The following is a 57,671-nucleotide window of genomic DNA, read 5'->3' on the forward strand; positions in this document are numbered from 1 at the left end:
TGAAAATCTGCAATTTTTCGGCAGAATTTATCGATTGTCCGGGGCGGAATTAAAAAAGCGAATTGATGAAGTTCTCCATTTAATCGGGCTTTCGGACCGGCGGAAAGATATTGTCAAAAAATTTTCCGGAGGGATGAAACGCCGTCTGAATATAGGTGTTGCATTACTTCACAATCCGGAATTGATCATAATGGATGAGCCGACAGTCGGGATTGATCCGCAGTCACGGAACTATATTCTGGAAACAGTGAAGCGGCTTAATAAGGAAAAGAAGATGACGGTATTGTATACAAGTCATTACATGGAGGAAGTTGAATTTCTTTGCGACCGGATCTATATCATGGATAAAGGAAGCTTGATCGCATCCGGAACCAAGGAAGAAATCAAGCAGATTCTAACATCGGAAAAAACAGTTTCAATTATCGCGAAAAACTGGAATGACGCATTTATTGAAGCATTGCGAAACGAACCCGCAATCAGTCGTGTTACAGCAGAGGATAAAGCTGTTACCGTAATTGTTCCGAAAGAGACGAATGTGTTTGGGACCGTTTTTAACTATGCAGAGCAAACCGGAATTGAACTTATGTCTGTCAACGTCCAGACACCGACACTTGAGGATGTTTTCCTCCATCTTACCGGAAGGGCCTTACGGGATTAGGGGTGATGCAATGATATGGCAAATTTTAAAGAAAACCGGGTTAACTTTACTGCGTAATCCGTTTCAACTATTGTTGCTTGTCGGGTTACCACTTATTTTAATTTTGATTTTGGGAGCTGCTTTAGGAGGTGTGATGAGTGGCGAAACAAGTTCCATTCATGCAAAAGTTGCCATCGTGGAGAACGGGAATGAACAAAAACAGGTTGATCAATTTTTGAAGGACCTTGAAAATAGTGACATCCCGAAGAACAAGGTAGATGTGATGAAACAGGCTGCGAAAAATATCGTACCCATAAAGCAAATCAAAGCAATCTTTAGAAGCAAGGGGATGCAGAATATTGTAACGTTGAAGACAGCCGATCCCTCCACACTTAAAACGGTTTTGCAGGATGAATCCTATGCAGCGGTCATAGAAGTTCCTGAAAACTTTACCTATCATATGCTTCAGGCACTTCTGCTTGAAAAGCAATTCACGCCTTCCTTGAAGATCTATGAAAATGGAGAAAAAAATATCGGAGCATCAGTTGTAAAAAGTGTACTGCAGCGATTTCAGGAAAACCTGACATTGGTTCACTTTGCACAGGAAAAAGGAATCGCAATGGATGCGATTCAGGTGGATACGGATAAAATAAAAGGGAATGTCATGTCGGTGGAACAGTATGAACCCGTCTCAGCCAAAGATTACTATGCAATCGGAATGGCAGTGATGAATGTTTTATTCATTGCAACTACGATAGGTTCCTATGCATTCCGTGAACGAAAAATGCATGTATTCAACCGGATCATTCTGGCTGATGTTTCCAGATGGGTTTACTTTAGCGGGATTCTGCTTGCCGGTGCAATCTTTGCGTTTCTCCATTTAGTTGTTGTATTTGGTGCAGCATGGTTATTATTCGGTGTTTCCTGGCCGGATCCTGCCGGGTTTTTAATCGTCTCGCTTGGTATGGCTTTATCGGTCGGCGGATTGTCTGTTTTGCTAGTGGCCATCAGCTATCGATTTAATTCAGAAATGATTATCAACTTTTTCTCAAGTTTTATTATCACGATATTTGCTTTTTTGGGAGGAAGTTTTTTCCCAATCGGACAATATGCCGAAATCATCAATAAAATCGGGAATATAACTCCAAACGGTGCCGGAATGACGGCGTATTTGAATGTGATAAGGGGTGGCGGAATAGCTTCTTCCTGGGAACAAATAATCTTTCTGGGCATCTTTGCAGCCGCTTTGGTTTGTATTGCAGCATTCAGTTTTCCAAAAAGGGGGCTGACGATATGATTGGTATATTCCTTGCGAAAGTAAAGATGTTTTTGCGGCATCCATGGACATTTGTCATTATGATCATCATGTCGGTTGGTTTTGCGCTTATACTCGGGTCCGGTAATCCGGCGACAGTTACAGTCCCTGTCCATACTGCAGATGACTCCATTCGTGACTCAACCATTGGAGAAATGCTTGAACAATCCGGGGCTTATTCGTTTGAGTGGGTATCTGAGGATCGGGTTAAGGAACAGGTTACCAACGGGAACGCTGAAGTCGGGTTAATCTTGAGAAAAAATGATTATGATGTCATTGTCGGTGTTTCAACAGCAAATGCAAAACTGGTGGAGCAAAAAGTTTATGAGGCTTATTCGAAAAAGGCACAATATCATCAGATAGCAGCAGCAGCTGATTCAACCGGTTCCTCGGGCAGAACGGAAGTATTAGCTCAGTTGAAAACAACCATGGATAACCCAATTTTTGATATGGATTCCAGTTATTTTACCGGATCAAAAGCAGATGCGTTTGATATGAAGTATCATACGTTATTTGGATTCACCTTGTTTTTTGTCATCTATACGATTGCATATAACGTATTTTATGTGCTGCTTGAAAAGAAGGAGGGAATCTGGGACCGCGTCATTTTGTCGCCGGTAAGAAAGTGGGAAATGTATACGGCAAATTTTGTATACACGTTTTTAACCGGTTATTTGCAGGTAATTGTCGTGTTTCTTGTTTTCCGGTATTTGGTCGGTGTTGATTTTAATGGCAGGTTTCTGGAGTCCTTGCTGCTGGTTCTTCCATATGTATTTTCCATCGTTGCACTGTCAATTCTCATAACCGGAATTGTGAAAACCGTGCAGCAGTTTAATGCAGTTATTCCAATATTGGCGGTGAGTATGGCAATGATCGGCGGTGCCTATTGGCCGATAGAGATTGTGGAATCTAAAATAATGCTGATGCTGTCAAAAATTGACCCGATCACTTATGGAATGGAAATTTTATATGGTGTGGCAATATATGACCGCCCGCTTGATCAATTGCTTTCGCCAATCAGCATTTTACTGTTGATGGGTGTATTAATGACCGGTATCGGCATTCATCTGATGGAAAGAAGGTATGTTTCATAAGAAGATTGGCCAATACCGGCCAGTCTTTTTCTTTTCGATTTAAACTTGCTATAATATGTAAGTATCAGCAGCAATGCAAATTTTACATAAGGAAGAAAAATCATGAAAAAAAGCTGGAATATCTTTTCAACCGACATGAGAAACATTTCAAAAAATTGGGTGGCAGCGATTTTAATTGGCGGGCTTATCCTGCTTCCATCCCTTTATGCCTGGTTTAATATTAAGGCATCCTGGGATCCGTATGGACAGACAGATCAGATTCCAATCGGTGTTGTTAATGAGGATGATGGAGCAACTGTCCGGGATGAAAAGATTAATGTCGGCGACGAACTTGTAAAAGAACTGAAGAAAAACGATTCACTGGAATGGCATTTCAATAACCGGAAAAAGGCAATGAAAAAAGTACGATACGGTGATTATTTTGCAGTTATCGTTATACCGAAAGATTTTTCGGAACACCTTGCCACAGTCATCAGTGATCATCCGAAAAAAGCAAATGTGGAGTATTATGTGAATGAAAAAATTAACGCCATTGCACCGAAAATAACCGACAAGGGCGCCAGTGTCATAGTGGAGCAAATCAGCAGTAACTTTGTATCGACTGTAAATGGTGTCATTTTTGATATGTTCAATGAACTTGGTCTGCAACTTGAAAAAAATCTCCCTGACATCAAGAAATTCGAGAATTACGTTTTTAAACTGGAAAAAGATCTGCCTGAAATTCATCAGCTGATGACAGAATCACTTGATGATGCCAAAAATGCCCAATCTATTATCAACAAAGCGCAAATGATGATACCAAATGCGAAACAGGTAACAGATAATGGGTTACAGACAATTAATGACACTGCTGCCATGTTGTCTGATGCAAAAAAACGTTTAAATGACCTGTCGCCAAAAATTGAAGCAGATTTAAAAAAGGCACAGAAAACCGCAGATGACATCAATCGTTTTATTCAAGAGGTTCAAAATATACCGATTGATTTTAGCAATGGTGAACAATTGAAACAAGCATTGGATGAACGGGTAAATCATGCAAATGAGCAAGTTACAACTGTCAAACAGACACTGCAAAAGCTGAAGGAAATGAATAACGAAAAGCCATCGGAAAATACCGGAAGACAGAATGAAGTGATCAATCAGGCGATTCGGGATTTGGAAACGATACAGGAAGTACTTGGCGAGACACAGGGAAATGTGAATTCCATCGGCAATTTTATCAAGGGTAAAAAACAGGAAGTCACTAAGATTCTTGCTAATTTGGAAGACTTGTCTGCGAACACTTCCAATCGGATTGGAGATTTTCTGAAGGATTATAACGAAAATATCGAGCCGGCAGTCAAGGAGAAAATTACCAGTGCGCGGTCCACACTTACCAACGCGAAGTCAATTCTGACTGGTATTCAATCTACTATACCGGAAATTGAGAACATTTTAGGGCGCACGGAAGGAAACCTTCAAGAAGGTGAAGATATATTAAATTACATGCTCAATGAGTATCCGTATGTTTATGATAAAGTGAATCAGCTGGCAGATAAAATCCGGAAGATTCAGGGTAAAACGGATATAAATAAAATCATTGACCTGCTGTTGAATGATCCAAAGGCGGAACAGGGGTTTTTCGCTGAGCCAGTTACATTGACGAAAAATGAGCTTTTCCCGATACCAAATTACGGTTCAGGGATGACTCCATTTTACACGGTACTTGCCATTTGGGTCGGAGCACTGTTGCTGATTTCCTTGCTGGCGGCAGATGTACACAGTGATAATCCTTTTACAAGCAGACAGATTTATTTTGGAAAGTTATTTACGTTTGCGTTGATTGGATTTCTGCAAACATTGATTGTAACGCTTGGGGACATTTTTCTTATTCATGTTTATGTGGTGCATCCAGTCTGGTTTGTGCTGTTTGGACTATTCATCAGCCTTGTGTTTATGCTCATTGTTTATACCCTGGTATCATTATTTGGGGATGTTGGAAAAGCGATGGCGATTATCCTGCTGGTTCTGCAAATTGCTGGTGCCGGGGGAACATATCCGGTAGTATTGCTGCCGGAATTTTTCCAGGCAATTAATCCTTTTCTGCCGTTTACATATGCAATTGACTTAATGCGTGAAGCGGTTGGAGGCATTGTTTGGTCACGGGTGTATAACGATTTGATTTTCTTGTCGCTATTTGGTCTTGCCTTTCTGCTTATTGGGGCATTTTTAAAAGGTCCCGTCAATGCCAAAAAAGATAAACTGATGAAAAAATCGAAGGAATCAGGATTGTTCCATTAAAATCGGAGGGATTACAAATGAAACTGAATGAACGAGCACGAACTGCACTATTAGCGGAAGCGGAAGGGGTTTCCGATGACAATCTGAATAAACAGCCGGCAGAAGACAGATGGTCGATGAAACAGATTTTGGAGCACTTATATCTTATGGAAGGAACAATCGCCAAAATAATTAAACATCAGCTTGAAGAAGGGGAAGAGAGGGAAACTTCTGATAGGCCAATCGAATTAACTGTTAATCGCAGCAAAAAAGTGGAGGCACCGGATTTTCTTCAGCCTAGCAGTGATTATGCTGGTTTGGATGATTTGGTGCGCAAATTGGAGGCATCACATAAGCAGCTTGCAGAAATTGTCCTAATGGCCGATGAACAGGCATTAAAAGAGCGGATTTATCCGCATCCGGAGTTTGGACAGTTGTCATTGGAGCAATGGATTCCATTTCTTGCATATCATGAAATGCGGCATACCGAACAGATTAAAGAGGTTAAACAAGCTTTGAATTTATAGGAATACTACAAAAACGGGCACTGGAATGCCCGTTTTTGATGGCAGGAGTTTCCCTCTCTGCATGGAAGTACCATCGGTTAATGGGCGAATAAATCCATGTTTTTTAGTATAATAGTATAAGAGACTTTATTGGAAAGGGGAGAAGAAGTGAAACGGAAAAAGTGGCTTAAAATTGTAATTGCTATTATAAGTGTTTTATTAATTATAGATGGAATTGCCAGTTTTTATTTTTATAATTTGGCAATTGACCGCGGTGAAAAGGATTTTTTGCAAGGGAATGAAGATCTGGAAGTATCCGCTGAAGCGATGGAAATGTTTATGGAAGGCGATTGGAGAAACTGGGTGGAGGAGCAGGATTTTGATGAATGGACGATGACATCATATGACGGCTTGAAGCTGAAAGGGTATTTTCTTGAAGCGAAAGAACCGACAGATAAAGTTGTTGTCTTTGCGCATGGCTATCTCGGGGATGCCATGGACATGGGGTTATACGGTCAGTACTATTACGAGAAAATGGGATACAATATTTTTATGGCCGATGCAAGAGGACACGGTGCGAGTGAAGGTGAATATATCGGGTTCGGCTGGCACGATCGGCTTGATTTGATTGACTGGGTAAATAAGATAGTGGAAAAATATGGCGAGGATACGGAGATTGTTTTGCACGGGGTATCCATGGGTGCTGCAACCGTGCTGATGGCGAGTGGTGAAGAGCTTCCGGATAATGTGAAGGCAATTATTGCTGACAGTGCATATACAAGTGTATATGATATGTTTGCGTACCAGATGAAGCGGATGTATCATTTGCCGGATGTGCCGATTCTTCCCAGCACTAGTCTTGTAACCAAATTGGAGGCAGGCTATTCCCTTAAGGAAGCATCCGCCCTTAAACAGGTGAAAAAAGCAGATGTGCCCATTTTGTATATCCATGGAAAGGCAGATACGTTTGTACCGACACGGATGAGTTTTAAGTTATATAAAAATACGAAAAGTGAAGCGGAAATAATGACAGTGCCCCATGCGAATCACGGGGAGGCGTTTGTCATTGCTAAGGATAAATACGTGAAAAAGATGAAATCATTCCTGCATCAATATGTTGGGGATAATTAATGCAAAGGGGCTGACAACCGATTAATGGTGTCAGCTTTTTTGATAAGCTGATTTATCGATAAAAGAGGAAATATATCGGTAGAACAGAAGATAAATAGACTGGAAATTGTATCAATAAAGGAGCGATATTTGGGCAGTAGGATGGCGATACCGGGTTGACTTCCGAAATCGCAGCTACGAGCAGTACTGCTAATTCAACCTTGGCAGTTTTGGCTGGCAGAATCCCTATCGAAAATCATAGGGATGACTGCCAAAACCAAGCCAAATGCTCTCTACATAAAACATCACGATATTTTTATAAAAATTTATCAAACCATCCGGTAATATGATTTAGCCGTTCAAGGCGCATTGCCGGATTGCCGCTTCTGCTCAGTTCATGATTTGCATCCGGAAAACGGACAAATTCAACTTCTTTCCGTAAATGTTTCAGTGTGATAAACAGCTGTTCACTTTGTTCAATCGGACAGCGGAAATCCCGTTCGCCATGTACGATTAAAAGCGGTGTGTCCACATGATCAGCATATTTCAACGGGGAAAAGTCCCATAGTTTGCCCGGATCTTCCAGGAGGTTTTTTCCCAGTTCCCACTTCGTAAAGAAATAACCGATATCACTTACTCCGTAAAAACTGAGCCAGTTGCTGATACAGCGCTGGGTGACTGCAGCTTTAAACCGATTGGTATGGCCGACAATCCAGTTCGTCATGAACCCGCCGTAGCTGCCGCCAGTTACTCCAAGCCGATTGGCGTCAATAAAATCGTAATTGGCAAGTGCATAATCAACCGCTGTCATCAAATCGGTATAGTCCTTGCCCCCGTAATCTTCACGGCATGCATCAACAAATGCCTGCCCATAGCCGTCACTTCCACGTGGATTGGTATAAAGCACTACATAGCCTTTTGCTGCCAGCAGCTGCAGTTCGTGGAAAAATGTCTGGCCGTACATGGCATGTGGCCCGCCATGTATTTCAAGTATCATCGGATATTGTCCGTCTTCCTTAAACCCGTATGGCTTCAGAATCCACCCCTGAATTTCCCAGCCATCGTCTGCCTCATATGTCAGTGTTTCCGGTTCCGAAAAAGCGACTTCTTTGAGTAATGCTGTGTTTGCATTAGTCAAACGTGTCAGGTTGTCACCATCCATCAGGTAGAAGTTGCATGGATTTGTAGGGGTACTGATACCTAAAACAAACGTATTTTCGATTGCATCATAGGAAAAGCCGAATACGTGATTATCATCTTTATAGAGCACCTGCAATCCTTTATCCGGGGAAGCTTGATACAATCCAGTTGCACCGTAATCCGTTCCCAGAAAATAAAGATGGCCGCCATCTTCAGACCAGATTGGACCTTCTGTTGACTGCCCCATCCGGGTGTCGCCTATCATTGTATCGCCCAGCTGTATGTCCCATTCCTTACTTAGACAAGTCCACTTTCGGGAAGCGATTTCGACGGTGTACAGTTCATTCAGCGTTGCACCTTGATGCGAAAATTGATGACCAAGACAGGCGGCTTTACTGCCATCCGGGGAAAATCGGGCACTGCCATATGCGCCATTGCCGTCGGTCAATTGCAGAGTGTTTTTTGATGTTAGTTCCAGTAAAAACAGATCGTTCGTTAATTCATAGTCTTCGTTATTACTAAGATTCGCTGAAAACAAAAGAGTTTGCCCGTCTGGTGACACATCCTCCAGATGGTGATCGGCATCTGCGGTTGTCAATTGATCAAAAGTTCCATTATGCAAATCGTATGCTATAATGTGGGCGCGTTTCCCGTCGTGATAGCCCTGTGCGTCAGATTTATATTTCAGTTTTGTCACGACAAGCGGTTTTTTTTGCTTTGTTTCCGCCTCTTTTTCCCTTTCTTCTTTTGATAATTCGTGCTGATTGGTTACGTCATCATCCTCATCCAGCATAGCCTGGAAAAATAGATTTTTCCCATTTCGAGCCCAGATTGGCGATGTTGCACCATTTTTAAATGTTGTCAGTTGTTGTGCCTCGCCGCCATTCATATGTAATAGATAAAGTTGCGGCACTCCGCTTCTGTCGGATTGAAAAACCGCTCGATTGCCGTCCGGGGAAAAACGAAGATTGCTGTTTTTATTGTTCCCAAATGTCCATTGCACAGGTGCGGAGCCATTCTTTTTTTGAAAATACAGGTGTGATTCGTATTCCTCTTTATCATTAATGGATGTGGACACAAAAATATAGCCGCTCCCATCAGGCATGAATTGCGGGTCACTGTAGACATCAATTTTCTTCAAATCTTCAGCAGTCAAAGCACGTTTTGAATCATTTACCATTCCATCATCTCCTTTTTTACATATGTATCTTTCATCCCGATTGGAAACCCGCGAATTAAACGGGCTCAGACCTTGGTTAAAAGAAAAGCCTTTTGACAGGGCAAAAGGCTACACAGTGTGTGTTATGATATTGGCATCTTTTTCGTAGCATTCCTGCAATTTTTGCGTAACATCTCCGGGCTTTCCATTCCCAACAGATGTACCGTCGACAGACACAATCGGCATTATTTCGGATGTGCTGCTTGATAAAAATAATTCATCAGCCGTTGTGATATCATCCAGCGAAAATCCATTTTCAACGAACGGTATGGATAAATCTGCAGCAAATTTTTCAACCTGCATGCGGACACAGCCATGCAGGATACCGCTTGTTGCCGGATGGGTATGAATTTTACCATCTTTCACAAGGTATACATTAGAAGAGCTGCACTCTGTTACCTGACCATCTTTATGAAAGATAGCTTCATAGCAGCCATTTTCTTTTGCCTCCTGTTTTGCAAGCACATTGGGCAGCAGGTTTAAACTCTTAATATAACAATAATCCCATCTGCTGTCATGACGGGTAATGGCAGACACACCTTTTTCAAGATTATCATGCTTGCGTGGTAAATCCTGAGTATAGGCATAGATATTGGATTCCACGTTTACCGGGAAAACATGATCCCGGGGCGCTGATCCGCGGGTAGCTTGTAAATATGTTTTGCCGTCCGATGTCATCTTGTTTCGTTTTAACAGTTCCAGCAGCAGATTGGTAATTTCATCTTTCGTAAATGGCAGTTCCAGTTTAATAGCTTTTGCAGAACGGAACAGTCGGTCAATATGTTCCTCCAGTAAATAATAGGTGCCATTGTAAATTCGGATGACTTCATAAATGCCATCCCCAAATTGGAGTCCCCGTTCCTCAAAAGGGTAACGCAGGTTATCACGATGGGTAAATTTTGTTTGTGACAGAACGATTGGATATACGAACACACTATTCGCCTCCTTGCAACTTAAACCTATTCTATTATTTCTTTCATTCTATGTAAATAAAATTCTCATTATTGATAAATGCCGCAAATTGCATTTGAAACATATTGGTGTGTCAGTCGGGTCGTGAAAAGAGTGGCTTTAAAAACGGTGAAATATAGGGGGGAGTAGATGGCAAGATCATTTTTTTTCGAGTTTTTTCGATAAAAGGTTGATTTGAAATTTGGATGTTGGTATAATAAAAAATGTTCATAAAAACGTAGCGGAATTGACAGTGATTCCATCCAACCTAATATGCGGGTGTAGTTTAGTGGTAAAACCTCAGCCTTCCAAGCTGATGATGTGGGTTCGATTCCCATCATCCGCTCCATTACATAAGTCTTAACGCAGTGTTTCGTAACATGTTATACGAAGCATTGCGTTTTTTCATGTTGCTGGTTGTTCTTCACTTGAACAAACAGCTCCAACACCTGTATGCTGAAAAGAGATATTCTATTAAATTGAGGGATTTACATGCAAAAATTAATGCAAACATTAAAGCAGATTGATGGAAAAGGATATAAAGCATATAAAGGCATTCAGGGACGATACAGTTTTAAGGACTTTGATTTGCATATTGATTATGTACAAGGTGATCCATTTGCAACCCCGTCAAAAGTTCGTGTCGTCATTCCAACCGGTAAAAGACATATGAGTGCGGAGTGGCTTTCACCTGCAGCACGGCTGACCGCAACAGAGGATATACTTGCACGGAAAGTTGGGCAGGCGATCACAAAGGGAAACTTTATCATAAAGGGATCCGGCAAGAGCGGCAAGATCCTTTTTGACAGGCCCGGACAGGAAGTGCTGAAGCGTAGTGCTGTTCAGGTGGATGACAAATCCATTACGGTTTGTATTTCAGTTGGCTTGCCGGCAAATGGCCGAAGAATTAACGGCCGGGAAGCAGAAAAATTATTTTCCACTGCCATTCCGGCAATTATCCAACGGTCCATCTTCACGATTACAGATGAGGAAATTGTGAAGGCGGTCCAGCTCTCTGATCAGCAGGAAGCTATTCGGGCAGAAATGCGCAAAAATAATTGGATTTCATTTATTGCCAATGGAGCCATCCTTCCACGGGAAAGCGGCATCAGCAATCGTCCAATGAAAAATGCTGTCGCGTTTCAAACACCTCCGGAAAACAAAGTGGAAATAAATATTCCACACCAAACGGAACCAGTCAAAGGCATGGCAATCAAAAAAGGCATTTCACTTATTGTCGGCGGCGGTTATCATGGGAAAAGTACAATTCTCGAGGCGATTGAACGAGGTGTTTATTCTCATATACATGGTGATGGACGTGAGTATGTATTAACTGATCCGGATGCCGTGAAAATTCGTGCGGAAGACGGCAGGCAGATAACCGGTGTTAATATTTCGCCGTTCATTAACAATTTACCGCATAAGCAGGATACTGACCTCTTTTCAACCGAAAATGCAAGCGGCAGTACGTCACAGGCGGCAAATGTAATGGAAGCGTTGGAAGCAGGAGCTACAACACTGCTGATTGATGAGGATACAAGTGCGACGAACTTTATGATCCGTGATCACCGGATGCAGCAGCTTGTCAAACGGGATAAAGAACCAATCACCCCGTTTATTGATAAAATTAAACAGTTGCGTGATCAGCTTAACGTTTCGACAATTTTGGTTATGGGCGGATCCGGTGATTATTTTGCAATCGCTGACTCCGTGATTATGATGGAAGCGTACATTCCGTCTAATGTGACAAATGATGCCAGGGCAATTATGGAAGAAGATCCGCTTAACCGGGATTCTTTGCCGTCAGAAACTTTTGGGAAAATTGCGGATCGTTATTTCCAGCAAAATTCGTTACAGACAAAAAAAGGAAAACGTTCAAAAACGCAGGCAAAAGGGCTAACCACAATTTTGATGGGTAACACTGATATTTCGTTTGATGATACGGAGCAGTTGGCAGATGCTTCACAAACAAGGATGATTGCCGAAATTATTCAGTATTTGGATCGTACGAACGGTCTTGGTAATCGGTCGGTCCATCAGCTGCTGGATGATTTGGAAAAACAGATGGAACAGAGTGGGCTGGCGTCCTTTACGGTGTTTAAAGATCAGCATCCGGGTGACATTGCACGACCAAGGCGGTATGAAATTGCTGCAGTTCTAAACCGGATGCGAACAGCAAACGTCATTCAAAAATAGAAGGAAGGTACGAACAATGGATACGGGCACTCTGAAACAGGAGATTGTGGAATACAGCAAAGAAATCGGCATCGACAAAATTGGCTTTGCAGCTGCAGATGTTTTCAGTGAATTGAAGGAACGTCTGCGCAGCCAGCAATCGCTTGGTTATCAGTCCGGTTTTGAAAAGGGAACAATTGAAGATCGGACAGAGCCGGAGCGTCTGCTTCCTGAGGCAAAGTCGATTCTTTCCATTGCGCTTGCCTATCCATCACGCATAAAGGATGCACCAAAAAGTAAGAAGGAATCCAGGCGCGGCGTGTTTTGCCGGGCATCATGGGGTGTCGACTATCACGTTGTTTTACAGGAAAAGCTGGAAATGCTTGCATCATTTATTCGGGAAAAAATGCCTGATGCGGAAACTAAAGTGATGGTTGATACAGGCGAGTTATCCGACCGAGCTGTTGCAGAGCGGGCCGGCATCGGCTTTAGCGGGAAAAATACATCCATTATTACACCGGAATTCGGATCATACGTTTATCTGGGTGAACTCATCACGAATATTCCGTTTGTACCGGATGAACCGCTTGCAGATGGATGCGGGTCCTGCACTAAATGTCTGGATGCCTGCCCAACTGGTGCATTGGTTCAGGGCGGACAGCTCAATGCCCAAAAATGTCTTGCCTTTCAGACCCAAACGAAGGGTTTTCTTGATGATGAATACCGGTCCAAAATCGGCAATTTTATTTATGGCTTCGACACGTGCCAGGTTGTTTGTCCATATAATAAAAAAGTCGATTTTCATGTCCATCCGGAATTGGAACCGGATCCCGAAGTTGCAAAACCACAGTTGAAACCTATGCTGCGGATCTCGAACCGGGAATTTAAAAATACATTCGGTCATATAGCCGGTTCCTGGCGCGGAAAGAAACCGTTGCAGCGGAATGCGCTGATTGCCCTCGCTCACTACAAGGATGAAACGGCAGTTAAGGAGATTATTGAAGTGATGAAACATGATCCGCGCCCGGTTATCCGCGGAACCGCTGCATGGTCTCTTGGGAAAATTGGAACTGACGAGGCGTTTGCTGCAGTTAAGGCCGCTATGGAACAGGAAACAGATGAAAATGTATTATTTGAAATGGAAAAGGGATTGGCATTTCAACAGGAAACCACTGAGATCTAATCGAATGGGGGACGTAACAATGGAACTTTTTTACGATGAAATGGATTCACCAGTTGGCACCCTGCTTCTGATCGGTGATGGGGACAAGATGCTGCGAATTGAGTATGGTACCTTGTCTGATTCGGATGACAAGATGACAGCCTGGGCCAATCGATATTTTGATAAGCCCTGCTTTGTGAAACATCCCGATAAAGTCAAGGAAGCCAAGAGTGAACTCCAGGAATATTTTCTGAATAAGCGGCAGCATTTTACAATACCATTCGAATTTCATGGAACTCCCTTTCAAGTAGAAGTGTGGCGGGCCCTGTTTGATACAATTCCGTTTGGTGCAACAAAAACCTATAAGGGTATAGCCGATACAATTGGTAAACCGAAAGCTGTCCGTGCGGTCGGCGGGGCCGTCAATAAAAATCCATTTTCCATTGTTGTACCATGTCACCGGGTCATTGGTGCAAATGGCAAAATGGTTGGCTACAATGGTGGTCTGGATAAAAAGGAATACTTGCTGAATCATGAAATAGTAGAGTTCGGTTGATTTGAAAGCACGCAATTGTATCGGGCGGGAAGCACTGAATTTTGAGCGATGAATACCCAAACTCGCGCGAACTCTTAATTCGGGACTCTTCAATCAGCCAATTGTACACCTTAATGATGAAACCTTTCAGCCGCAATAACGTAGTATAAGGTAACAACTCCTTATTTAAAGGGTGATTACCTTTGAAACGGGCATTAGGTATAAGTGTTATTACCGCAGCAGTTCTTTTTTTGGTTGGTTTTATTTCCGGGAACCACGATTTGTTCGGAAAAATTGCAGTTGGTATCGGTGTGTTTTTCCTGCTGGTTTCCGGATTAACAAGCGGTTTATTTGTCAGTGGCAGGCAGATGCAGGCTAATTTTCATACCGAAAGCAAAGCGGATCGTGCGGGACGCCGCAATATGATGTTTATCTCCAGCATCATCATGATTCCGCATTTTATCTGCGGTTATTTTCTGCTTATATTATAAGATATGGACATACTTCCTCTTCATAGAATGTAATGGAGGGGATTTTTATGGACGAAATTCGTGATTATTGGCTGGAATATTTTCAGTCGGAACGTAATGATGACAGTTGGTGGGGCAGAAAAAAAGCGTTATGTCGTGACAGGGACGCAGAGATTGTCCGAATCAGCGGGAAGGGAATCAAATATGAGGAACTTTGCTATTCCAATCAAAGAGGCTGTAAATATTTGCTTCATTTATCTTTCCTTTTAAAGCAGCAGGAGACATTTATACGTGAAGAGCAGGTAGTCCCTTTTGAATTTCGTATGGAAAACGGAAAACTGGTACATCATCAGGAAATCAGTATGCCAAATGCACCTCAGGACACCCCAGTTCTGACAGCAGATTCCATGCGCGGTTTATCCGATGAACGCTTCGCTTATGACAGACGTGCTGCTGTACAGTATGCTGAACGCTGGTGGAATAGTTATAACCCTGCATATCGCACATTTGATGTTGACTGTACAAATTATGTATCACAGTGCCTGCGTGCTGGCGGTGCACCAATGCGGGGCGCCCCCGATCGTGGAAATGGCTGGTGGTATCAACACAATAATTGGAGTTACAGCTGGGCGGTGGCACATTCTCTGAGGTGGTATTTAAGCGGGTCAACAGCCGGTTTGAAGGGGAAAGAGCTGGAATCACCCAGTGAACTGATTCCGGGTGATGTGATCTGTTATGATTTCCAGGGAACTGGCAGGTTTGATCACAATACAATCGTTGTCGGCAAGGATGCTTATGGAATGCCGCTTGTCAATGCCCATACAGATAACAGCCGAAACCGCTATTGGTCTTATGAAGATTCACGCGCATGGACACCAGACATTGAATATAAGTTTTTCCGGATTGGCGAGTAGTGGTATAATGATGTGGTTATTAATATTGTAAGGAGAATGAATTGTGAGTTTAAACATCGTTTTGTACCAGCCGGAGATACCTGCAAATACCGGTAACATTGCCAGAACATGCCTGGCAACAAATGCAACGTTACACTTGATTCATCCGCTCGGCTTTTCCACGGATGATAAAATGGTCCGGAGAGCCGGGCTTGATTACTGGGAGCATGTGGATATTCGGGAATATGCATCAATTACGGAATTGTATGATACATATCCAGGTGGAACTTATTATTATATTGAAAACTTCGGGACCAAACAGTATACTGACTGCGATTACGGTAATCCGGAAGATGATTTGTTTTTCGTGTTTGGCCGTGAAACGACAGGTATTCCGAAAAGTTTGCTTGCAGGAAAAAAAGATTACTGTTTACGGATTCCAATGACCGATAATGTACGTTCACTGAACTTATCCAATACTACAGCCATTATCATATATGAAGCATTGAGACAGCAGGGATATTCGGGATTAAGATGAATTTCATGTGCAATCTCACCCCTTATATGTCCGTCCGTACGCGCGTATTTATAAAGGAATAGTTTATCAAAAAAACCGTCATGCATATGGATGACGGTTTTTATTCGTTCTTCTACTGATTTTTCTTCGGTTCTCCGGGTTTTGCTTCATAACCGGATGTGAAGCAGGACACAATAAATGTTACGATAACGCCCATAAGTAAAGCGAGTTTCATGACGTTTCCTCCTTAAAGACTGTATGTAATTAAGTATATTATTTCTATAATGTCCTTATTATACCGAATAAATTCGGGAATGTGAACCTTAAGAAACAGCCTATTGTAAAAACTAAAATGCTGAAAATATCGAAACCTTATTATTTGATTGTTTTCCTGTCATGATTTAGGGTATATTAGTTGATGAAGTTATAGCAGAGTTCTATAATAAAAATTGAGTGTAAATTGACCGTTGAAACAGCGGAGAAACCTAACTTCTAATGGGGGTATAAAACGTGGCACAGAATGAAGAATCGAGCCTTGGATTCTGGGGACAATTTTATGGTCCGAACATGGGGTATATTGAAGAACAGTATGAGCTCTTCAAACAGGACCCTGACAGTGTTGATCCATCGATAAGGGAATTGTTTGATCAACACGGCGCTCCTGAATGGGTGCAGCATACAGGCGAAGCAATACAGACAGTTGCTCAATCCAAGACATCCATAGATGATGTGAAAAAGTTGACCTCAGCAATGAAACTTGTTGAGGCTATTCGTCGTTTTGGACATTTGGATGCAGATATTTATCCGGTGGGGCATGAAGACCGCACAACAGAATTGATACAGCCGGGAGCATACGGATTGTCCGAAGAGGATTTGCGCAGTATTCCTGCATCTTGGCTGTGGGAACAGTCGCCGAACGATGTAAAAGATGGGTATGATGTTGTTAAGCGACTGAAAAAGTATTATGCAGGAACGATTACATTTGAGTACGACCATGTGAATAATGAGGATGAGCGTCAATGGCTTCTGGAACGCATAGAGACAGGTGAGTTTCATCTCCCTCTTTCAAATGATGAGAAAAAGCAATTGCTTGAACGCCTTGCTCATGTTGAAGGCTTTGAAGGATTTTTACAAAAAACGTTTGTTGGACAGAAACGTTTTTCAATCGAAGGTCTGGAAGCAATGGTTCCCATGCTCGATCGTATCGTGAAATATGCTACTGAAGAAAAAACAGAGCACATTATGATGGGGATGGCCCACCGCGGCCGTTTAAGCGTACTGGCTCATGTGCTTGGAAAACCATATGATAAAATTTTCTCCGAATTCCAGCATTCACCTGATAAAGAACTAATGCCATCAGAAGGTTCAACCGGGGTTACTTACGGGTGGACTGGTGATGTGAAATATCATTTTGGTGCAACAAAAGAAGTCAGGGATGAGGATGAAGCAACAACACGGATTACGCTCGCCCATAATCCGTCACACTTGGAATTTGTAAATCCGGTAGTAGAAGGGTTTGCCCGAGCAGCCCAGGATGAACGCTCGGAAAAAGGATACCCTGAACAGGATATCAAAAAAGCAGTCCCTGTTCTGATTCATGGTGACGCTGCGTTTATCGGTGAAGGAGTTGTTGCCGAGACGCTCAATTTAAGCGGGTTATCCGGATACAAAACGGGCGGAACACTGCATATTATTGCAAACAATTTACTTGGGTATACAACAAATCGCACGGATGGGCGTTCAACACGTTATGCCAGTGATTTGGCTAAAGGATTTGAAATTCCAATCATCCACGTAAATGCGGATGATCCGATTGCATGTGTATCGGCAATCAGTATTGCGTATGAATATCGTCAGAAATTCCATAAAGACTTCCTGATTGATTTGGTCGGTTATCGTCGCTATGGTCACAACGAAATGGATGAGCCAAGAGCAACACAGCCTTATCTGTATCAAACAATTGACAAACATCCCACAGCGGCAAATGTTTTTGCAGAGCGATTAAAGGAAAAAGGAATTATAAATGATGATGATTTTAATCAGGTGAAAGAAAAGGTTGAAACCGGTCTTCGTGAAGTATACGAAGGGATGAGCGAAAACAGCGCTGCTGAACCTGAAATCAAAAGCATGCCAAAAGCACTCACGAATGGGTTGGACAGGTTTAAGACTGCAGTTCCATTGGATGATCTTAAAGCATTGAACGCTGGATTGCTTAAACGTCCGGAAGGTTTCACAGCATTGAAGAAACTGGAGAAAATTCTGAAACGCCGTGAGAATGTTTTGGAAGAAGGCAATAAAGCTGACTGGGGTGCCGGCGAAGCATTAACATATGCATCGATTCTTAAAGATGGTATTCCAATCCGGATTACCGGGCAGGATACGGAGCGAGGAACGTTTGCCCACAGACACATGGTTCTGCATGATGTGAATACAGGTGAAACGTATTGCCCATTGCACGGATTGGATGAGGCACAGGCTTCATTCGATATTCGCAACAGTCCGCTCTCTGAAGCTGGTGTGCTTGGCTTTGAATACGGTTATAGTGTTGAATCGCCGAATACACTGGTTATTTGGGAAGCGCAATTTGGTGATTTTGCCAATGCCGGACAGGTTATTTTTGATCAGTTTATTTCAGCAAGCCGGGCCAAGTGGGGCGAAAAGTCCAATATGGTAATGTTACTGCCGCATGGTTATGAAGGACAGGGACCGGAACATTCGAGTGCACGTCTGGAACGTTATTTACAGCTTGCCGCTGAAAATAACTGGATGGTTGCAAATGTAACGTCATCCGCACAATTTTTCCACCTGATTCGTCGTCAGGCAGCAATGCGTGGAACAGAAGAGGCGCGTCCGTTGATTTTAATGACACCAAAAAGTTTGCTTCGTAATCAGCGTGTTGCATCGGCTGCAGAGGAATTTACGGACGGGAATTTCATGCCGCTTCGTCAGCAGCCTAACTTGAAGGTGAGCAAGAAAAACGCCAAACGTCTGTTGATCGGCAGTGGTAAAGTAATGGTCGACATTGAAGAAGCACTTGATGAATCAGGAGAAAACTTTGATTGGCTTCGGGCGCTTCGTCTTGAGCAAATTTATCCATTTCCGAAAAAACAACTTGAAAAAGCATTAAGAGAACTTCCTAACCTGGAAGAAATCGTCTGGGTACAGGAAGAACCTAAAAATATGGGCAGCTGGGATTTTGTTGATGATTACCTCCGAGATTTATTAAAAGAAGGGCAATCTTTACGATACATCGGCCGTCCTGAGCGTTCGGCTCCGGCCGGCGGGGAACCAAATGTCCATAAAGCTGAACAAAGTGAAATTATCAAAGAAGCGATAAGCGAGTCAAAAGGAGGAGATTCCAGTGAACGAAATTAAAATTCCGGAACTTGCAGAGTCCATTACAGAAGGTACTATTGCTGAATGGTTGGTTAAAAAAGGTGACAAAATTGAAAAAGGCGATCCTGTAGTGGAACTGGAAACAGAAAAAGTTAATGTTGAGGTAAACTCCGATTATGCCGGTGTTGTTACTGAAATTTTGAGTGAAGAAGGCGATGATGTCGAAGTTGGCGACGTAATTGCCAAAGTCGATGAAAATGGAGAAGCAGGCGGTGATGGTGCTTCTGCCGATTCATCAAACGAAGCGAATTCAGATGAACCAAAAGCGGAAGATTCCAAGAAACAAGAAGCCCCTAAAGAAGAAACAGAAATTGAGAACAGTAAAGAGGAATCCAAGGATGCTTCAGAAAGCGGCGATGTGATTGCTTCCCCGGCTGCCCGCAAGCGTGCTCGTGAATTGGGGATTGATTTGAGCAAAGTGCAGGCACGTGATCCACTGGGTCGTGTCCGCCCGGAAGATGTGGATGCTGCAGCTAAAGGTGGAACTGAACAGAAAGGATCCAAACCGAAGCAAAAAGAAGAGAGCGGAAAGTCCGAGAAGAAAGAATTCGATAAGCCGGTTGAGCGCGTGAAAATGACCCGCCGCCGTCAAACAATTGCAAACCGCCTTGTGGAAGTCCAGCATGAAGCGGCAATGCTGACTACTTTCAATGAAGTAGACATGACGAATATAATGAAGCTGCGCAGTGAACGTAAAGAAAACTTTATTAAAAAACATGACGTTAAACTTGGTTTTATGTCATTCTTTACAAAAGCAGTAATTGGCGCTTTGAAAGATTTCCCTTATCTGAATGCTGAAATTCAAGGCAAAGAGCTTGTCCTTAAAAAATTCTATGATATCGGTATTGCGGTATCAACGGAAGAAGGTTTAGTGGTACCGGTTGTTCGCGATGCTGACCGACTTGATTTTGCCGGGGTTGAACGTGAAATCGGAAACCTTGGTAAGAAAGCAATGAATAAGCAACTGAAAATGGAAGATCTGCAAGGCGGCACCTTTACAATTACCAATGGCGGTACTTTTGGATCCATGCTGTCAACACCAATCTTAAACGCACCACAAGTTGGTATTCTTGGCATGCATAACATCCAAAAACGTGCCATGGTTATGCCGGATGATTCCATTGAGGTTCGTCCAATGATGTATCTGGCACTTTCCTATGACCACCGTATTGTGGATGGAAAAGATGCAGTACAATTCCTTGTACGCATTAAAGAACTGCTGGAAGATCCTTACGATTTATTGTTGGAAGGATAATGAATACCAAAAAACCCCGTGACGGTTAACACCATTGCGGGGTTTTTGTGTATAAAAATAATCCGGCTTTGAAAAATTCAAAGCCGGATTATTTTTATAAAAAGTTATTGCATTGTAAATAATAGCATGGTAAACTAAGTAAGTTAGAGTCAAATTTCAATTTAATGATATATAACTATCCATTATTATTATAACATCATTAAAAATGAAAGTCAAACAGAATATAAAATGAATGGGGTTGATTGCTTGAGTCATGCAAAAAGCCGCGCAGATGAGCAGCGGCGGGTGAATGATGTTATTCAGGAAATCAATATAAAAGAAGAGAGGCTGAATGCTAAATCTTCCGGTTTGAAAGAAAGTGTTATTAACTTAAGAAAAAACTTTTGGGAAGACGTGACTGTAAACCTTGATGAGCCTGATGATGTCATTGAAACGCAGGCAAGCATTAAGCAGCAGGCAGAGTTGTTATCTGAAAGGGAACGCACGCATGGAAAAATCGATGACGAACTGAAAATACTTTACAGGCTGAAAGATTCACCTTATTTTGGACGGATTGATTTTAAAGAACAGGGCAGTGAAAAAGAAAATATTTATATTGGAATTTCCTCATTAATGGATGATCAGGAAGAGGATTTTCTTGTTTATGATTGGCGCGCCCCGATTTCCAGCCTATACTATGATTACCCTCCAGGTAAGGCAGCATATGAAACCATTGATGGAATAATCGAGGGAGAAATAGCTTTAAAACGGCAATTTATCATAAGACAAGGGCTGATTAAAGGTATGTTCGATACAGGCATAACCATTGGGGATAAACTTTTACAGCAGGCCCTTGGCAATAACGCAAGTACCAGTATGAAAAGTATTGTTGCAACCATTCAGCAGGAACAAAATAAAATAATCCGGAATGAGCGAAGTAAACTTTTGATTGTTCAAGGAGTGGCAGGAAGCGGAAAAACGTCAGCCGCGCTCCAGCGAATTGCCTACTTGATGTACCGTTACAGGGAAGAACTCCATCCTGACAATGTGGTTCTATTTTCACCAAACCCATTATTCAGCAGTTATATTGCAAATGTACTGCCTGAACTTGGAGAAGCCAATGTCAGGCAATATACCTTTTATGATTATGTGGAAAATCGGGTTGAATCAACTATTTCGGTTGAATCTCCCTTTGATCAGATGGAATATGTCCTGACACAGGAAAATCAGGACGGTTACGCAGTCCGTATGAAAAATATTGATTATAAATCGGGTACAGGTTTTAAACATATGATCAATCAATTTGTAAAACATTTGATGAAGGGTGAAATTCAGTTCAGAAACATTACCCTTCATAATGAAGTCCTTATTTCCAAAGAACAAATCCGGGATTATTTCTACACCTTGGACAGTTCCATCGCCATTCCAAATAAAATGGAGCTTGTAGTTAAATGGCTGCTGAAGGAATTAAGGAAACATCAAAAGGAAGAAAAGCGGAAGGATTGGGTGATGGAGCGCGTTGAACTTCTGAACAAAGAAGATTACGCACAAGCGTATTATAAAAATGAAGAAATGGATGCTGATGATCCGGCCATGGAGGAAGAGATTCTTCGTACCGAAATTGTAAAACGGGCATTTTCAGCAATAAAAAAACGTGTGAAGCGGATGGAATTTGTTCATGTATTCAAAACGTATCGTCGGTTATTTACGGAGTGGACACCACCGGAAGCGCCGGAATATTGGAACGAAATATCCGATTTGACTGAGAATAATCTGCTGAAAAATTTCTTATCCTGGGAAGACGCAACACCATATCTCTATTTTAAAGACAGCATTCTTGGTGCAAGTTCGGATCGTTCGGTACGTCACCTTTTCATAGATGAAGCACAAGATTTTTCCGCATTTCAGTTTGCGTACTTGAGTGATGTTTTTCCATATACCCGGATGACGTTATTGGGTGATATCAATCAGGCAATTTTTGCAAATACGGTAGAGGATAATCCATTGCTCCCGGAGCATATCAGAGAAAGCAACGAGCGGATTACCCTGACTAAAAGCTATCGCTCCACCAGACAAATTGTAATGTTCACTTCCTATTTTGCGCCGGATGGGGAGAAGATCGAACCATTTAATCGGGATGGTATGAAACCGCAGCTAATCCAATTAGAAAATGAAAAGGACTGCACTTCTGCAATGCTGCATTCAATCCACGGACTTCAGGAAAAAGGCAGCGAAACAATTGCAATTATTTGCAAGACAATGGAGGAAAGCGATGCTGTTTTCAAATCTTTGGATGGAAAAGTTCCAGTAAAACAAATAAATGAAGAAACGTACAATTTTGAAAAAGGGCTGCTCATTCTTCCAGTCTATTTGGCGAAGGGAATCGAATTTGATGCAGTCATTATTCCGAATGCGGAATCGATGATGCATGCGGAAAAAACACTTTTTTACACCGCTTGTACGAGGGCTATGCACCAGCTTGTGATGATTGGTGGCAAGAATATGAACGAATTATTCGGTGATATCCCGAATTATATATATGATGTAGATTCCCGCCCTTAAAGGTTGATATCTTGTCTGTGAAGGTTGATATTCTGGCATTGATGGTTGATAACCGGAATATGACGGTTGATAACTTCTTCTTCAAGGTCGATAACGGTATACGAAGGTTGATTCCCAGTTACGTTTGAGGGAATGGTTTTGAAATTGTAGAGGCATATTGATTTGAGATAGGTACTCATTCCCCGTGACAATGTGTTTGAACCGCCTGCCATCGAAAAGATCTTCCGAAATCATTGCAATTACTATTAAAAACGAATATTATATTAATTGTTGGTAATATTATTCGGAAGTTAGGTGGAAAACGTGGAGAAACTATTTAAGTTTAAACAAAACAATACAGATATCCGAACAGAAGTTGTCGCGGGGATTACAACTTTTTTGACCATGGTCTATATTATTGTGGTAAACCCGGCGATTTTATCTGCAGCGGGTATTCCATTTGAACAGGTCTTTATGGCGACAGTTATTTCCGCAGTTGTCGGGACGGTATTTATGGCACTGGGGGCGAACTATCCGATTGCCATTGCTCCTGGTATGGGAATGAATGCATATTTTGCCAGTGTTGCTGCAAGCCAGGATGTATCATATCAGATTGTACTGGGAACGGTTTTTCTCGCCGGAATTATTTTTATTGTGTTAAGTTTTACCAAATTGCGTGAGACGTTGATTGAAGCGATTCCTCCATCACTTAAATTTGGTATCACATCCGGAATTGGCTTGTTTATTGCGTTTCTCGGGTTAAAAATGTCCGGAATAGTAGTCCCGAATGAAGCAAACATGATCGGGTTTGGTGATTTGCACCAGCCATTGACATTGCTGACACTGGCTGGTCTTTTCATTACGTTAATGTTAATGGCGTGGAATATTAAAGGGGCATTATTCATTGGGATGCTTGTTACCGGGATTATCGGATTCTTCACAGGTCAACTCGATTTCAATGGTGTAGCATCAATGCCTCCCGCTCCAGTATTTTTTGACCTTGATATTGGCGGTGTTTTTGCCAATGGTCTTTATACTGTTATATTTGCCTTTTTGCTTGTTACCATTTTTGATACTACCGGAACGATGATTGGTGTGGCTGAGCAGGCGGGCTTCATGAAAAATGGGAAGCTGCCGCGGGCCAAATCGGCGTTGTTGGCGGATGCAACAGCTACTACTGTCGGCTCTATGTTTGGGACAAGTCCTTCATCTGCATATGTTGAGTCAACATCTGGTGTTGCGGCAGGCGGCAGAACAGGACTGACATCAATTGTAGTTGCAGTTTTGTTCGCAATTTCCATTTTCTTTACACCTATTATCAGTGCAATTGCTGATTTGCCTGCAATAACGGCACCGGTTTTAATCATCGTTGGCTGTTTTATGATGGATGGTTTGGCACGGATTAATTGGAAAACATTCGACGAGGCATTCCCGGCATTTGCAATTATTATTATGATGCCGTTAACGTCAAGTATTGCAACGGGAATATCCGTCGGCTTTATCACATATCCGCTCCTGAAACTAGTCAGTGGAAAAGGAAAAGATGTTCATTGGATCCTGTACTTTTTTGGAATTATTTTTGTGCTGCAAATGATTTTCTTCCCGGCACATTAATGTTAAGGGCTTCAGCTGGATAACCAGTTGAAGCCTTTTTACATTAGATTACCGAATGAGCCACGTCCAGCCCCAGCGCCCAGAAAGGCATTTATATCGATAGAACAGCGGGTATATCGGCACTACTGCCTGTTCAAGCCCGATTGGTTCAACTAATATTCAGCGGGAAACCACTACTGAATAAAGTTTCACTATATACGTTGCTAAACGGGTGCTTGCGCTTTTTTTTTATGATTAATTAAGTCAGGGTCAAGGGTATACTAAAAAAAGATTACCGAAAATATAACTTGCAAGACGTCTGACAACCTGCTAAAATCACTTATGGATTTGAAAACAGTTTCAGACAACTATGATAAGGGAGGATCATACGTGGAAATTCTTCTTGGGTTATTGGCAATTATTATCGTTCTGGGTATTGCGTACTTAATGTCCAATGACCGAAAAAATATTAATTACCTCGGTGTCGGGGTTATGTTGGTTGGACAACTATTAACAACTTGGTTCATGTTTGCAACAGATATTGGTCAAGCTGTTATAAATGGTATTTCAGCCGGATTTAACAAATTGATTGAATTCGGTACGGAAGGAATTAATTTCATATTGGGCGGTGTGGCACGGGTAGATGGTGGAAGCATCTTTTTCTTTGATGTGCTGCTTCTGATTATCTTTTTCTCGACAATTTTGTCTGTATTGACGTATTTAAAAATCTTGCCCCCAATTATTAAATATCTTGGTGGTTTTTTATCAAAAGTTACCGGTTTGCCGCGAATAGAATCATTCAACGCAGTGAACAGTATCTTTTTTGGGCAGTCAGAAGCATTGCTGGCTATAAAATCACAATTTCACCATTTAAGTGAAAACAGATTGTACATTGTCAGTGCATCTGCAATGGGATCTGTATCTGCATCGATTGTAGGGGCGTATATCCAAATTTTACCGCCCGAATACGTGCTCGTGGCATTGCCTTTGAATATGTTCAGTGCACTGATGATTGCATCCGTAATCGCACCGGTTAATGTTCCGAAAGAAGAGGATCATGTTGATATAAAAGAAGTTTCAACTGATAAAAGTCTTTTTGAAGCAATGGGTAATGGTGCACTTGACGGCGGAAAAATTGCATTAATTGTTGCAGCGATGCTTGTTGCCTTTATTGCCTCGTTAAATCTGGTTAATTGGCTTATTCAATTCATTTTTGCGGGAGTTACACTTCAGGAAATACTTGGCTATGTTCTTGCCCCAATTGGTATACTGATGGGGATTGACCCAAGTGAAGTAATTAAGGCAGGCGGCGTAATGGGTACCAAAATCGTGACAAATGAATTTGTGGCCATGCTGGAATTTGAAAAAATGCTTGGAAGCATGTCGGAAAAAACAATCGGTATCGTGACTGTATTTTTGACCAGTTTTGCAAACTTTTCATCGATTGGAATCATTGCCGGTTCTGTACAAGCCATCGACAGTAAAAAAGCTGTTGAGGTTTCCGGATTTGGCATGAAACTTCTGATTGGTGCGACATTGGCATCTATCTTGTCAGCAACAGTTGCAGGCCTGTTTCTTTAGATTTTAAAAAAACCGTCTCATGTGCAGGCGGTTTTTTTAACTCTTTATTGTGGAATGTGTATTGTTTTGAGATAATTTAAGCAGATGTATTTTGTTTTACGAAAGAAGGGGGCTAAACTGATGGGTGCAAACCGAATTATGTTTACCGGCGGTGGAACTGCCGGCCACGTTATAGTCAACCTTGCTCTCATTCCGATTTTCCAAAAAGAGGGCTGGGAAATTGATTATATAGGTTCCAAAGGTGGTATTGAGCGTAAACTGATAGAGAAGCTTGACGGCGTTACATATTATCCGATTTCAACAGGAAAATTAAGAAGATATATGTCAAAAGAAAATTTTAAGGACCCATTCAAAGTGATGAAAGGTACCATGCAGGCATGGCGGATAATCGGTAAACGGAAACCGTCCGTCATTTTTTCCAAAGGTGGATTTGTGTCAGTTCCTGTCATCATGGCCGCCAAGATGCGTGGTGTGCCATCGATTATTCACGAATCCGATTTTACACCGGGACTCGCAAATAAATTAGCGATTCCATTTGCTGAAAAGGTGCTTGCGACATTCCCGGAAACAATGAATTACCTGCCGGAGGAAAAAGCGGAATATGTTGGTGCTGTAATCCGCGATGAACTTTTCGAAGGTGACAAGGAAGAGGGACTGAATCACTGCGGGTTTGACCAAAAGAAACCAGTGTTGCTGATAATGGGCGGCAGCGGCGGTTCCGAGAAAATCAATCAAACTGTAAGAAGCAGTCTTGATAAATTGTTGCCGGAATTTCAGATTGTCCATATTTGCGGTTATGACAAGATGGATGAATCCTATAATCAGGAAGGTTATAGGCAATTTGAATATGTAAATGAGGAATTAAAAGATCTTTTCGCTGCAGCAGACTTTATCCTTTCCCGGGCAGGATCCAATGCCATTTTTGAATTTTTGGCATTGCGAAAGCCGATGCTGCTGGTGCCATTATCAAGGCAGGCAAGCAGGGGAGATCAAATTATCAACGCACAATCATTTAAGGAACAGGGGTATGCCCGTATTTTGGAAGAAGAGGAAATGAGTGAAGAATCGCTTGTTAGCGAGTTATTCAAGCTTAAGGAAAAATCTCCTGTCATTACAGATAATATGAAAAAGTACCACAGCGACAAATCCCGTGACCGGGTAATTGAAATTATAAAAACGACTATGAACTAAAAAAACTGACTCCCAATTGTGGAGTCAGTTTTTTGTTTTGGTTTGTCGCCGAATATTTATTTTTTAAATGGCCACCAGTTTGCTTTGCCGAACAGGCGGACCAATACTGGTATAAACAACGGCAGCATTACAAAAGCATAAAGGAACAGGCCGAAGATGACGACTGTTGCAATTTGCAGAAGTGACAGAACACCTGATGGGAGCATTGCTCCAAATGTTCCGGCCAAAATGATTGCCGCTGAAATGATAACTGTTCCCATGTTTTTCATGGCAGACAGCAATGCCTCTTTAATGCTGCCATTTTTATATTCATTGAAGCGGTCCATTACAAAGATGCTGTAATCGATACCGAGTGCCATGAGCATAACAAAAGCGAAAAATGGGATAGCCCATGACAGTCCCGCATAATCAAATATATTAACAAAGATCAGCTCAGCAAAAGCCATCGATGTGAAATACGTCAGAATCAAGGATCCAATCAGGTAGATTGGCATGATTAATGAACGGAGCAGGATCACAAGGATAATGAAAATACCTGCTATCATCAAAATGGCTGTTCGGGTATAGTCAGCATCGGAGATATTCTGCAAATCATTGTTCGTACTGCTGACCCCGCCAATTTTTGGATCGCTGTTGGCAAAAACAGTGTCCTTTTTGTTGTCATTAAATGTTTTTTCGATTTTATCAACCATCTGGATAGCTTTGGTTGAATACGGATTTGAATCAAGTACGACATCGAACTTGGCAATGGTTTTGTCATCAGAAAGATACGGTTTTGTACCTTCGATGAAATCTTCATTTTCCACTGCCTGTTTTGGAATCACAACCGTACTGTCAGTGCTGTTTGTCTCAAAATCACCGAGATAACGCTCAACATCGTTTAATCCGTTATTGATTTTTTTCAGGCCGTCAGAACTGTCATCCAAGCCGCCGGATAATTTTTTTAGCTGGCTTTGCATATCCGAAAATGCGGTCTTCAATTCTTTTTGACCGCCATAAATTTGCGACAGGCCATCCTGCAGGTTCGGTATTTTATTGACAACTTGGCCTTGACCATCAGCTGCCTGGTTCAGACCGGATTGCAGTTGTTCAATGGCACTGATTAATTGGCCAATTCCATCTGACAATTTTTGCTGTCCGGCGATGGATTGTTCGAATTTGCTGTTCAACGTGTTTAATGGAGCGATAACTTTTTGTTGAACCTGGTCTTCGGCACCGGAAAGTTTTTTTAGTTGTTCTTGCATCTGTTTGATGCCATCGATAGTTCCGTCAATCTGCCCAATGGCTGTTTTTAATGCTTTGCTATTTTTTAATTCGGGATTTTGTTCCATAACTGTTTGAATATTGTTTTTGGCATCATTAAGTGTTTCGATCATGGCCTGCAAATCACTTGCTGGTACTGATTTCGCACCGAATTGATCCAGCCCGTTGGCAATCTCCTGATACCCATTGAGCAGCTTTTGATTTCCGGCAATCGATTGATCCAGATTACTTTTAATCGTTTGCAGATTGCTCTTGATCTCCTCTGCACCTGTTGCACCTGACTGAATCCCGTTTTGAATTTCACCGAGTGCATTGCTGATGTCCCCAAGGCCATTATTTGCTTTTTGTGTTCCTTGCATCAGCTGATTGACACCTTCTTCCGCATTTTGTAACTGCGGCAAGGATTTGTTCAGTTCAGAAGCAGCTTCCTGCAGGCCGTCCTGAATTTTTTTGATGCCTTTTGTACTTTTATCAACTCCGCCGGCAAGTTGGTCTGTCTGACTTTTTACAAGAAAGTCGTCAATAATTTCACCAGCCGGTCTTGTTGCACTGCGAACCTGATCGACACCGTCCATTTGTGCCAGTTCCTGTGAAATATCAGCTATATCCTGGTATTCACTTACAGAATCAATCGGATGATCCGCTTTAACAACTACGGTAGATGGCATCGTCTGACCGGGACCAAAGCTATCCGCAATCATGTTAAACCCTTCTACGGATCCATATTCATCACCGATTTCTTCAAGCGAGTTATAGGATTTGGCGCCATCGTAAGTCAATAGGGCAGGTACAGTAATGACAGCAACAATTAACAGCGCCAAAATCGGTCGAGCCCAGGCGAATTTTCCGGCGGTTCCCCAGATCCTGCTTTCTTTATGACTGACATTTTTATCAAACGGCCAAAAGAGTTTTTTTCCTAAGACAGTCAGGAAAAACGGCACTAATGTCGCAAGTGCAATGAGGACAACTGCGACACCAACTGCTACTGCAACAGCAGATTGGTATAGGGAAAAAGTTGAAAGTCCAATTGTGGAAAACCCAATCAGAACAGCCAAACCTGCGAAAAAGATTGTTTTCCCGCCAGATTTATAAGTTGCTATAACTGCATCCTTTACCGATTCTTGGGTGCTTATTTCTTCTTTGAATCTGCTGATCAATAAAATGCAGTAATCCGTTCCGATTCCAAACATGACAGCAACCATGAATATTTGGGTAAAGGTTGATAACGGAAATCCGGCAGTATCCGCTAAAATTGCAACGACACCTTGTGCAGCAAGATAGCTTATGCCAACGGTCAAGAGTGGGATAAATGGTGCCACTACAGACTTAAAGACGGCAAACAAGATAATCAGGATGAGTACAACCGTAATTATTTCAGTTTTTTTCAGACCTTCTTGCGAGTTTTTAATGATGTCCTGCTGAATGTAATCCTGTCCGGTAAGATAATGCTCTACCTTGATATCATCAACTGTATTGTAAATTTTCTCCCTGGATTGATCAATCTCCTGATTTTTCAGGGAAACACTGAATGGAACTAATATAGTTGAGTCGTCTTTAGAAACGGTTTGTTCCTCAATTTTTTTATCATCCGTAAACGCCAGAATATCTGAAATTCCGAGGTGATCTTTATTTCTTTTTAGTTGATTGATTGCGTTTTTGACTTCATTTTTTTCAGATTTATCGAGCCCATTATCATCATGGAATACAAGGACAGCACTTGTTGTTTGCGCTCCGTTATCCGAAGACATTTCCTCAAGTAACTCTTGTGCCTCTTGTGATGGATAATCCTCAGGTACAGTAATCTGTCCTTTTTTACTGACAAGTTCCTGCAGGTTTGGCGCCAGGATAAATAACGCTGCTACTCCGATTACCCAGGCAGCTGCGATCAGCCATCTGAAGCGTAAAATGTGTTTCATAGGGATGTATCCTCCCGTTCCATGATGGCAGCTAATTTTTCAAGTGAATGGATGAAGGTCGTTATTTCTTCTTCTTCAAAGTGTCCAAGGTATTTACCGATTTCAGCATAGATTTCCTTTTCGGTATATGTGATCAGATCAATTCCTTTTTCAGTGACATATAAATATACGTTCCGCCGGTCTTTTTGATCCCGTACCCGTTTGATTAATCCTTTTTCATACAAACGGGTAATTTGTGCGGTGACTGCACTTTTCCCAACTCCGAATGTTTGTGCAATTTCTGTACTGGTACATTTTTCATGCTGTTGAATGTATTGCAGTGTTGAAAATTGGTCTGTTGTAATATCGGAATGTATTTTTTCTTTCATCATTATGTTTACGTTGCGGTAAATGCTGTTCGTTGCATCCTGATACCGGCCGATCAGTTTTTTCAGTTCCATGTCGCACCTCCTGATTTATGGTTCAATAGATGAATAGTTTCATAAGTGAACTATTATAGCTTAACAGCGTATAGAATATTTGGCAATAAAAAAATATAGGAAAAGAGACTAGGACAAAAGTGTTTTATCCATAGTAATATCCGAACAACCTATTGGAAAATGGCGCGAATAACCGCTCCGGAAATATACTACGCTAAATTTCCAATTGTTCGTCTTTTGGATTACACTTTTCTGATATGTCCTAGTCTCTTTCTACTGTACGGCTTCCTGCTGTTTTTCTCTTGCCATGAATCGTGATTTTACATAAATTGCTATTTGTGCAATGATCGAAATCAAAACTACCCATGCCCATATGTTCATAAAAGCGGTCTGGAAATTATACAATGGTTCAGGTATTGTATAAAACGGATTTAAATGCATTACCCATGTAAATGTATAAAACATACCGAATGTAAAATTTCGGGACCATTGTGTCACTTGATACGTCAGAATGCCCTCATTCAGCCCATAGCGGTAAATGCGTTTAGCCGCCCGGACGATTTCCAAAATCTCAACTGCAATTACTAGAACAAATACGAGAATCCAAAAAACGGATACAAAAAATGGTGTGAATGTATTTGTTGTCACAATCGCGAGCCCGGTAATTGAAAGCGCCCCATGAATAATACAATTCGTGTTTTCCCAATCATCTGCCATGTTCCAGTCTTTATTTCGGAAATATCGGTTACAAATCAAGGTGATGCTGGAAAGATAGAAAATGAGACCTAAAATAATGATTCCTTCCGAAAAATAGACAGGAAACGTGAAAAAAACATTGTTTAGCAGTATGACGATTGATTGTGTTCCGACTGTAGATAACAGGATTGCGCCATGAACCGGATAGCCTTTGTGATCAAAAAATAATTGCTTGAAATTATAAAAACAATTGGCCAAAAAAAATAGAAATAAAAACGTATTGAAAATGGCCATCGTTTCGGTCATAAGGGCAATGCCCGGGAAGTACCGCAAAAACACATTGCAGAGCACGGATACACCGGCAATCCATGTTCCAATCACGAATGAGTTGACCGGATGCTTGACGAATGGAATTAAAAAATCCCGGTGAAAAAATTGCACAGATAAATCTTTGTAAATAATAATCCAGGCAATAAGAAGTAAAAATGCCAGATATTTTCCAAGTTGGATATCAAGAAGGGGAAAAGCCTCCACCGCTCCAATCAGGAAAATACCATTTGCCATAATGATGGCTGCATTTGCAGGTTCCACTTTTTTGTAGCTGCCTTTTAGTAACATTGCATACCCGCCTATGAAATAAGTTTACTTAATGATTATATCATGTTTGATTTTATTTTCATCAGCGGGATTTGCGTGTGGGGAATGTCACAAAAGTATATGCACATATTGGTTACACTATGGGCAGAGGTGTGACGTTATGAATTATTGGTTTCTCCTGAATGTTGGTTTGTTCGTTTTTGCCGTTGTGAGAATGATACGGGATTTTTCATTCCCGGTACTAGTTGCAGTCTGTGGTCTGCTGTGTATTTTATTCAATTGGAACATGCATGCGATTTTTTCAAAAGTAAGGTATTTAACGAGTCGAAATGAACGGATTAAAATTGCGAAGCGGGCACGTAAGATTATGCCGTTTCATGTACTCATCGGATTAACTGGTTTCAGTCTGATTGTGTTGCATCTATCGCTGATTTTGGGTAACTATGGCTTAGCGGATGTCACGCCGAAAATAATAAGCGGAGGTATTGCTTTTATTGGTGTGACGGGGGTTATGGCAAGTGGGTGGCTGCGGAGGATAAAGGCAACCGGTAAGCGGAGACTGGCACATTTATATTTGTCCATGCTGCTTTATTTTCTAATTCTCCTGCATATTTTCCTTTAAGATGAATGGAGGGAGTAAAAGGAGAGCATTTGTCTTAAGATTTTAAATATTCCATTGTCAAACATTGTCGATTGATGTAAAATAAAGATACCAATTCATAAGGGGTGATATAAATGGGAGCATTTGTAAGGAATTGCCGTTTATGCAAGCAACCGATGGAATCAAGCCCGTTTATGCTGTGTAAAACCTGTCTGGTTGAAAGAGACAGCGTGCGGAGTTATATCGCCAAACGTCCTCATGTATCACTCAAGGAGATTGCTGATTCAACTAATGTCCCGTATGAAAAGGTAAGGAATATGGTAAACCTTGGAGTCAGTATTGGCAAAGAAAATGGCACACAGGTACATTGAAAACCTTATGAGTATGCTGGGGAATATTCCGTACAGCGGATTGTTCTCTTTTATTTTTTGTCTTCAAGTCATACATCACAATTTTTAATAAAAAATTTCCAAAAAAACGTTGACTTAAAATTTTCTTAACACTATAATAATTGAGTACAATAAAACAGAGAGGAGGTCACAATCATGCGAAACAATATCCAACAACAGCAACAACAACAAGGAATGAATCAAGTGCAAATTCAAAAATTAATAATTGGTGTGGCCTTCCTGGACGGTAACATGTAAACTTTACTTCTTAAGATTAACGAACTAGTCACGTGGCCGCACATGCCTGTGACTTTTTTGTGTTTATAAGGGGTACACCATGCTTATTTTCACGACAGCACACGTCACAGGCGTGTGCTTTTGTTGTCTGACAGGAAGGTATTCAGAGAGAGAAAGCGGGTGATTGACATGTTTCAGGTTTTTAAGAAGCTCGATTGGTTTTTCAAACATTACTGGAAGCGGTATACATTTGCAATTATTGCATTGATTATTTCCAGTGCCATTGGGCTGATCCCGCCAAAGCTGGTGGGATATGCAATTGATAAAATACAATTTGAGACGCTGACAATGAAATTATTGGTAATGCTGGTAGTGGGTTATCTCATGTTGACGATTGTCCATTATGCGATCTCATTTCTATGGGATTACACGTTATTCGGCGGTGCGGTCATTTTGGAACGGTGGACACGAAGCAAATTAATGGCGCATTTTCTGAAAATGACTCCGACTTTTTTTGGAAAATACCGTACAGGCGATTTGATGGCCCGCAGCACGAATGATCTGAAAGCGATCAGCCTGACAGCGGGATTTGGGGTGCTGACACTTGTTGATTCCACAACATTCATGTTCATGATTGTGGCAATGATGGGATTTACCATCAGCTGGAAGCTTACACTTGCGGCCTTAATTCCATTGCCAGTTATGGCAATTGTCATGAACAAGTATGGTGCAGCAATTCATGCGAGATTTACCAAAGCACAGGAAGCATTTGCGGATATGAACAATGAAGTGCTGGAGTCGATTCGCGGAGTCCGGGTAATCAGGGCATTTGTGCAGGAAGACCAGGATGAAAATCGGTTCCAGAACATGACGAATGATGTATATGAGAAAAACATCGCAGTTGCCAAAATTGACGCACTGTTTGAACCAACGATGAAAATTCTGGTTGGTTTATCCTATACAATTGGTATTGGATACGGCGCGCTGCTTGTATTTGAAGGCGGGATTACACTAGGTGATTTGGTAACCTTCAACGTATACTTAGGAATGCTTATTTGGCCAATGTTTGCAGTTGGTGAACTAATTAATATTCTGCAGCGCGGGAATGCTTCACTCGACCGGGTGAACAGCACGCTGGATTACAAGGCGGATGTCAAAGATCCGAAGCAGTCTGTGCAAGTCGACAGCCTTAATTCAATTCATTTTGAAGAGGTTTCGTTTTCTTACCCGGAAACCGCTGTCAAACAATTGGAAAATATCAATTTGAATGTGGAAAAGGGACAGACGATTGGGATAGTCGGTAAAACCGGTTCAGGAAAAACAACACTATTCAAGCTGCTGCTTAAGCAATATCCAGGTGTGAAGGGTTCTATTAAAATGGACGGCACTGAACTGGAAGCAATTCGATTGACCCAAGTGCGTGATTGGATTGGATACGTCCCACAGGATCAGATTATGTTTTCAAAATCGATTCGCGAAAACATTCAATTCGGAAAAGAAGACGCTGCTGATCAGGAAATATACCGGGTGATGGAGCTTGCGCATTTTTTGGATGATATAAAACAGCTCCCGAATGATCTGGATACCGAGGTAGGCGAGAGCGGTGTTACGCTTTCCGGTGGACAAAAACAGCGTGTGGCACTTGCACGTGCGTTTATTAAGAATCCTGAAGTACTGATACTGGATGATTCCATGTCCGCAGTCGATGGGAAAACAGAGGCGAAAATAATTGAGCATTTGCGTGAGGAACGTCAAAACAAAACAACCTTTATAGCAGCGCATCGGATGTCTGCTGTCACACATGCAGATCAGATCATTGTGCTGGAAGACGGTAAAATTATTGAAAAAGGAACGCATGAAGACTTAATGAAGCTGGACGGCTGGTATAAGGATCAATATCAGCAGCAGCAACTAAATGATAAGGAGGTGTCCTCCTGATGAAGAATAATTCAACTGAAAAAAGATTATTTCAGTATGCATTACATTTTAAGAAAGGTATTTTAATTGGACTGGGCTGTTTGATCATTGCTGTGGCATTGGAATTGGCAGGTCCCTTAATCGCCAAAACAATCATTGATGAACATATTGTCGGTGTGGAAGGCGAGTGGAGCCAGGTAAAAATGAATGACGATGACGATACTGTCACATTCCAGGGCAATCACTATAAACGGGCAGATCGTGTAAACGAATCTGATAAGGAAACAGGTAAGGCAACGGTTCTGCAAATAGGCACCAATTATTATTTTGTCGATAAACCTATTCCACTGCGAGGGAAACAGCGGGTGGAAAATGGCAGCGTAATCGTAGAAACAGCAGACCAGACAAGAACGTATGAAGGTGAAAAGCTGTCTTTGTCGGAAGTTTATCCCTTTTTCAAGCCGGAACGGGGACCGATCATCTTTTTACTTGGATTATATGTGGTACTTTTGCTGATTGCAGCAATATTCCAGTTCAACGAAACGTTTATGCTGCAGAAAGCATCGAACCAGATTGTTAAAAAAATGCGGAATGATATATTCGCACATACACAGCGGATTCCGATTGATTATTTTGTTGATCAGCCGGCAGGTAAAATTGTAGCCCGAATAACCAATGATACAGAAGCAATCCGTGACCTGTATGAACGTGTGCTGTCCATTGTCGTGACAAGTATCATTTACATGGCAGGTATTTTCGGTGCATTGTTTTTATTGGATGTGAAACTGGCAGCATTATGTCTTCTGCTAATTCCACTGTTGATCATTTGGATGAAAGTTTATAAATACTTTGGTTCGAAATACAATAAGGTGGTACGGTCGACAATCAGTGAAATTAATGGAAATATAAATGAAGCAATTCAGGGGATGCCGATTATTCAGGCATTCAGCAGGGAGAAAAAAACAAAGGAAGAATTTGAAACGTTAAATGACCGGCATTATACGTATCAGCGTAAGCTTGTGAAATTAAGCGCCTTGACTTCATACAACCTTGTTACAGTATTCCGGAACTTAGCGTTTGTCGGTTTTATCTGGTATTTCGGTTCGTTTTCCCTGAACCCGGAAAATATTATATCCATCGGGATGCTTTATGCGTTTGTAGACTACTTGACTCGTTTATTTGAGCCGATGGAAGATATCGTGAATCAGCTGCCGCTGATTGAACAGGCACGGGTTGCCGGATCAAGAGTATTTAAACTGATGGATCACAATGGTGAAAAAGTGATCAATGACAAAATTGATAAGTATAGCGGCAATGTTGAATTTGATCACGTATCGTTTGCGTATAATGATGTGGATTACGTACTGAATGATATTTCGTTTCGTGTAAAATCAGGTCAGACGGCCGCTTTTGTGGGGCATACCGGGTCAGGAAAAAGTTCCATTATGAATCTGTTGTTCCGGTTTTACGATCCGCAGCATGGTTCCATTACCATTGACGGCCATCATACGAAAGAATGGTCCAGGCAGCAGGTGCGGAGCCATATGGGGATTGTACTTCAAGATCCTTTTCTGTTTTCCGGAACCATTCTGTCGAATGTTACGATGGGGGATCATCGTATTGCCCGGGATGCAGCAATTCAGGCATTGAAAGCTGTAGGGGCGGACCGGTTTATAAAAAAACTGCCGAATGGTTTTGATGAAAAAGTGACAGAAGGAGGATCCACCTTTTCACTTGGGGAACGCCAGCTTATTTCTTTTGCTCGTGCGCTGGCATTTGATCCATCTATACTAATATTGGATGAGGCAACTGCAAACATCGATACCGAAACGGAAGCGATGATTCAGCATGCGCTTGATGTACTGAAAAAAGGCAGAACAACACTCGTCATTGCACACCGTTTATCCACCATTCAGGAGGCAGATACCATTTTTGTACTTGAAAATGGTATAATAAAAGAACGAGGCAGCCACCATCAGTTGATTGATGGAAAAGGTATTTACTATCATATGTACCAAATGCAGCAGGGGAAGGCCAAGCGGGCAGTCTGACCAATCGATTGTTGTGAGGGTGTACAATGAACAAAGACAGAAAAGATCGTGATGTAATTGATGATGATTTATATGAAGAGATAGATGATGTTGAATTAGTTGAACTTGTCGAGAAAGAACGGCAAAAGGCATTGAAAAAAGCAGATGAGGAAAAGAACCGGAAGCCAAAACGTCCCTTTCCGAAGTGGGCGTTTTGGCTGATTGTGTTTGCACTTGTTTTTAATGTTGCCGCAATGATTCCAAAGACATTCTCGTTTCCGGCCATTGACTTTCTGATAACTTCAGCAAAGCTGTCTGTTAAGGACAATATTCAAACGTACAAAAAGGCTGTTGTGGTTATTGAAACCGAAAATAGCAAAGGAACCGGATTTTCCATTTCTTCCGACGGTACTATTTTAACCAATCACCATGTGGTGGAAGGGGAAGAAGAAGTAACAGTGGCATTTCCGGAAAAAGGCCTGTATACAGCGGACGTCGTAAATACTTATCCAGCCGTTGACCTTGCTGTTCTGGATATGGAAGGGAACCACTTGCCGCATTTAAACTTATCCGGGAAACCAAGCTTTAAGCCGGACACACCGATTTACTTTATCGGTAATCCATTACGTTTCAATGGAATTGCAAATAAAGGAACCATTATTGATTCGATTACCCTGAATGGATGGAACCAGCCGGTATATATGCTGGATGCTCCGGTATACAAAGGGAACAGCGGAAGTCCTGTCATTAACATGGATGGTGAAGTGATTGGTGTTGTTTTCGCCACTCTGAATCATGAATCATATGGCAGGGTAGGGCTTTTCATACCTATTGATTATTATTGGAAACATCGTGGTTAAGTTTCTTGTGAACGGGGTATCTACCCTTAAAGGAGGCGTTTCGCGATGCACTATTTAACTTCAGCCATGAAAAACTATAGTCTTTATGCAACAGATGGTGAAATGGGGAAAATACAGGATCTGTACTTTGACGATGAAAAATGGGGCATACGATATGCAGTGGTGGACAGCAGGAAATGGCTCCCCGGGAAAAGAATTCTTCTATCGCCCGCTTCATTTGAAACAATTGAAGCTGAAAAAGGTTTTGTAAAAGCATACGAAAATAAAGATACAATCCGAAATAGTCCTGATGTTCCGGAAGGGCAGCCAATCACAAAAGAAGTGGAACAGTCCCTGAGTGGCTATTACGGTTGGAACAGATATTGGACGGACAGTCTGATAGCCGGAATGCAGCAGCGGCCATATAATGAAGTACGTGATGTTGCAATGGCAAAGGATAAGGCAGAACCGGGGGTAAATCCCAATCAGGAACACAATCTCCGCAGTTCAGATGAGACAATGGGTTATAAAGTCCATGCTAGTAACGGAAAACTGGGTTATACAGCCGACTTTATGTTCGATGATCATTATTGGAAAATGCGCTATATGGTAGTCCAGGGTGAAGGACTTGAGAATGAGGACCGGTATTACCTGGTTGCTTTGCAAGATGTTGAATCGGTTGATTGGCTCGAAGGAGATATTTATGTAAAAGGATCACTCGAATCACTTAAAAGCAAAAAAAGCTATTCGGGGAAAAGCGAGATTTTAGCAGACATGTAAAAATGATTTCGCTGTATGAGATGCCTTTTTCGGGCATCTTATTTTTTTGAAATAAAATTTAGAAAAAGCTGTATAAAAAAAGTAATAGTTTCTTAAACAAACTGTAATTATTCTGAGATAGCAACCTTTGGGCTAGTACGTTAAGATTAAGCATATTGGAAAATAGGTAATTATAACGAATTTATATATAAAGATGGTGAATACATCATGCATTTTGAAATTTATACGACTATGAGTGAATCAATATATATGAAAACTACACCCAAAAAGGAAATAAATATAACGAATTTTATAATGGCTGGGGGTGTTCTGGCTGATGATGAAACGGTCATCAAAAGACAAACACCTTAACGAGCTGATTGCTTTTGCACAGCAAGGTGATGCGGATATTCAAAATGAATTGCTGGAGAAGTATCAGCCTTTTATTGCTAAGTGTGTTTCTGAAGTTTGCAAACGGTATATCGATGTGAAAAAGGATGACGAATTCAGTATTGGCCTGGCTGCATTTAATGAAGCAATACTTTCATATTCCCCGGAGAAAGGCAGTTCTTTTCTTTCTTTTTCCAAACTTGTTGTGAAAAGGAAAGTGATTGATTACATCCGGTATGTCCAAAAGACCCCTGTTGCTGCATCGCTTGATGAAAGTTATGATGAAGAACAGATGGAAAATCCGACTGAGATTGTGGCCGTGAAAGAAATTTATCAGAAGGAGCAGGAATCCTGGTATCGCAGGGAAGAAATATTTGATTTTCAGGAAAAACTGCGGACATTTAAACTGTCAATGGCAGAATTAACAGAGGTATCCCCCAAACACCGGGATGCGAGGGATTCAGCCATTTTGGTGGCGAAGATATTGTACAAGGATCCAATGTTGCGTCAATATGTGCAACAAAAGAAGAAACTGCCAATTAAAGACCTGGAAAAGAAAGTAGACGTCAGCAAAAAGACCCTGGAACGAAACAGGAAGTTCATCCTGGCAATATTTATCATATTGAGCGAGGACTATTTATATCTGAAGGAGTACCTAAAGGGGGTGGGTTAGTGAAAAAAGGGATTGTGATGGAGAAACACCGGCGCTACATGATTGTTATGCAAAGTGATGGTGTGTTTCAAAAGGCGCCGCCAATGGACAAAGTTGCTGTTGGTTCAGAAGTTACCTTTGAACCCCTTCGTGCCAGAAAACGTTCCTATTTTTATGCGAATAACAGAAACTTTTCATTAAAACCAGTAGCAATGCTATGTGTGCTGCTTTTATTACTTGTGCCTGTTTATTTTATGATGGGGGTCAATAAGACGTATGCATATGTCAGTATTGATATAAATCCGAGTATCGAACTGGAAATTAACGATGAATTGCAGGTTCGCTCCATGAATGCTGTCAACGATGACGGTAAGGAAATAATCAAGCAGCTGGCTGATTATAAGGGAAAGAAGCTTGAAGAAGTCATTACATTAATTATGCAAAAAAGTGAAAATAACGGTTTAATCAAGAATGGGAAGAATATGCTCATCGGGGTTAGCTATGCCCTGGATAAACACGATATATCTGTTTTAGACACGGTGGATAAGTTTTTCCTTAAAAATGGGAAGGGCTGGAAGATTGCCACTTTTGTTGTTCCAAAGGAAATCCACAATCTGGCAGATGAAAAAGAACAGTCTATGGGAAAGGTTATGGTATCGAAACTAAATGATCCGGCTTATACTGGCAATAAATCAACATGGATGAATGATGGAGAAAAAGCTATTATTAACTCATTTTATAATAAAAAGAAAGATCAAGCTGAAAATGTTGATACGCAAGAAAATGCGAAAAAAAAGCCTGAATCAAATGAATCAGATGACGGATCGGATACCAGCGAGCTAAAAGAAACAAAAGCCGATGATGACGCCCGCCACAGTGACATTGAAAACAATAAAAAGCAGAAAGCAGAATGGAAAAATCAGAAGGAAGCAAAAGGACACCAAAAAGGGAATCCTGGTAAAGCAAAGGGCCACCATAAGGAAAACCGGGGAAAAGCTCATCAAAAACTGCTGGAAAAAGATAACCCCGGTAAAGCAAAAGGACTCCATAAAGACAACCCGGGAAAAGTGAAGGGACATTATAAGGACAACCCTGGTAAGGCAAAGGGGCACCATAAAGATAATCCCGGAAAAGCGAAAGGGCATTCCAAAAAGAAACATCCGGGAAAAGCAAAAGGACACCAAAAAGAAAATCCCGGGCAGGCCAAGAGGTATAATATACATCTGCTTCGAGACATTTCAAATAGAACCCAGGAAACGCTGAGTAACATAACAGATAGCATCCTGGGAAAAGGTTTTATATTACATCATTAAAAGAGGCTGGCAAAAAGTGTAATTCAAAAAACACCTTTTGTTCCAGCCTCTTTACTATTTTGTACTATACTTCCATAACAGCCGCTGGTATGTGCTTCATTGCATGGTCGATATAGTAGAGAAGGTTGTCATGTGACTCGATGATTTTTGTCTGATCTGGTGAATAGTGAAATGCATGTAAAAAATGTTGGATTTTTTTGGATAACATGTCATCTTCTGTGCGAACCATAAGCACAAGCAAATCATCCCATTGTCCCCACAGTGTGTAAAATAAGGCTTTGTCGTAATCCGGTATATCCATTTTTACCCTCCTTTAAATCAAGGGTTATCCATAGTCTTCCCGAATTAAGGGTTAAATGCCAAAAACAATATGGTGTACTTTCCAATTTTTGTATCCCGCATAAAAAATTCTTGCTGTTACATACTAATTGGCAAAACAGTAAGGAGGAAATCCAATGAAGTGGAAAATTTTAAGTATAATTGCAGTATTGATGCTTGCTCTCGCAGCTTGCGCGAATAATGATGACAATGGCAATGGTAATCAGGATGGTCAGGACAATAATAATGGAGATAACAACGTTGAGAACACTCGATTTAACGGTGACGATATGAATAACAATGATAACGGTAATCGAGATAACGACAATGATAACAAATACGAGGTGGCTGAAAAAGCTGCAGATAAAATCACAAATCAAATTCCTGAAATTGATCGTGCCTACGTGTTAAAAACAGACAACAATGCCTATGTTGCAGCGGGGCTTGATACCAATGGGGATAACGACAATAACAATAACGGAAACAATATGGACGATAATAATGTTGCCGATAATGATAATGACAGAAACGACATTGATGATATTGGAAACAATGATGGTAATGGTATCGGCGACGACAATAATAATGGAATTGCTAACAACGGCAACAACAATGGAATTGGTAACGATAATGGAGCCAATAATGATGATGCCCTGACAGATGACGTGAAAAATCGTATCGCAAAAATCGTTAAGTCTGTTGATGGTGATATTGATAATGTGTATGTATCGACCAACCCTGATTTCTTTAACCTGGCCAATAATTATGCTGATGATGCCGGAAATGGTGATCCGGTTGAAGGAATGTTTGATCAGATCGGCAATATGATTGAGCGGGTTTTCCCACAAAATAAAGAATAGTGAATGGAAGCAAAACCGGGATCAGCTTATTGCTGATCCCGGTTTTTTTAATGTCAATTATCGCCTTCACTGCATATTGTTTTTTGCGATTGTTTGCAACTTGTGCTATTCTTATACATATAATTCATATTAAACATAGTGAAATACTATGAATTAACGATAAATGGGGCTGAATATAAATGGGTCGTGAGTTTTTAGGGTTGTTTGACTCGTGGGCTGAATCGTATGATGACAGCGTGGCTGGGGTTGATCCGCAGTACAAGGCTGTATTTGAAAGTTATGATACAATTTTAAATGAGGTCAGCAAGTGTTCCTATGGGAATGTGCTTGAATTTGGAGTAGGAACTGGCAATTTAACCGGTAAATTAATTGAAACGGGTTATGATGTCATCGGTGTGGAACCATCCAGGGTGATGCGGGAAAAAGCTCTTGTGAAATTACCCGAATTATCTTTGTTTGAAGGGGATTTTTTGGAATATCCTGCTTTTGAAAAACCGGTGCATACGATTGTCAGTACTTATGCGTTTCATCATTTAACCGATGCCGAAAAGGAAAAAGCACTTAAACAATATACGAAACTTCATCCTTCCATGCGAAAAATTGTTTTTGCCGATACAGTGTTTGAAACGGATGAACATCAGCAGGAAATGATAAAACGTGCGGAAATGAAAGGATTTACCGATCTTGCTGAAGACCTGCAGCGGGAGTACTATTCAACTATTCCGGAAATGCAGCGTATTTTTACAACCGCTGGATTTCGTGTTACGTTTGAACAAATGAATGAATTTGTTTGGCTGATGAGTGCAGTTCGTGAAACTGAATAAGCCGATATTAATAGAGGAGTGGTTTATCATGGCAAAAAAAATGAATGTAGAAAGTTTCAACCTTGATCATACAAAAGTTAAAGCACCATATGTCCGTCTTGTTGGAGTAACATCCGGTGGCAGCGGTGATAAAGTTTATAAGTACGATATCCGTTTTAAACAGCCAAATCAGGAACATATGGATATGCCTGGCCTGCACTCCATTGAACACTTAATGGCGGAAAATATCCGCAATCATATGGACAATGTGCTTGATATCGGGCCGATGGGCTGTCAAACAGGTTTTTATTTAGCAATTTTAAATAATGATAATTACGATGAAGTTTTAGATGCATTGGAGAAGACGCTGCATGATGTGCTGGATGCGCAAGAAGTTCCGGCATGTAACGAAGTTCAGTGCGGCTGGGCAGCAAATCACAGCCTTGAAGGTGCACAGAACATTGCCAAAGATATGCTGGCAAAACGTGATGAGTGGCACCAGGTATTCGCGGAATAAGAGGAAGCAGTGATATGAAGTATAATTCTGTTCAACAATTGATTGGCAATACGCCACTGGTAGAAATAACCCAATTCCCCCTTCCAGAGGGGGTTCGTTTGTATGCAAAGCTGGAGTTTTATAATCCTGGCGGCAGTGTAAAGGACCGGCTTGGTGTTGAATTAATTAATGATGCACTGGAAAGCGGAAAGTTAAAAGCGGGTGGTACAATCATTGAACCGACAGCAGGTAATACGGGGATCGGTTTGGCGCTTGCTGCAATCGGCAAAGATCTGTCAGTTATGTTTTGTGTGCCTGAGCAGTTCAGTATTGAAAAGCAGCAGCTTATGCGTGCCCTTGGTGCTGAAATTGTGCATACACCGAGTGAAGAAGGCATGCGCGGTGCAATTGATAAAACCGAGGAACTGTTGAATGAAATTCCAAACAGTTTTTCGCCCCGGCAATTTGGTAATCCTGCTAATCCAAGAACATATTATAAAACGCTTGCACCGGAACTATTAAAGGACCTGCAGGATGAACTGGATGTTTTTGTGGCAGGAGCTGGTTCGAGTGGGACGTTTATGGGAACAGCGGCATATTTGAAGGAAAAAAATTCAACCGTGAAATCTGTAATCGTTGAACCAGAAGGGTCCATTATTGCTGGTGGTGAACCCGGTTCGCATAAAACAGAAGGAATCGGGATGGAATTCTTTCCGGAATTTTTTGACCGATCGTTGGTCGATGCTGTTCATACGATTTCTGACGAGGATGCGTTTAATATGGTCAAACAATTGGCTGCCAAAGAAGGATTAATGGTTGGAAGTTCGTCAGGTTCAGCGCTGGCTGCAGCATTACGGGAAGCAAGCATTGCAGAACCGGGAACAACAATTGCCGTTATTTTTCCTGATGGCAGTGACCGATATTTAAGTAAAGATATTTATACAAATGAATGAGGAGTTGAAACAATGCGTTCAAAAACCAAAATGATTCATGGTGGCACAACTGGGGATGAACGGACTGGTGCTGTTTCAGTCCCGATTTACCAGGTAAGTACGTATAAACAGGATTCGGTTGGAAAACACCGAGGTTATGAATATTCCCGGACTGGAAACCCAACACGAGAGGCTTTGGAAACAGTAATTGCGGAACTTGAAAATGGAAAAAGAGGATTTGCGTTCGGTTCCGGTATGGCAGCGATAACTTCGATTATGATGCTGTTTGATTCCGGGGACCATGTTGTTATGACAGATGATGTATACGGTGGCACGTATCGGCTTGTCACAAACGTGCTGGATCGTTTTAACCTGAAACACACATATACGGATACAAGTAAAGCAGAAAACGTGGAAGCAGCAATAAATGAGCATACAAAAGCTTTGTATATTGAAACGCCGACAAATCCACTGCTTAAAATTACGGATCTTAAAAAGATGGCGGAAATCGCCAAAAAGCATGATCTTATCTTAATTGTTGATAATACATTTGCGACTCCATACTGGCAGCAGCCGCTTGATTTGGGCGCAGATATCGTGTTGCACAGTGCTACTAAATATATCGGAGGTCACAGTGATGTTGTCGCAGGGCTTGTCGCAGTAAATTCCGATAAATTAGGCGATGACATTCATTTCATCCAAAATTCAGCCGGGGGGGTTCTCGGGCCACAGGATTCCTGGCTGCTTATGCGCGGTATTAAAACACTTGCACTAAGAATGGAAGCAATTGAACAGAATACAGCTAAACTCGTTGAATTTTTGCAAAAGCATGAGAAGGTCTCCACTATTTATTATCCGGGATTGGAATCACATGCCGGCCACGACATTGCAAAGCAACAGGCTGACGGTTTTGGCGGAATGCTTTCATTCGATGTCGGCAGTGGAGAAGAAGCTGAAAAGGTCCTTGGCAGGGTAAAATATTATACTCTCGCCGAAAGCCTTGGAGCCGTGGAAAGTCTTATTTCCGTGCCCGCAAAAATGACGCATGCATCGATACCGGCTGACAGGCGAGCTGAACTTGGCATAACAGATGGATTGATTCGCGTCTCTGTTGGAATTGAAGATGCGGACGATCTCATTGAAGACCTGGAACAAGCATTGAAATAGAAGAATTTTATTTGAAGACAGTCCCTGGTTTGGGGCTGTCTTTTATGAATAAAGAAAATTTGCTTCTTCAATGTAAGCCTTTCCCTACTGTCTGTTTTACGATACTGTGATATGCTAAAATGGATGAAACAGAGGAGGCATATTTTAATGAGTGAAAAAACGCTGCAGTATTTAGCTGAAAATCGTGAACAGCTGATAACTAAATTAAATGAATTTTTATCAATCCCCAGTGTGAGTACGGATAGCATACATAAAGATGACATCAGCAAAGCAGCCGGTTTCCTGGAAACATATTTGAATGAAATCGGCTTTGATAAAGTGGAGCGACAGGAAACCGGCGGACATCCGCTTGTTTACGCTGAATATAATCAGGCAGGGCCTGACGCACCTACTGTTTTATTTTATGGACACTACGATGTGCAGCCTGTTGATCCGATTGAGCAGTGGAAAAGTGACCCATTCAAGCCCGAAGTAAGGGAAGGACGATTGTACGCACGTGGATCAAGTGACGATAAAGGGCAGGTCTTTATGCATCTGGCAGTATTCGAAGCACTTATGAAAACAGATGGGAAACTGCCATTAAATGTGAAGGTGTGTATTGAAGGAGAAGAGGAGATTGGCAGTGAAAATCTGTATAAAATGCTGCAACAGAAAAAAGAACAGTTTTCCGCGGATTTTGCAGTGATTTCTGATTCCGGTATGGTTGCTGAAAATCAGCCGACAATCCTATATGGACTAAAAGGCTTTACCGGTATCGAAATAAATGTAACCGGACCTGATCATGATTTGCATTCTGGAATGTATGGCGGTGCAATCCGGAATCCGTTGATGGCACTGACTCATATTTTGGCGACAATGAAGAATGTGGATGAAGTGGTGACAGTAGATGGTTTTTATGACGGTGTCGAGCCGCTTACAGATCATGAAAGAGCTTTAATCCGGGAAGTAGACGGCGAAGACTACCGCAAATCCACAGGTGTGTCTGAGACGGCTTCAGAAAAAGGATACACTGCAAAAGAACATACAATGGGACGTCCAACATTTGAAATAAACGGTATGTTCGGCGGATATCAGGGTGAAGGTACGAAGACGATTATTCCATCGGCTGCAACAGCCAAAATTACTTGCCGGCTTGTTCCGGGTCAGGATCCGGAACACGTTCAACAGTTGTTGGAGCAGCATATTCAAAGAGTAGTGCCATCCGGCGTAACAGTTGAGGTAAAAAAAGAAAAACTCTCTGCCAAAGCATATAAAGTTGAGCCGGACCATCCATTAATTAAAAAAGCGGCACAGAGTTACACGGAAGCATTTGGTAAAGAAACTGTTTATGTGCGAATGGGAGGCTCAATTCCGGTGGTGGAATGGATTGAAGATATTTATAATGTCCCGATTGTACTGCTTGGATTCGGCACACCGGATGACCGACTGCATTCACCGAATGAAAGTTTCCCGCTCGACAGTTTTGATAAAGGTATGGTAACACTTGTCCATTATTGGGATAAGGTAAACAATTAAACTGTTTTATTGAATGATTTAGGGGGGGACATCATGGGGAAGATGAAACCGGCGGCTGTAATTGTGATAGGTGGGTTTTTATTTATGCTGCTCGGATGCAGCCAATCCGCATTACCTGCCCAGGCGGTTTCCGGTAAACAGACAACTTTTGAAGCGAAAGACAGGATACGATTTGAAAAACTTATGCATGAGCCAAAAAAAGAGGTGAAATCGATGACTGACGATCAGTCTGTTTCCAAAACAGTACTGGACGTTCCATTGATTAATCAAATGGCCCCACCACAAATTTATAACGGGTGTGAGGTTACCAGCCTGGCGATGGTATTAAATTATCACGATTACAACGTCACGAAATCAGAACTTGCCAACCAAATTCCCCGTGTTCCATTAACCTATGAAAATGGACTGAAAGGGAATCCAAACAAGGGATTTGTTGGTGACATGGAAGACGGACCGGGGCTTACTGTTTATCATGGCCCAATTTATAACCTTGCTGCTAATTATGCCGGAAGCAAGGCTGTTGATTTGACCGGTAAACCGGCTGAAGTTATTTTTCAGTATGTTGCAGAGGGCATGCCGGTATGGGTTATTACAACAACTAACAGTGTGCCGGTAAACAATTTTCAGACATGGAATACACCATCAGGTAAAATGGAAGTTACATTTAGTGTACATAGCGTTGTTGTTACAGGATTTGATGAAAATCATGTATATATCAATAACCCTTATGGATCAAAAAACCAGCAGTTGTCAAAGGAAAACTTTATAGCAGCATGGGAGCAAATGGGAAGCCAGGCGGTCACCATCAAAAATTAGTATTCGTTTTCCTTGTTGGATTTCAGGGTAATAATAGGTATGGACATGGATCGGAAAAGAGGGGTGCAGCATATGAGGTATGGAATCGTAACAGGAGTGTCAAAGGGGTTAGGTGAATCCGTTGCAAAAATATTAATGGAAGCAGGTATTCATGTAATTGGTATTTCGCGCAGTATAAATGATTCCCTGAACGAAATAGCCCGGCAAAATAATGTCTCGTTTCATCATTTTACGTGTGACCTGGGAGATGTGGATGCCATTGAGGAGACGTTCGGGCATATGAGCAGCCTGATTTTTTCAGAAGAACCTTCGTCGGTTTATCTGGTTAATAATGCGGCAGTGCTTGACCCCATTGACAAGTCTATGAATCTTGACAGTCATGGGCTTGCTTATCACGTAAAGGTGAATTCACTTGCGCCGATGGTTTTGACAAATCTGTTTTTGGAAAAGGCAACCGAAAAAGATGTGCCGTTGATTGGGGCAACTATAACTTCTGGTGCAGCTGAACGGCCAGTTTATGGCTGGAGTGCGTATTGCTCTACAAAAGCGAGTATTAATATGTACACGAAGACAGCAGCACTGGAGCAGGATGAACTGAAAACACGGAATAAAGTGATTGCATTCAGTCCCGGAGTCATGGATACACAAATGCAGGAAAAGATCCGGGCCAGCAATAAAGATGAATTCATTGAAGTGGACACGTTCAAAGGTTATAAAAATAAAAACTTGCTGAAAGATACAGATGCGATCGGTGGGGTTCTTGTTGATATTTTAACCGATGAATCAAGTGTTGAGAATGGTAAAATTTATAATGTAAAAGATTATTTTTAAATGTTCTATATAGTCATTCGCCCTCCCAACTAATAGTTCAGGAGCATAGTTTATAATGATCCTGAAATATAGGAGGGATATTATGGGTGAAAGTTATGGCCACGGCGGATCAGGTTTTGCGCTGATTGTCGTATTGTTTATTTTGCTGATCATAGTTGGTACTGCTTATACAGGCGGTTATGGCTACGGAGGCTATTAAATGAATGAAAATGCAGAGGGGCAGATGCTTCTCTGCATTTTCGTTTGACATAGATTATATTTTAACTGCATCCGTGGAATAAAGGCTTGTATAGGTGGCAGGCAGCAGCTGGGGCTTTTCAGCGGAATTGTCGTTTGTTCAGCGCAATTTGGTTTTTGTTCAGCGGGGAGTGCTAGTTTGTTCAGCGCGATTTGGGAATTCTTCAGCGAAAAAGCCAATTCGTTCAGCGCAATTTGAGATTTCTTCAGCGGAACTGCTTTTCTTCCCGCGTTAGCCGATTTAGGGGATAGCACAGCCTTTCCTATATAATTAGTTAATGTTCCAAAGTACCCTGACTCTCATTTTGACCCGAATTTATGGTACACTTTAAGTTGAGACTATATGTTAAGTTTTTTTGAAAGGAAGTACAGTTATGATAACACGAAAAAGTAAACGTGAAATTGAGAAAATGCGTGCAGCGGGTGATTTGCTCGTAAAATGTCATAAAGAGATTGCGAAAATGATTAAACCGGGAATCACTACGATGGAAATTGATACATTTGTGGAAAAGTTTTTGGCTGAACATGGAGCAACACCGGAACAAAAAGGGTTCAGCGGATATCCATATGCAATTTGTGCATCAATTAATGATGAAATCTGTCATGGTTTCCCACGCGAGGAGAAATTGCAAGATGGTGACATTGTTACAATTGATATGGTTGTGAACTTGAATGGCGGCTTAGCTGACTCGGCTTGGACCTATCCGGTTGGAAATATTGATGACAAAGCTAAAAAACTGCTGGAAGTATCCAAAGTATCCCTTGATAAAGGCATTGAACAAGCCCAGGCAGGGAGCAGAATCGGCGATATCGGGCACGCCATCCAAACATATGCGGAAGGGGAAGGTTTCGCCGTGGTACGTGACTTTACTGGTCATGGCATCGGACCGACCATTCACGAAGACCCGCATATTCCACATTTCGGACTGCCGAATAAAGGGGTTCGATTGAAAGAGGGAATGGTCATTACAATTGAACCGATGATTAATGAAGGAAGCTGGCAAAGTAAGATGGATTCCAACAACTGGACAGCACGCACGGTTGATAAAGGCCGTTCAGCGCAATACGAGCATACGGTTGTTGTTACCAAAGACGGTCCGGTATTGCTGACGGATCAGGATAACTAATGTATATAAGATTATATCCATAATGAAAAATCCCCATTTAGGGGATTTTTCATTATCGCAGTGCCTTGCCGCCAAAGATAATCGTTATAATCGGACTTAGCAGACAGAAAAAGGCGAATGGCAAATATGTGAGCACTGGTACGCCAAGAACATCTGCAATAAATACACCGCAAACACTCCAAGGAACAAGTGGATTTATGACAGTCCCGGCATCCTCAAGTGTTCTGGAGAGGACTTTGTTTGGCAGTCTGGCATCTTTATACATGCCTTTATATGTTTCCCCTGTTAACATGATGGAAAGGTATTGCTCCCCGATTAACACATTCACACCAATTGCTGTAAATGCAGTTGATATAATAATTGCCCGAATACTGTGCAGTTTTTCCTGAAGCGCGGACAACATCGCAGGGACAATGCCGGTTACGAAAAGCAGACCGCCGAATCCCAATGCTAAAATAACCAATGAAATGGTGAACAGCATACTATTAATACCACCTTTTGTCAGCAGGCTGTTGACGGGTTCAAAATCGGTTGAAGCCGTATATCCATTAAACCAGATGGACCAGATGCCGGACCAGGATAGCCCGCTTGTGACACCAGCGAGTAATGTTGCAACTAAACTGGTAATTGCCAGCGAAATAAATGCTGGAACTTTAAAAAATGTCATCACTACAAGAACGATAAGTGGAATCCATGATGTCCAGTGAATCAGTCCGGTTTCTGCCAGTGCGGTTTGGTATGATGCAAGGTTTTGAATGGAAGCTGATTCATCCGGTGATAAAATACAAAACAAAATAAACGAAATGATGAACGCTGGTATTGTTGTCAGGCTCATATGTTTGATATGGTCAAATAGATCAACCTTGACAATGGTGGATGCCAGATTAGTCGTATCAGATAACGGAGACATTTTATCACCAAAGAAAGCCCCGGATACGATTGCACCAGCTGTTATAGCCATCGAAGCATCCATCGCTCCAGCCATACCGATAAACGCTACACCAATTGTTGCAGTAGTTGTTAATGAACTGCCAAGCGAAACACCTGCAAGGGAAGTAACTGCAAAAACAATTGCATAAAACCAAGTACCGCCTATGAGTGAAAATCCAGTATTAATTAATGCAGGAATGGTACCACTGATCATCCAGCTGCTGATAAGTACACCAATCAGCAAAAAAAGAAAGATTGCACCCATACCGGATTTTGCGCCGGCAGTCATTCCTTCCTCCAAATCTTTAAAAGAAATACCTTTGATTAATCCGTACAGCACCAGCAAGAATACTGCTATCAGAATTGGAATGTGCGGGGAAGTTCCCAGGCCAATTAGAAAATAACTGATAAGGCTGATTGTAACAATAAAAAATATAATAGATTCCGTTAATGATGGATTATGTTTTGGGCTGATTGGAAACATGTATGATCCCCTCCTGTTGTATAAATAAAAAAAGCTCCATCCCTAAATAGGGACGAAGCTTTGACTCCGCGTTACCACCCTGATTGATGAGCTTTATTATTTTCTAGGCTCATCCACTTGATAAGAGAATTCCGGCTTAAACCGAATGTGTAATTCAAAATAATTCTGCCAGAGTTTTCACCAGCCACTCTGTCTCTTACCACTGCAGGAAATTAATTTTACTTCGCATTCCCGGAAAGGATATTCAGTTCAAATAATTAGTTTGACTATACATGTTATTTTCGGCTTTTGTCAATGATTAAATGATCGAAAACCAAACACTTTGTAAAAATGCTTTTATAAGTTATAATTATTTAAATTTTTAAATTAGAGGTGTAATACAGATGACCTTACATACAGCAGAAAAAAATCCACCATCTTCTAAATACATGATCCGAAAAGGTGCTGCAGTCGGGTTCCCGATTATGCTGGGGTATATGCCGATTGCGATTACCTATGGTGTTCTTGCAAAACAAGCGGGGATGACATTGACGGAATTGACGATGATGAGTGTACTTGTGTTTGCCGGGGCAAGTCAATTTATGGGGGCAAATATGATCGCTGTCGGAGCAGGTGCTGTTGAAATTATTGTAGCAACATTTGTGCTTAATTTCCGTCATTTTGTGATGAGTCTTTCCTTTATGAACCGGCTAAGGGGTATTGGACTAAAGTGGAAAGTTCCTTTATCATTGGGATTGACTGATGAAACGTTTGCAGTATCCGCTTTGCACCCGAATGAAGCAAAATTGGAAAAAGGTCCGCTTTTTTACGGATCGCTTATTTTAACGGCTTATTTCTCCTGGATTTTCGGATCGTTCCTTGGCGGGGTTCTTGGCGAAATTATTCCGGAACAACTGAGTCAAAGCATGGGAATTGCTTTATATGCCATGTTTATCGGTCTTCTTGTGCCATCCGTGAAAAAAGAGTGGCGAATCGGCTTGATTGCGGTTATTGCCATGCTCATTAATACCATCTTTAGTCAGTTTATGAGCGATGGGTGGGCCATTGTGTTTGGAACAGTATTAGGTGGTCTGAGCGGGGTTTTTCTGTTGAAGGAGGAACAGTCATGATTATCGCGATTATTATTGGAATGGCACTTGTTACTATGATACCGAGAGCAGTCCCTGCGTTTATTGTCGACAAATTGCAGTTTCATGATTGGGTAAATCGCTGGCTGAATGCAATTCCATTCGCAGCTTTGGGGGCATTGATTTTCCCCGGGATATTATACGTGAAACCGGAGCATCCGCATATAGGTCTGCTTGGCGGACTGGTTGCAGCGGTCTTGGCGTATTTTGGATTAAATGTAGTATTAGCGGTAACGGGAGCGATTGCGACTGTATTTCTTTTTACTATGTAAACAGAGCAAAATGAAGATTGATTTTTTCAGGGGGGCAGGTCATGTTTAAAGTTCGGAAAGCGAGTTATGAGGATGCAACGGCCATTGCAGATATCCATGTAAGCAGTTGGAAGAGTACGTACACGGATTTGCTGGATGAAAAAGATTTATCAAATATTACATATGAAAACCGCCGGGCACTTTGGGAAACCGTTTTACGAATGCAAAAAAAGGAACAACTAACGTTTGTTATTCATAATGAAGAAAAAATTGTGGGATTTATATCCGGCGGTCCGGAACGCACGAAACGTTTTAATTATGACGGTGAGATTTATACGATTTATCTGCTGGATGAATTTCAGAAGCTTGGACTTGGAACGAGGCTGTTGAAGGTTTTCAGCGAGGGTATGAAAGAAATCGGCTATCAATCCATACTTGTCTGGATTTTGACACAGAATCCTTCCAGCCGATTTTATGAACGATACCAAGCCCAGCCTGTCGGGGAAGAAGTATCGACTATCGGTGAAGGAACCTATCAGGAAACTGCCTATGGCTGGGATAATATTGATCAATTACTGAAAAATCTGCCCTGATAAGGCAGATTTTTTTATTCGTACGGCTCAATATGAATTTGAGCATGGGTAATATTATGTTTTTTCCAGAGCAGGGTTTCGATTTTTTCTGTAATTGCGTGGCCTTCCCGGACATTTAATTCAGGATTGACCAGAATGGTGATATCAATAAATTCGTAGTTACCATGAATTCTTCCTTTCACATCAACCACTTTTTTAACACCCTGAACCTTCACAATGCTTTCCTTAATCTTATCTATCTGTTTTTCATCGAACCCATCTGTTAAGGTATGGGTTGAATCCTTAAATATATCCCATGCAGTTTTACAAATAATAATGCCAACGATAAAACCAGCCATCGGGTCTAGCCAAAAGACACCGAATTGTGCGCCGAAAATCCCTATAAATGCGCCAATACTGACTAATGCATCGGAACGATTATCCTGGGCTGCAGCATAAAGGGAACTGCTGCCAACCTTCTCGGACAGTGATTTGTTATAGCGATAAACAAAGTACATGACAATTGCACCGCCAAGTGCTGTCCACGCTGTCAGCATATTTGGCTCTGACGTTTCATGAGTAACGATTTTACCAAATGTATCAATAATAACCTGAAATCCAACCATCATCATGATAAATGCTGCAAACATGGAAGCGACTGTCTCAGCCCGGTAATGACCATAGTGGTGGTTTTCATCAGGTGGCTTTCTTGAAATTTTTAATCCAACCAATACAGCTATGGAAGCAATAACATCAGTGGAGTTATTTAATCCATCGGCCCGCAATGCCTCTGAATTTCCAGTATATGCAACAATCAGTTTTACTACTGAAAGCAAAATGTATGCACCAATACTGATCCATGCACCCTTTTCTCCTTTTTTTAAATTATCTGCATGATCCATGAATAAGAGCCTCCAATTTTAATGATTGCAAACTTTTTGGCTGGTTTGATTTCAGCTATAACAGTCTATCAAAGGAATCGTTAGTGAGTCCAGAGAAACCTTTGAGCATGATATAAACTCTATTTCATGAATAAAATTAAGTTTCGCTTGTCCAACAATAAAAGCAATGGAATGAGAATAAATATTGACAGGTAGTGAATAGTAATTCTCAGCAGCTATTTTTATATGGCAGGGAAGAAAGTATCACTTAAGTACATCTGGTGCTTTTGCCATTAAAGATTGGTGACAAGCAAAAGTTTTCTAGTGAAGGAATGATTGTTTAATGTTCAAGCAGGGTGAAAAAAAGCAGGATTCACAGGAGAAACGTTGGGCCATTATATCGCTGTCATCGATTCCATTAATTATGACACTTGGGAACTCTATGCTGATTCCTATTTTACCTGTAATGGAGAAGGAGTTGGATATAACCAAGCTTCAATCGAGTTACATCATAACGGTATATTCCATCGTTGCTATTTTTTTTATTCCATTGGCAGGATTTTTATCAGACAGGTTTGGACGAAAAAAGGTTATTATCCCTGCGCTTATCATAACTGGGATTGGCGGGCTGGTTGCTGGCTGGGCATCGTACAAAATGGATGCCCCCTTTATGTGGATTCTGATTGGAAGGATATTGCAGGGAATTGGTGCATCAGGTGCCGCTCCGATTGTAATGCCGCTTGTTGGCGATATTTTTCGCGATGACAAGGAGGCGAGTGCTACACTCGGGATAATCGAAACCTCCAACACAACGGGGAAAGTATTGAGTCCGATTCTTGGGGCAGTTCTTGCTGCGCTTGTTTGGTTTTTGCCATTCTTTTCGATTCCTGTTTTCTGTATAATTTCCGTATTTCTCGTAAGTTTTTTGGTAAAGAACAAAAAGAATAATGAAGAACATACCAGTTTCGGTAAGTATTGGAACATGGCAAAAGATGCGCTGAAAGAACACGGACGATGGTTATGTGCTGTTTTTTTAATTGGTGCAATTCTGATGTTTATTCTGTTTGGATTTTTATTTTATTTATCCAGTATTCTTGAGGAAAAATATGATTATAAAGGTATCTGGAAAGGGTTGCTGCTGGCGGTTCCTTTGCTGGCATTGTCTATTGCCTCGTTTATTACAGGCCGCAAAATCAAGGATAATCTTATAAAGATGAAATGGATCACTTTTGTTGGCATAATATTTTCCGGTTGTGCCGTTGCGGTGATACCATTTATGGATCATCCTGTTTATCTGTTAACAATCTTTTTAATTTGTGGCACTGGAATAGGGATGGCATTACCATGTCTTGATGCACTTATAACAGAAAGCATGAAGAAGAATGTACGCGGTGTAATTACGTCCATCTACAGTGCAATGCGGTTTATCGGTGTTGCCTCCGGTCCGCCGGTTATTGCCTTGATGATGAAACAAAATATAATTTGGATGGTCAGTCTGCTTACGATTTTTGCCCTGGGTGCGGGAATACTTGCGTACCGGAACATTGATCCGGAATCAAGTCAACTTGAATGACTGCTTTTACTTGCAATTATTCTAAAAATTTAGGATAATAGAAAAAAGGAACAAGGGGGCATGTTCCATGAAAAAGCAAAAAATAGTTTATCGTTATGTGCCGTATCAGGGGATAACAATCCATGCAAGAAAGGAAATTCCGTTTGAATTACAACTCTCTTCAAGACTGTTATTGGATGAGATTTGCTTCAATTGGAACAAAGAACGTTTGGAAAGGGCGATTAATACTTCCATTGATGCTGGAAATAAAGAAGTATTTCTCGCATTAAGTGAACAATACAGACAATATATCTGGGAATAAGCAAAAGCCTTACCTATATTGGTGAGGCTTTTTTTGGCAAAAGAAAAAAATTCAAGACCCAAAAAATTTGGTATGCTTAGTTGTAAGGGGGAGTTATACCATGAATAAAAAAATGAAACTAAGCTGGATGATGTATGACTTTGGCAATTCAGCTTTTTCAACAACAATCATGGCTGCAGTACTTCCAGTTTTTTATTATGACGTGGCAGCAGCCGGGCTGGAAGAATCAATGGCGACAAGTTATTGGGGTTATTCCCAGTCTATTGCAGTGCTGATTGTGGCTGTATTGGCACCCTTTTTAGGGGCAATCAGTGATTTTTCAGCTGCGAAAAAAAAATTCCTGCAATTTTTTGCGTACATGGGAATAATTGCAAGTATTCTTCTGGCATTCATTAATGAGGGTGACTACATATTTGCATCTATTCTTCTTATTGTCGGAACGATTGGTTTTTCAGGCGCTAATATTTTTTATGATGCTTTTTTGCCGGAAATAGCTGATGAAGATGAAATCGATAAGTTATCGTCAAACGGGTTTGCATTCGGGTATATTGGCGGTGGTGTTTTACTGGCGATTAACCTGCTGATGATTTTGAAATATGATTGGTTTGGGCTGCCAAATGCAACCGTAGCGAGTCAGGTATCATTTGCATCAGTCGGTGTATGGTGGTTCATTTTCTCGCTGCCGCTTTTGAAAAACGTACACGAGGAGAAGAAGACAAATGTAAAGCGTGACAAATCCTATGCCGCAATTGGGATTCACCGGGTTACGAACACATTTAAAGATATTAAAAACTATAAGCACTTATTAATTTTTTTAATTGCATTTTGGATGTATAACGACGGAATCTCAACGATAATTAAAATGGCAACAATATATGGCCGTGATATCGGGATTGATAAAAATGCCTTGATT

General features: G+C 41.4%; 50 protein-coding genes and 1 tRNA gene (2 of these 51 only partly in view). 43 read left to right on the forward strand and 8 right to left on the reverse strand.

Annotated features, from left to right (window positions below):
* From B1K71_RS05130 to B1K71_RS05155, 6 genes are all read left to right on the forward strand, one after another.
* A protein-coding gene (locus tag B1K71_RS05130; protein WP_077324916.1) for an ABC transporter ATP-binding protein crosses the window boundary here: on the forward strand, positions 1–658 show its 3' portion. The gene continues 275 nt to the left of window position 1, outside the view; only the last 658 of its 933 coding nucleotides appear in the window; its start codon lies off the left edge, out of view; the stop codon is at positions 656–658.
* Between the two features lie 10 nt (positions 659–668).
* Positions 669–1,934, forward strand: coding sequence for an ABC transporter permease (locus B1K71_RS05135; RefSeq protein WP_175631839.1), 1,266 nt, complete (start codon positions 669–671; stop codon positions 1,932–1,934).
* On the forward strand, positions 1,931–3,046 hold the full coding sequence (locus B1K71_RS05140) for an ABC transporter permease (RefSeq protein WP_077324918.1): 1,116 nt from the start codon (positions 1,931–1,933) through the stop codon (positions 3,044–3,046). Before B1K71_RS05135 ends, B1K71_RS05140 begins: the two co-directional genes overlap by 4 nt.
* A gap of 102 nt (positions 3,047–3,148) precedes the next feature.
* Entirely contained in the window at positions 3,149–5,326 is a 2,178-nt protein-coding gene (locus B1K71_RS05145) for a YhgE/Pip domain-containing protein (protein ID WP_077324919.1), read from the forward strand.
* 17 nt (positions 5,327–5,343) lie between these two features.
* Positions 5,344–5,832, forward strand: coding sequence for a DinB family protein (locus tag B1K71_RS05150; RefSeq protein WP_077324920.1), 489 nt, complete (start codon positions 5,344–5,346; stop codon positions 5,830–5,832).
* A gap of 147 nt (positions 5,833–5,979) precedes the next feature.
* Positions 5,980–6,942, forward strand: coding sequence for an alpha/beta hydrolase (locus B1K71_RS05155; protein ID WP_077324921.1), 963 nt, complete (start codon positions 5,980–5,982; stop codon positions 6,940–6,942).
* A gap of 295 nt (positions 6,943–7,237) precedes the next feature.
* On the opposite strand, the gene B1K71_RS05160 is transcribed toward B1K71_RS05155, so the two are convergent.
* Together B1K71_RS05160 and dat are read right to left on the reverse strand one after the other, a co-directional pair.
* Entirely contained in the window at positions 7,238–9,241 is a 2,004-nt protein-coding gene (locus B1K71_RS05160) for a S9 family peptidase (protein ID WP_077324922.1), read from the reverse strand.
* Positions 9,242–9,349: 108 nt separating this feature from the next.
* Positions 9,350–10,213: a D-amino-acid transaminase gene (gene dat, locus B1K71_RS05165; RefSeq protein ID WP_077324923.1), complete on the reverse strand. Its 864-nt coding sequence runs from the start codon at positions 10,211–10,213 to the stop codon at positions 9,350–9,352.
* Positions 10,214–10,506: 293 nt separating this feature from the next.
* Here dat and B1K71_RS05170 point away from each other — a divergent pair.
* The 13 genes from B1K71_RS05170 to B1K71_RS05230 all read left to right on the forward strand — a co-directional run bounded on the left by B1K71_RS05170 (position 10,507) and on the right by B1K71_RS05230 (position 27,519).
* Positions 10,507–10,580 (forward strand) — tRNA-Gly (locus tag B1K71_RS05170).
* A gap of 143 nt (positions 10,581–10,723) precedes the next feature.
* Positions 10,724–12,427, forward strand: a complete 1,704-nt coding sequence (locus tag B1K71_RS05175; RefSeq protein WP_077324924.1) for an ABC-ATPase domain-containing protein — start codon at positions 10,724–10,726, stop codon at positions 12,425–12,427.
* Between the two features lie 16 nt (positions 12,428–12,443).
* On the forward strand, positions 12,444–13,589 hold the full coding sequence (queG, locus tag B1K71_RS05180) for a tRNA epoxyqueuosine(34) reductase QueG (protein ID WP_077324925.1): 1,146 nt from the start codon (positions 12,444–12,446) through the stop codon (positions 13,587–13,589).
* Positions 13,590–13,608: 19 nt separating this feature from the next.
* Positions 13,609–14,124, forward strand: coding sequence for a methylated-DNA--[protein]-cysteine S-methyltransferase (locus tag B1K71_RS05185; RefSeq protein WP_139343302.1), 516 nt, complete (start codon positions 13,609–13,611; stop codon positions 14,122–14,124).
* Between the two features lie 182 nt (positions 14,125–14,306).
* On the forward strand, positions 14,307–14,594 hold the full coding sequence (locus B1K71_RS05190) for a DUF5316 family protein (RefSeq protein WP_077324927.1): 288 nt from the start codon (positions 14,307–14,309) through the stop codon (positions 14,592–14,594).
* A gap of 47 nt (positions 14,595–14,641) precedes the next feature.
* Positions 14,642–15,487: an amidase domain-containing protein gene (locus tag B1K71_RS05195; RefSeq protein WP_077324928.1), complete on the forward strand. Its 846-nt coding sequence runs from the start codon at positions 14,642–14,644 to the stop codon at positions 15,485–15,487.
* Positions 15,488–15,530: 43 nt separating this feature from the next.
* Complete coding sequence (gene trmL, locus B1K71_RS05200; protein WP_077324929.1) at positions 15,531–16,004, forward strand: tRNA (uridine(34)/cytosine(34)/5-carboxymethylaminomethyluridine(34)-2'-O)-methyltransferase TrmL; 474 nt, start codon at positions 15,531–15,533, stop codon at positions 16,002–16,004.
* 489 nt (positions 16,005–16,493) lie between these two features.
* Entirely contained in the window at positions 16,494–19,358 is a 2,865-nt protein-coding gene (locus B1K71_RS05205; RefSeq protein WP_077324930.1) for a 2-oxoglutarate dehydrogenase E1 component, read from the forward strand.
* Positions 19,345–20,634: a 2-oxoglutarate dehydrogenase complex dihydrolipoyllysine-residue succinyltransferase gene (gene odhB, locus B1K71_RS05210; protein ID WP_077324931.1), complete on the forward strand. Its 1,290-nt coding sequence runs from the start codon at positions 19,345–19,347 to the stop codon at positions 20,632–20,634. The genes B1K71_RS05205 and odhB overlap by 14 nt, the downstream gene beginning before the upstream one ends.
* Before the next feature lie 246 nt (positions 20,635–20,880).
* Complete coding sequence (helD, locus tag B1K71_RS05215) at positions 20,881–23,175, forward strand: RNA polymerase recycling motor HelD (protein ID WP_245799170.1); 2,295 nt, start codon at positions 20,881–20,883, stop codon at positions 23,173–23,175.
* Between the two features lie 303 nt (positions 23,176–23,478).
* Positions 23,479–24,768 carry an NCS2 family permease gene (locus B1K71_RS05220; RefSeq protein ID WP_077324933.1) on the forward strand — a complete coding sequence of 430 codons (1,290 nt, stop codon included), beginning with the start codon at positions 23,479–23,481 and terminating at the stop codon, positions 24,766–24,768.
* Positions 24,769–25,137: 369 nt separating this feature from the next.
* Entirely contained in the window at positions 25,138–26,328 is a 1,191-nt protein-coding gene (locus B1K71_RS05225; protein WP_077324934.1) for a NupC/NupG family nucleoside CNT transporter, read from the forward strand.
* 120 nt (positions 26,329–26,448) lie between these two features.
* A complete protein-coding gene (locus B1K71_RS05230; RefSeq protein ID WP_077324935.1) occupies positions 26,449–27,519 on the forward strand; it encodes an undecaprenyldiphospho-muramoylpentapeptide beta-N-acetylglucosaminyltransferase in 1,071 nt (356 codons plus the stop codon).
* 56 nt (positions 27,520–27,575) lie between these two features.
* Here the strand turns inward: B1K71_RS05230 and B1K71_RS05235 are convergent, their stop codons facing one another.
* The 3 genes from B1K71_RS05235 to B1K71_RS05245 all read right to left on the reverse strand — a co-directional run bounded on the left by B1K71_RS05235 (position 27,576) and on the right by B1K71_RS05245 (position 32,431).
* Positions 27,576–30,698 (reverse strand): MMPL family transporter, encoded by a 3,123-nt coding sequence (locus B1K71_RS05235; protein WP_077324936.1) that lies wholly within the window; start codon positions 30,696–30,698, stop codon positions 27,576–27,578.
* Positions 30,695–31,138 (reverse strand): MarR family winged helix-turn-helix transcriptional regulator, encoded by a 444-nt coding sequence (locus B1K71_RS05240; RefSeq protein WP_077324937.1) that lies wholly within the window; start codon positions 31,136–31,138, stop codon positions 30,695–30,697. Before B1K71_RS05240 ends, B1K71_RS05235 begins: the two co-directional genes overlap by 4 nt.
* A gap of 252 nt (positions 31,139–31,390) precedes the next feature.
* Positions 31,391–32,431: a hypothetical protein gene (locus tag B1K71_RS05245; protein ID WP_077324938.1), complete on the reverse strand. Its 1,041-nt coding sequence runs from the start codon at positions 32,429–32,431 to the stop codon at positions 31,391–31,393.
* 139 nt (positions 32,432–32,570) lie between these two features.
* Here B1K71_RS05245 and B1K71_RS05250 point away from each other — a divergent pair, with 139 nt between their 5' ends.
* The 8 genes from B1K71_RS05250 (at position 32,571) to B1K71_RS05285 (ending at position 41,537) form a co-directional block, all read left to right on the forward strand.
* Positions 32,571–33,032 (forward strand): hypothetical protein, encoded by a 462-nt coding sequence (locus B1K71_RS05250; protein WP_077324939.1) that lies wholly within the window; start codon positions 32,571–32,573, stop codon positions 33,030–33,032.
* 113 nt (positions 33,033–33,145) lie between these two features.
* Positions 33,146–33,382, forward strand: a complete 237-nt coding sequence (locus tag B1K71_RS05255) for a hypothetical protein (protein WP_077324940.1) — start codon at positions 33,146–33,148, stop codon at positions 33,380–33,382.
* Positions 33,383–33,826: 444 nt separating this feature from the next.
* Positions 33,827–35,575 carry an ABC transporter ATP-binding protein gene (locus tag B1K71_RS05260; RefSeq protein WP_077324941.1) on the forward strand — a complete coding sequence of 583 codons (1,749 nt, stop codon included), beginning with the start codon at positions 33,827–33,829 and terminating at the stop codon, positions 35,573–35,575.
* Positions 35,575–37,605, forward strand: a complete 2,031-nt coding sequence (locus tag B1K71_RS05265) for an ABC transporter ATP-binding protein (protein WP_077324942.1) — start codon at positions 35,575–35,577, stop codon at positions 37,603–37,605. The genes B1K71_RS05260 and B1K71_RS05265 overlap by 1 nt, the downstream gene beginning before the upstream one ends.
* A 26-nt stretch (positions 37,606–37,631) precedes the next feature.
* A complete protein-coding gene (locus B1K71_RS05270; protein WP_077324943.1) occupies positions 37,632–38,444 on the forward strand; it encodes a S1 family peptidase in 813 nt (270 codons plus the stop codon).
* Positions 38,445–38,489: 45 nt separating this feature from the next.
* Complete coding sequence (locus B1K71_RS05275; protein ID WP_077324944.1) at positions 38,490–39,203, forward strand: PRC-barrel domain-containing protein; 714 nt, start codon at positions 38,490–38,492, stop codon at positions 39,201–39,203.
* Between the two features lie 316 nt (positions 39,204–39,519).
* Entirely contained in the window at positions 39,520–40,245 is a 726-nt protein-coding gene (gene sigI / locus B1K71_RS05280; RefSeq protein WP_077324945.1) for an RNA polymerase sigma factor SigI, read from the forward strand.
* Positions 40,245–41,537 (forward strand): anti-sigma factor domain-containing protein, encoded by a 1,293-nt coding sequence (locus B1K71_RS05285; protein ID WP_077324946.1) that lies wholly within the window; start codon positions 40,245–40,247, stop codon positions 41,535–41,537. Before sigI ends, B1K71_RS05285 begins: the two co-directional genes overlap by 1 nt.
* Positions 41,538–41,601: 64 nt before the next feature.
* On the opposite strand, the gene B1K71_RS05290 is transcribed toward B1K71_RS05285, so the two are convergent.
* Positions 41,602–41,838, reverse strand: a complete 237-nt coding sequence (locus B1K71_RS05290; protein ID WP_077324947.1) for a YhdB family protein — start codon at positions 41,836–41,838, stop codon at positions 41,602–41,604.
* A 154-nt stretch (positions 41,839–41,992) separates the two neighbouring features.
* Here B1K71_RS05290 and B1K71_RS05295 point away from each other — a divergent pair, with 154 nt between their 5' ends.
* The 10 genes from B1K71_RS05295 to map all read left to right on the forward strand — a co-directional run bounded on the left by B1K71_RS05295 (position 41,993) and on the right by map (position 50,639).
* Entirely contained in the window at positions 41,993–42,715 is a 723-nt protein-coding gene (locus B1K71_RS05295; protein ID WP_077324948.1) for a YhcN/YlaJ family sporulation lipoprotein, read from the forward strand.
* A 179-nt stretch (positions 42,716–42,894) separates the two neighbouring features.
* Positions 42,895–43,539 carry a class I SAM-dependent DNA methyltransferase gene (locus B1K71_RS05300; protein WP_077324949.1) on the forward strand — a complete coding sequence of 215 codons (645 nt, stop codon included), beginning with the start codon at positions 42,895–42,897 and terminating at the stop codon, positions 43,537–43,539.
* A gap of 28 nt (positions 43,540–43,567) precedes the next feature.
* The gene (locus tag B1K71_RS05305; protein WP_077324950.1) at positions 43,568–44,035 is read left to right on the forward strand and encodes an S-ribosylhomocysteine lyase; all 468 of its coding nucleotides are present in this window, start codon (positions 43,568–43,570) and stop codon (positions 44,033–44,035) included.
* 14 nt (positions 44,036–44,049) lie between these two features.
* Positions 44,050–44,967 (forward strand): PLP-dependent cysteine synthase family protein, encoded by a 918-nt coding sequence (locus tag B1K71_RS05310; protein WP_077324951.1) that lies wholly within the window; start codon positions 44,050–44,052, stop codon positions 44,965–44,967.
* Positions 44,968–44,979: 12 nt separating this feature from the next.
* Entirely contained in the window at positions 44,980–46,113 is a 1,134-nt protein-coding gene (locus tag B1K71_RS05315; protein WP_077324952.1) for a bifunctional cystathionine gamma-lyase/homocysteine desulfhydrase, read from the forward strand.
* 147 nt (positions 46,114–46,260) lie between these two features.
* Positions 46,261–47,628 carry a dipeptidase gene (locus B1K71_RS05320; RefSeq protein WP_077324953.1) on the forward strand — a complete coding sequence of 456 codons (1,368 nt, stop codon included), beginning with the start codon at positions 46,261–46,263 and terminating at the stop codon, positions 47,626–47,628.
* A gap of 183 nt (positions 47,629–47,811) precedes the next feature.
* Entirely contained in the window at positions 47,812–48,444 is a 633-nt protein-coding gene (locus B1K71_RS05325; RefSeq protein ID WP_245799363.1) for a C39 family peptidase, read from the forward strand.
* 72 nt (positions 48,445–48,516) lie between these two features.
* Positions 48,517–49,275 (forward strand): (S)-benzoin forming benzil reductase, encoded by a 759-nt coding sequence (locus B1K71_RS05330; protein WP_077324954.1) that lies wholly within the window; start codon positions 48,517–48,519, stop codon positions 49,273–49,275.
* An 82-nt stretch (positions 49,276–49,357) separates the two neighbouring features.
* Positions 49,358–49,474, forward strand: coding sequence for a YjcZ family sporulation protein (locus tag B1K71_RS05335; RefSeq protein WP_077324955.1), 117 nt, complete (start codon positions 49,358–49,360; stop codon positions 49,472–49,474).
* Positions 49,475–49,886: 412 nt separating this feature from the next.
* Positions 49,887–50,639 (forward strand): type I methionyl aminopeptidase, encoded by a 753-nt coding sequence (gene map, locus B1K71_RS05340; RefSeq protein ID WP_077324956.1) that lies wholly within the window; start codon positions 49,887–49,889, stop codon positions 50,637–50,639.
* 52 nt (positions 50,640–50,691) lie between these two features.
* Here map and nhaC read toward each other — a convergent pair whose 3' ends face one another.
* Positions 50,692–52,053 carry a Na+/H+ antiporter NhaC gene (gene nhaC / locus B1K71_RS05345; RefSeq protein WP_077324957.1) on the reverse strand — a complete coding sequence of 454 codons (1,362 nt, stop codon included), beginning with the start codon at positions 52,051–52,053 and terminating at the stop codon, positions 50,692–50,694.
* A gap of 383 nt (positions 52,054–52,436) precedes the next feature.
* On the opposite strand from nhaC, the gene B1K71_RS05350 reads away from it, so the two are divergent.
* From B1K71_RS05350 to B1K71_RS05360, 3 genes are read left to right on the forward strand one after another with little or no spacing between them, the layout of a single operon-like run.
* Positions 52,437–53,162 (forward strand): AzlC family ABC transporter permease, encoded by a 726-nt coding sequence (locus B1K71_RS05350; RefSeq protein ID WP_077324958.1) that lies wholly within the window; start codon positions 52,437–52,439, stop codon positions 53,160–53,162.
* Positions 53,159–53,452, forward strand: a complete 294-nt coding sequence (locus B1K71_RS05355; protein ID WP_077324959.1) for an AzlD domain-containing protein — start codon at positions 53,159–53,161, stop codon at positions 53,450–53,452. Before B1K71_RS05350 ends, B1K71_RS05355 begins: the two co-directional genes overlap by 4 nt.
* A gap of 41 nt (positions 53,453–53,493) precedes the next feature.
* Positions 53,494–54,024 (forward strand): GNAT family N-acetyltransferase, encoded by a 531-nt coding sequence (locus B1K71_RS05360; protein ID WP_077324960.1) that lies wholly within the window; start codon positions 53,494–53,496, stop codon positions 54,022–54,024.
* Between the two features lie 14 nt (positions 54,025–54,038).
* On the opposite strand, the gene B1K71_RS05365 is transcribed toward B1K71_RS05360, so the two are convergent.
* Positions 54,039–54,905: a cation diffusion facilitator family transporter gene (locus tag B1K71_RS05365; protein WP_077324961.1), complete on the reverse strand. Its 867-nt coding sequence runs from the start codon at positions 54,903–54,905 to the stop codon at positions 54,039–54,041.
* A gap of 322 nt (positions 54,906–55,227) precedes the next feature.
* Here B1K71_RS05365 and B1K71_RS05370 point away from each other — a divergent pair, with 322 nt between their 5' ends.
* The 3 genes from B1K71_RS05370 to B1K71_RS05380 all read left to right on the forward strand — a co-directional run.
* The gene (locus tag B1K71_RS05370) at positions 55,228–56,457 is read left to right on the forward strand and encodes an MFS transporter (protein WP_077324962.1); all 1,230 of its coding nucleotides are present in this window, start codon (positions 55,228–55,230) and stop codon (positions 56,455–56,457) included.
* A 67-nt stretch (positions 56,458–56,524) separates the two neighbouring features.
* The gene (locus tag B1K71_RS05375) at positions 56,525–56,758 is read left to right on the forward strand and encodes an IDEAL domain-containing protein (RefSeq protein WP_077324963.1); all 234 of its coding nucleotides are present in this window, start codon (positions 56,525–56,527) and stop codon (positions 56,756–56,758) included.
* 100 nt (positions 56,759–56,858) lie between these two features.
* Positions 56,859–57,671: the 5' portion of an MFS transporter gene (locus tag B1K71_RS05380; RefSeq protein WP_077324964.1), read on the forward strand. The gene runs 486 nt beyond the window's last position; 813 of the gene's 1,299 nt are visible here — the first part of the coding sequence; the start codon lies at positions 56,859–56,861; the stop codon falls past the right edge of the window.

Origin of the sequence: Virgibacillus siamensis (assembly GCF_900162695.1) — a bacterium.
GTDB classification, from domain to species: Bacteria; Bacillota; Bacilli; order Bacillales; family Amphibacillaceae; genus Lentibacillus; species Lentibacillus siamensis_A.

Excerpts from the sequence above, each read along its gene's own strand:
- B1K71_RS05275 (WP_077324944.1), top strand. The coding sequence starts at position 38,490 with ATGCACTATTTAACTTCAGCCATGAAAAACTATAGTCTTTATGCAACA.
- B1K71_RS05335 (WP_077324955.1), top strand. The coding sequence starts at position 49,358 with ATGGGTGAAAGTTATGGCCACGGCGGATCAGGTTTTGCGCTGATTGTC.
- map (WP_077324956.1), top strand. The coding sequence starts at position 49,887 with ATGATAACACGAAAAAGTAAACGTGAAATTGAGAAAATGCGTGCAGCG.
- B1K71_RS05255 (WP_077324940.1), top strand. The coding sequence starts at position 33,146 with ATGGGAGCATTTGTAAGGAATTGCCGTTTATGCAAGCAACCGATGGAA.
- queG (WP_077324925.1), top strand. The coding sequence starts at position 12,444 with ATGGATACGGGCACTCTGAAACAGGAGATTGTGGAATACAGCAAAGAA.
- B1K71_RS05145 (WP_077324919.1), top strand. The coding sequence starts at position 3,149 with ATGAAAAAAAGCTGGAATATCTTTTCAACCGACATGAGAAACATTTCA.
- B1K71_RS05245 (WP_077324938.1), bottom strand. The coding sequence starts at position 32,431 with ATGTTACTAAAAGGCAGCTACAAAAAAGTGGAACCTGCAAATGCAGCC.
- B1K71_RS05175 (WP_077324924.1), top strand. The coding sequence starts at position 10,724 with ATGCAAAAATTAATGCAAACATTAAAGCAGATTGATGGAAAAGGATAT.
- B1K71_RS05375 (WP_077324963.1), top strand. The coding sequence starts at position 56,525 with ATGAAAAAGCAAAAAATAGTTTATCGTTATGTGCCGTATCAGGGGATA.
- B1K71_RS05330 (WP_077324954.1), top strand. The coding sequence starts at position 48,517 with ATGAGGTATGGAATCGTAACAGGAGTGTCAAAGGGGTTAGGTGAATCC.
- B1K71_RS05260 (WP_077324941.1), top strand. The coding sequence starts at position 33,827 with ATGTTTCAGGTTTTTAAGAAGCTCGATTGGTTTTTCAAACATTACTGG.
- B1K71_RS05315 (WP_077324952.1), top strand. The coding sequence starts at position 44,980 with ATGCGTTCAAAAACCAAAATGATTCATGGTGGCACAACTGGGGATGAA.
- B1K71_RS05290 (WP_077324947.1), bottom strand. The coding sequence starts at position 41,838 with ATGGATATACCGGATTACGACAAAGCCTTATTTTACACACTGTGGGGA.
- B1K71_RS05140 (WP_077324918.1), top strand. The coding sequence starts at position 1,931 with ATGATTGGTATATTCCTTGCGAAAGTAAAGATGTTTTTGCGGCATCCA.
- B1K71_RS05150 (WP_077324920.1), top strand. The coding sequence starts at position 5,344 with ATGAAACTGAATGAACGAGCACGAACTGCACTATTAGCGGAAGCGGAA.
- B1K71_RS05230 (WP_077324935.1), top strand. The coding sequence starts at position 26,449 with ATGGGTGCAAACCGAATTATGTTTACCGGCGGTGGAACTGCCGGCCAC.
- B1K71_RS05135 (WP_175631839.1), top strand. The coding sequence starts at position 669 with ATGATATGGCAAATTTTAAAGAAAACCGGGTTAACTTTACTGCGTAAT.
- nhaC (WP_077324957.1), bottom strand. The coding sequence starts at position 52,053 with ATGTTTCCAATCAGCCCAAAACATAATCCATCATTAACGGAATCTATT.
- B1K71_RS05195 (WP_077324928.1), top strand. The coding sequence starts at position 14,642 with ATGGACGAAATTCGTGATTATTGGCTGGAATATTTTCAGTCGGAACGT.
- B1K71_RS05235 (WP_077324936.1), bottom strand. The coding sequence starts at position 30,698 with ATGAAACACATTTTACGCTTCAGATGGCTGATCGCAGCTGCCTGGGTA.
- B1K71_RS05185 (WP_139343302.1), top strand. The coding sequence starts at position 13,609 with ATGGAACTTTTTTACGATGAAATGGATTCACCAGTTGGCACCCTGCTT.
- B1K71_RS05355 (WP_077324959.1), top strand. The coding sequence starts at position 53,159 with ATGATTATCGCGATTATTATTGGAATGGCACTTGTTACTATGATACCG.
- B1K71_RS05365 (WP_077324961.1), bottom strand. The coding sequence starts at position 54,905 with ATGGATCATGCAGATAATTTAAAAAAAGGAGAAAAGGGTGCATGGATC.
- B1K71_RS05310 (WP_077324951.1), top strand. The coding sequence starts at position 44,050 with ATGAAGTATAATTCTGTTCAACAATTGATTGGCAATACGCCACTGGTA.
- B1K71_RS05270 (WP_077324943.1), top strand. The coding sequence starts at position 37,632 with ATGAACAAAGACAGAAAAGATCGTGATGTAATTGATGATGATTTATAT.
- B1K71_RS05370 (WP_077324962.1), top strand. The coding sequence starts at position 55,228 with ATGTTCAAGCAGGGTGAAAAAAAGCAGGATTCACAGGAGAAACGTTGG.
- B1K71_RS05250 (WP_077324939.1), top strand. The coding sequence starts at position 32,571 with ATGAATTATTGGTTTCTCCTGAATGTTGGTTTGTTCGTTTTTGCCGTT.
- B1K71_RS05360 (WP_077324960.1), top strand. The coding sequence starts at position 53,494 with ATGTTTAAAGTTCGGAAAGCGAGTTATGAGGATGCAACGGCCATTGCA.
- sigI (WP_077324945.1), top strand. The coding sequence starts at position 39,520 with ATGATGAAACGGTCATCAAAAGACAAACACCTTAACGAGCTGATTGCT.
- B1K71_RS05320 (WP_077324953.1), top strand. The coding sequence starts at position 46,261 with ATGAGTGAAAAAACGCTGCAGTATTTAGCTGAAAATCGTGAACAGCTG.
- B1K71_RS05350 (WP_077324958.1), top strand. The coding sequence starts at position 52,437 with ATGACCTTACATACAGCAGAAAAAAATCCACCATCTTCTAAATACATG.
- B1K71_RS05300 (WP_077324949.1), top strand. The coding sequence starts at position 42,895 with ATGGGTCGTGAGTTTTTAGGGTTGTTTGACTCGTGGGCTGAATCGTAT.
- B1K71_RS05265 (WP_077324942.1), top strand. The coding sequence starts at position 35,575 with ATGAAGAATAATTCAACTGAAAAAAGATTATTTCAGTATGCATTACAT.
- B1K71_RS05160 (WP_077324922.1), bottom strand. The coding sequence starts at position 9,241 with ATGGTAAATGATTCAAAACGTGCTTTGACTGCTGAAGATTTGAAGAAA.
- B1K71_RS05325 (WP_245799363.1), top strand. The coding sequence starts at position 47,812 with ATGCATGAGCCAAAAAAAGAGGTGAAATCGATGACTGACGATCAGTCT.
- B1K71_RS05240 (WP_077324937.1), bottom strand. The coding sequence starts at position 31,138 with ATGGAACTGAAAAAACTGATCGGCCGGTATCAGGATGCAACGAACAGC.
- B1K71_RS05305 (WP_077324950.1), top strand. The coding sequence starts at position 43,568 with ATGGCAAAAAAAATGAATGTAGAAAGTTTCAACCTTGATCATACAAAA.
- B1K71_RS05295 (WP_077324948.1), top strand. The coding sequence starts at position 41,993 with ATGAAGTGGAAAATTTTAAGTATAATTGCAGTATTGATGCTTGCTCTC.